The 45,362-nt window shown below is 67.6% G+C and carries 42 protein-coding genes, 3 tRNA genes and 1 pseudogene; 34 read left to right on the forward strand and 12 right to left on the reverse strand.

From position 1 onward, the window contains the following. The 3 genes from FFS56_RS18060 to FFS56_RS18070 form a co-directional block, all read left to right on the forward strand. On the forward strand, positions 1-1,416 hold a 1,416-nt coding region (locus FFS56_RS18060; RefSeq protein ID WP_249353000.1), incomplete at its 5' end, for an ABC transporter permease. Between the two features lie 18 nt (positions 1,417-1,434). Next, positions 1,435-2,094, forward strand: coding sequence for a 2-phosphosulfolactate phosphatase (locus tag FFS56_RS18065; RefSeq protein ID WP_127011849.1), 660 nt, complete (start codon positions 1,435-1,437; stop codon positions 2,092-2,094). A 101-nt stretch (positions 2,095-2,195) separates the two neighbouring features. Next, on the forward strand, positions 2,196-2,618 hold the full coding sequence (locus FFS56_RS18070) for a DUF3054 domain-containing protein (protein WP_046747333.1): 423 nt from the start codon (positions 2,196-2,198) through the stop codon (positions 2,616-2,618). Positions 2,619-2,625: 7 nt separating this feature from the next. On the opposite strand, the gene FFS56_RS18075 is transcribed toward FFS56_RS18070, so the two are convergent. From FFS56_RS18075 to FFS56_RS18090, 4 genes are all read right to left on the reverse strand, one after another. Next, positions 2,626-3,114, reverse strand: a complete 489-nt coding sequence (locus tag FFS56_RS18075) for a SprT-like domain-containing protein (protein WP_046747334.1) — start codon at positions 3,112-3,114, stop codon at positions 2,626-2,628. 46 nt (positions 3,115-3,160) lie between these two features. Further along, positions 3,161-3,688 (reverse strand): hypothetical protein, encoded by a 528-nt coding sequence (locus FFS56_RS18080; protein WP_046747335.1) that lies wholly within the window; start codon positions 3,686-3,688, stop codon positions 3,161-3,163. A 156-nt stretch (positions 3,689-3,844) separates the two neighbouring features. Further along, positions 3,845-4,705 carry a fused MFS/spermidine synthase gene (locus tag FFS56_RS18085; RefSeq protein ID WP_046747336.1) on the reverse strand — a complete coding sequence of 287 codons (861 nt, stop codon included), beginning with the start codon at positions 4,703-4,705 and terminating at the stop codon, positions 3,845-3,847. Positions 4,706-4,742: 37 nt separating this feature from the next. Next, positions 4,743-6,014, reverse strand: coding sequence for an LCP family protein (locus FFS56_RS18090; protein ID WP_046747337.1), 1,272 nt, complete (start codon positions 6,012-6,014; stop codon positions 4,743-4,745). A 150-nt stretch (positions 6,015-6,164) separates the two neighbouring features. Between FFS56_RS18090 and FFS56_RS18095 the strand changes: the two genes are divergently transcribed. Genes FFS56_RS18095 through FFS56_RS18115 form a run of 5 tightly spaced genes read left to right on the forward strand, consistent with a single transcriptional unit; the run spans position 6,165 to position 11,683 of the window. After that, complete coding sequence (locus FFS56_RS18095; RefSeq protein ID WP_046747338.1) at positions 6,165-7,454, forward strand: sugar ABC transporter substrate-binding protein; 1,290 nt, start codon at positions 6,165-6,167, stop codon at positions 7,452-7,454. 15 nt (positions 7,455-7,469) lie between these two features. Then, complete coding sequence (locus FFS56_RS18100; protein WP_046747339.1) at positions 7,470-8,444, forward strand: sugar ABC transporter permease; 975 nt, start codon at positions 7,470-7,472, stop codon at positions 8,442-8,444. After that, positions 8,441-9,274: a carbohydrate ABC transporter permease gene (locus FFS56_RS18105; RefSeq protein ID WP_017828171.1), complete on the forward strand. Its 834-nt coding sequence runs from the start codon at positions 8,441-8,443 to the stop codon at positions 9,272-9,274. The genes FFS56_RS18100 and FFS56_RS18105 overlap by 4 nt, the downstream gene beginning before the upstream one ends. Next, positions 9,271-10,803 (forward strand): glycoside hydrolase family 3 N-terminal domain-containing protein, encoded by a 1,533-nt coding sequence (locus FFS56_RS18110; protein WP_046747340.1) that lies wholly within the window; start codon positions 9,271-9,273, stop codon positions 10,801-10,803. The genes FFS56_RS18105 and FFS56_RS18110 overlap by 4 nt, the downstream gene beginning before the upstream one ends. A 13-nt stretch (positions 10,804-10,816) precedes the next feature. Next, entirely contained in the window at positions 10,817-11,683 is an 867-nt protein-coding gene (locus tag FFS56_RS18115; RefSeq protein ID WP_046747341.1) for a MurR/RpiR family transcriptional regulator, read from the forward strand. Between the two features lie 85 nt (positions 11,684-11,768). On the opposite strand, the gene FFS56_RS18120 is transcribed toward FFS56_RS18115, so the two are convergent. Beyond that, positions 11,769-12,689 (reverse strand): sugar kinase, encoded by a 921-nt coding sequence (locus tag FFS56_RS18120; protein WP_052748658.1) that lies wholly within the window; start codon positions 12,687-12,689, stop codon positions 11,769-11,771. Positions 12,690-12,852: 163 nt separating this feature from the next. Here FFS56_RS18120 and FFS56_RS18125 point away from each other — a divergent pair, with 163 nt between their 5' ends. From FFS56_RS18125 to rpoC, 6 genes are all read left to right on the forward strand, one after another. Further along, the gene (locus FFS56_RS18125; protein ID WP_137772215.1) at positions 12,853-14,526 is read left to right on the forward strand and encodes an ABC transporter substrate-binding protein; all 1,674 of its coding nucleotides are present in this window, start codon (positions 12,853-12,855) and stop codon (positions 14,524-14,526) included. Between the two features lie 86 nt (positions 14,527-14,612). Beyond that, positions 14,613-15,617, forward strand: coding sequence for an ABC transporter permease (locus tag FFS56_RS18130; protein ID WP_058630491.1), 1,005 nt, complete (start codon positions 14,613-14,615; stop codon positions 15,615-15,617). A gap of 34 nt (positions 15,618-15,651) precedes the next feature. Continuing rightward, on the forward strand, positions 15,652-16,617 hold the full coding sequence (locus FFS56_RS18135) for an ABC transporter permease (protein ID WP_021199008.1): 966 nt from the start codon (positions 15,652-15,654) through the stop codon (positions 16,615-16,617). Next, a complete protein-coding gene (locus tag FFS56_RS18140; protein ID WP_127011850.1) occupies positions 16,614-18,353 on the forward strand; it encodes an ABC transporter ATP-binding protein in 1,740 nt (579 codons plus the stop codon). The genes FFS56_RS18135 and FFS56_RS18140 overlap by 4 nt, the downstream gene beginning before the upstream one ends. A gap of 299 nt (positions 18,354-18,652) precedes the next feature. Continuing rightward, positions 18,653-22,156 (forward strand): DNA-directed RNA polymerase subunit beta, encoded by a 3,504-nt coding sequence (locus FFS56_RS18145; protein WP_046747345.1) that lies wholly within the window; start codon positions 18,653-18,655, stop codon positions 22,154-22,156. A gap of 80 nt (positions 22,157-22,236) precedes the next feature. Beyond that, positions 22,237-26,112: a DNA-directed RNA polymerase subunit beta' gene (gene rpoC, locus FFS56_RS18150; RefSeq protein WP_061017157.1), complete on the forward strand. Its 3,876-nt coding sequence runs from the start codon at positions 22,237-22,239 to the stop codon at positions 26,110-26,112. A gap of 177 nt (positions 26,113-26,289) precedes the next feature. On the opposite strand, the gene FFS56_RS18155 is transcribed toward rpoC, so the two are convergent. Beyond that, complete coding sequence (locus FFS56_RS18155) at positions 26,290-26,958, reverse strand: hypothetical protein (RefSeq protein WP_233437386.1); 669 nt, start codon at positions 26,956-26,958, stop codon at positions 26,290-26,292. A gap of 17 nt (positions 26,959-26,975) precedes the next feature. Between FFS56_RS18155 and FFS56_RS18160 the strand changes: the two genes are divergently transcribed. The 10 genes from FFS56_RS18160 to FFS56_RS18205 all read left to right on the forward strand — a co-directional run bounded on the left by FFS56_RS18160 (position 26,976) and on the right by FFS56_RS18205 (position 33,793). Beyond that, entirely contained in the window at positions 26,976-27,905 is a 930-nt protein-coding gene (locus FFS56_RS18160) for a PfkB family carbohydrate kinase (protein ID WP_127011851.1), read from the forward strand. A gap of 86 nt (positions 27,906-27,991) precedes the next feature. After that, positions 27,992-28,076: transfer RNA gene (locus tag FFS56_RS18165), tRNA-Tyr, on the forward strand. A gap of 139 nt (positions 28,077-28,215) precedes the next feature. Continuing rightward, positions 28,216-28,851 (forward strand): DUF2510 domain-containing protein, encoded by a 636-nt coding sequence (locus FFS56_RS18170; RefSeq protein WP_046747348.1) that lies wholly within the window; start codon positions 28,216-28,218, stop codon positions 28,849-28,851. 39 nt (positions 28,852-28,890) lie between these two features. Then, positions 28,891-29,382: an FBP domain-containing protein gene (locus tag FFS56_RS18175; RefSeq protein WP_046747349.1), complete on the forward strand. Its 492-nt coding sequence runs from the start codon at positions 28,891-28,893 to the stop codon at positions 29,380-29,382. Between the two features lie 46 nt (positions 29,383-29,428). Continuing rightward, complete coding sequence (locus FFS56_RS18180; protein WP_127011852.1) at positions 29,429-30,229, forward strand: enoyl-CoA hydratase/isomerase family protein; 801 nt, start codon at positions 29,429-29,431, stop codon at positions 30,227-30,229. Positions 30,230-30,344: 115 nt separating this feature from the next. Beyond that, complete coding sequence (locus FFS56_RS18185; RefSeq protein ID WP_127011853.1) at positions 30,345-31,394, forward strand: hypothetical protein; 1,050 nt, start codon at positions 30,345-30,347, stop codon at positions 31,392-31,394. Continuing rightward, on the forward strand, positions 31,391-32,185 hold the full coding sequence (locus tag FFS56_RS18190; protein WP_127011854.1) for an inositol monophosphatase family protein: 795 nt from the start codon (positions 31,391-31,393) through the stop codon (positions 32,183-32,185). The genes FFS56_RS18185 and FFS56_RS18190 overlap by 4 nt, the downstream gene beginning before the upstream one ends. Positions 32,186-32,497: 312 nt before the next feature. Then, on the forward strand, positions 32,498-33,544 hold the full coding sequence (locus tag FFS56_RS18195) for a M23 family metallopeptidase (protein ID WP_249353002.1): 1,047 nt from the start codon (positions 32,498-32,500) through the stop codon (positions 33,542-33,544). A gap of 68 nt (positions 33,545-33,612) precedes the next feature. Then, positions 33,613-33,684 (forward strand) — tRNA-Thr (locus FFS56_RS18200). Positions 33,685-33,719: 35 nt separating this feature from the next. Further along, a tRNA-Met gene (locus tag FFS56_RS18205) sits at positions 33,720-33,793 on the forward strand. Between the two features lie 60 nt (positions 33,794-33,853). On the opposite strand, the gene FFS56_RS18210 is transcribed toward FFS56_RS18205, so the two are convergent. Next, on the reverse strand, positions 33,854-34,570 hold the full coding sequence (locus tag FFS56_RS18210) for an META domain-containing protein (protein ID WP_127011856.1): 717 nt from the start codon (positions 34,568-34,570) through the stop codon (positions 33,854-33,856). Between the two features lie 20 nt (positions 34,571-34,590). Between FFS56_RS18210 and FFS56_RS18215 the strand changes: the two genes are divergently transcribed. The 3 genes from FFS56_RS18215 to FFS56_RS18230 all read left to right on the forward strand — a co-directional run bounded on the left by FFS56_RS18215 (position 34,591) and on the right by FFS56_RS18230 (position 37,242). Beyond that, positions 34,591-35,169 carry a zinc-binding dehydrogenase gene (locus FFS56_RS18215; protein ID WP_127011857.1) on the forward strand — a complete coding sequence of 193 codons (579 nt, stop codon included), beginning with the start codon at positions 34,591-34,593 and terminating at the stop codon, positions 35,167-35,169. A 30-nt stretch (positions 35,170-35,199) separates the two neighbouring features. Further along, a complete protein-coding gene (locus FFS56_RS18220) occupies positions 35,200-35,469 on the forward strand; it encodes a zinc-binding dehydrogenase (protein WP_267901568.1) in 270 nt (89 codons plus the stop codon). Positions 35,470-35,853: 384 nt separating this feature from the next. Further along, the gene (locus FFS56_RS18230; RefSeq protein WP_127011859.1) at positions 35,854-37,242 is read left to right on the forward strand and encodes a DUF1254 domain-containing protein; all 1,389 of its coding nucleotides are present in this window, start codon (positions 35,854-35,856) and stop codon (positions 37,240-37,242) included. A 183-nt stretch (positions 37,243-37,425) separates the two neighbouring features. Here the strand turns inward: FFS56_RS18230 and FFS56_RS18235 are convergent, their stop codons facing one another. From FFS56_RS18235 to FFS56_RS18250, 4 genes are all read right to left on the reverse strand, one after another. Continuing rightward, positions 37,426-38,250, reverse strand: a complete 825-nt coding sequence (locus tag FFS56_RS18235) for a CPBP family intramembrane glutamic endopeptidase (RefSeq protein WP_127011860.1) — start codon at positions 38,248-38,250, stop codon at positions 37,426-37,428. A 103-nt stretch (positions 38,251-38,353) separates the two neighbouring features. Continuing rightward, entirely contained in the window at positions 38,354-38,653 is a 300-nt protein-coding gene (locus tag FFS56_RS18240; protein WP_046747354.1) for a hypothetical protein, read from the reverse strand. 124 nt (positions 38,654-38,777) lie between these two features. Continuing rightward, positions 38,778-40,448 carry an MDR family MFS transporter gene (locus tag FFS56_RS18245; RefSeq protein WP_137772214.1) on the reverse strand — a complete coding sequence of 557 codons (1,671 nt, stop codon included), beginning with the start codon at positions 40,446-40,448 and terminating at the stop codon, positions 38,778-38,780. Beyond that, on the reverse strand, positions 40,449-41,060 hold the full coding sequence (locus tag FFS56_RS18250; protein WP_127011862.1) for a TetR/AcrR family transcriptional regulator: 612 nt from the start codon (positions 41,058-41,060) through the stop codon (positions 40,449-40,451). It abuts the gene before it with no gap. A 175-nt stretch (positions 41,061-41,235) separates the two neighbouring features. On the opposite strand from FFS56_RS18250, the gene FFS56_RS18255 reads away from it, so the two are divergent. From FFS56_RS18255 to FFS56_RS18275, 5 genes are all read left to right on the forward strand, one after another. Further along, on the forward strand, positions 41,236-41,679 hold the full coding sequence (locus FFS56_RS18255) for an Asp23/Gls24 family envelope stress response protein (RefSeq protein ID WP_082108584.1): 444 nt from the start codon (positions 41,236-41,238) through the stop codon (positions 41,677-41,679). Positions 41,680-41,737: 58 nt separating this feature from the next. Next, complete coding sequence (locus FFS56_RS18260) at positions 41,738-41,911, forward strand: CsbD family protein (protein ID WP_045263668.1); 174 nt, start codon at positions 41,738-41,740, stop codon at positions 41,909-41,911. A gap of 123 nt (positions 41,912-42,034) precedes the next feature. After that, positions 42,035-42,601: an RNA polymerase sigma factor gene (locus FFS56_RS18265; protein ID WP_046747357.1), complete on the forward strand. Its 567-nt coding sequence runs from the start codon at positions 42,035-42,037 to the stop codon at positions 42,599-42,601. Next, positions 42,598-43,203 (forward strand): Asp23/Gls24 family envelope stress response protein, encoded by a 606-nt coding sequence (locus FFS56_RS18270; RefSeq protein WP_046747443.1) that lies wholly within the window; start codon positions 42,598-42,600, stop codon positions 43,201-43,203. The genes FFS56_RS18265 and FFS56_RS18270 overlap by 4 nt, the downstream gene beginning before the upstream one ends. Next, positions 43,200-43,598 (forward strand): hypothetical protein, encoded by a 399-nt coding sequence (locus FFS56_RS18275; protein WP_233437387.1) that lies wholly within the window; start codon positions 43,200-43,202, stop codon positions 43,596-43,598. Before FFS56_RS18270 ends, FFS56_RS18275 begins: the two co-directional genes overlap by 4 nt. Before the next feature lie 62 nt (positions 43,599-43,660). Here FFS56_RS18275 and FFS56_RS18280 read toward each other — a convergent pair whose 3' ends face one another. Beyond that, on the reverse strand, positions 43,661-44,509 hold the full coding sequence (locus tag FFS56_RS18280) for an SDR family oxidoreductase (protein ID WP_127011863.1): 849 nt from the start codon (positions 44,507-44,509) through the stop codon (positions 43,661-43,663). Between the two features lie 93 nt (positions 44,510-44,602). Between FFS56_RS18280 and FFS56_RS18285 the strand changes: the two genes are divergently transcribed. Both FFS56_RS18285 and FFS56_RS18290 read left to right on the forward strand, forming a co-directional pair. Further along, entirely contained in the window at positions 44,603-44,968 is a 366-nt protein-coding gene (locus FFS56_RS18285; RefSeq protein WP_045263673.1) for a helix-turn-helix domain-containing protein, read from the forward strand. Between the two features lie 99 nt (positions 44,969-45,067). Continuing rightward, positions 45,068-45,362, forward strand: a pseudogene (locus tag FFS56_RS18290) (amino acid transporter); the annotation flags it as partial.

Here is a 45,362-nt window from a genome sequence, read left to right on the forward strand (position 1 = left end):
CCCCGACTCGCGTGGTTGCGCGACCGCGGGATGGGCGCCAGCATCCTGGTCGCGGCACTGTCCGCGGCGTTCGGCGTGCTCCTCGTGGAGATCACCGCCTACATCGGCGCCGTGCTGCAGAACGATCCGTTCATCGGCGACAGCGAGACTCTCGCCTTCGTCGTCGCCCTGCTCTCCGTCCTGTTGACCGTCGTCGCGATGTACGTCGCGGCCATCGTCACCGCCAACACCTTCTCGACGATCATCGCCGGTCGTACGCGGCAGATCGCGCTCATGCGCCTGATCGGAGCGACCGCGCGCTCCCAGCGGGCCGAGGTCGGCAGGCAGGGACTCGTCGTCGGACTCCTCGGAGCAGCGATCGGTCTGCTGGTCGGGATCGGGCTCGCGGCCGTCGGAGTGCAGATCGGCGGGCAGCTGATCACCAATGCCCCGTCCGATTTCTCCCTCGCTCAGCCCTTCGTGGCGCTTCCGGCGATCGGGGTGGCCCTCACGACATGGGCGGCGGCCTGGGCCGGTTCCCGACGCGTGCTCGCGGTGACCCCGCTGCAGTCGCTGGGCGGTTCGGTCGAGCGCACCCTCGACGAGGTCTCCGGCAAGCCGGGCCGGCACATCGGCGCCTGGGTGCTGCTCATCGCCGGTGCGCTGCTCCTGGTCGGCGGGGTTCTGGTGGGGCTCATGACGCCGCTCGGCGTCGTCGTGGCGTTCGTCGGCGGTGTGCTCTCGTTCACCGGCCTCGCGCTCGGATCCGTGCTGTTCATGCCGCCCGTGCTGCGTCTGGTCGGCCGGATGTTCGGGTCGAGCGCCACCGCTCGCCTCGCCGCCGAGAACGCGCTGCGATACCCCGAGCGTTCGTCGCGGATGGCGATCGGCGTGGTGATGGGTGTGACCCTGGTGACGATGTTCGCCGTGGCCCTGGAATCGGCCAAGGCGTTGATGATGAGCCAGTCGACGGGAGAGGTCCCTCCGGAGTTCTTCGCCCCGATGGACGCTTTCGCGGCGGTGATGATGGTGCTGGTCGCCGTCTCCGCGGTGATCGCCGCAGTCGGCCTCGTGAACCTCCTCACGATCGGAGTGGTGCAGCGACGCAGGGAGCTCGGACTGCTGCGCTCGATCGGCCTGTCGAATCGCCAGGTGCGACGGATGGTGCTGCTCGAAGCCACGCACATCACGGTCGCGGCGACTCTGACGGGCCTCGTGCTCGGGGTCGTGTACGGCTGGATCGCCGCGCAGTCGCTGCTCGGTTCGGTGCCGACGTTGCCGGACTTCACGCCGGCGGGACTCGTCGCGCCCCAGATCCCGTGGGTTCCCGTGGTCATCATCGTCGTCGCGACAGCGGTGCTCACGCTGGTGGCGGCCGCGACGCCGACGCGACTGGCGACCAGGGTGGCCCCGGTCGAGGCTCTCGCAGCCGACTGACGCCTCTAGGCTGGTCGGGTGCCGTCGCCGTTCGATCAGTCCACGTATCAGGTCCGCCTCGACTGGGGGACAGCCGGTCTCGACCGGCTCGCCGGCGCCGACGTCGTCGTGGTCGTCGATGTGCTGAGGTTCTCCTCGATCGTCGTCGACGCCGTCGCGTCCGGCGCCGAGGTCGGCCTGGCCGAGGCGGAGACCTGGTCGCGCAACGGCGCGGCGGTCGCGGTCGCAGCCTCCCGCGATTCGACGGTGCTCGTGGGAAGCATCCGCAACGCCGGCGCCGTCGCTCGCGCGGTGCAGACCATCCAGGAGCGTCGGCAGGCACGCACCTCCGTCGTCGTCATCGCGGCCGGCGAGCTCGACGAGAACGAGCTTCTCCGGTTCGCCGTGGAAGACCAGCTCGGTGCGGGCGCGGTCATCGCCGCTCTCTCGGCTCGGGGCATCGATCACACGGCCCCGGACGCCGCGGTCGCCGCCGAGGGGTTCCACGCGCTCCGCGCCGCCGTGCGGCATATGGTCGGGGCGAGCGGTTCCGGGCGGGAGATCGCGGGCGGAATCGCGGCGACGGCCCGCATCGAAGCAGCAGGACTGACACCCACCACGGTCGCCGACGCGGCGGTGCTCGACGCGGTCGACGTCGTCCCCGTGCTACGTGATGGGGTGTTCACCCGCTTCGAGTGATGTCGCCTCGGCCCGTCCGGCGTGATCCCGCCGGCACGCAGATGTGTGCCGGATGCCGCGGGGCAGGCGCCGGTGTGGGCGAGGACACGTAGGGTCGTGTCATGAGGTACCTTCCCGCTGTCGTCGTCGACGTCGTGCTCGTGCTGATCTTCGCGGCGATCGGTCGCGCCTCCCATGACGAGAACCCCGCAGGGTTCCTCCTCACGGCATGGCCGTTCCTGATCGCCCTCCTGGTGGGGCATGCCCTCGCGGCCCTGTTGCCTGGTCGACCCCGCCGCCCCTGGTCGTTGCTGTGGGGCGCGGTGGTCTGGATCGTGACGGTCGCCGGTGGCATGCTCATCCGCGTGCTGAGCGGTGATACGGCGGAGGTGCCCTTCATCATCGTCGCGACGCTCGTGCTGGGGGTGTTCCTGGTCGGCTGGCGCGCGATCGCGGCGCTGGTGCGTCGCCGGCGCAGCTCGGCGGAGAGCATCGACGGATCCGCACCGGTCGAGACGGAGGGCGTCGACGACTCCGACAGGTGAGTCGCGGTCAGCGCGGGAGCTGCGCGGCGAGCCGCACGTCGCTCGTGATCTCACGTCGGGTCCAGGCGAACAGGTGCCGGGAGTCGAATGTGCGCGAGCAGCGTGCACACGACGTCGGCCTCGTGGGCCGGCGGTGCCGGTACGTGACGTGCCCGGCAGGGCAGCTGCCCACCCAGGGCGCGAGCTCCACCGCCGTCTCGCCGCGATGGGTGGTGCCGCCGACGTAGCCGAGGTCGCGGGCGACGCGCTTCCAGATCGGTCCGTGGGCGGCTTCGTGGCCGGCGAGGGCGTGCGCGACCTCATGCAGCAGCACCTGGTGGATGTCGTCGTCGTCGAAGCGCGCGGCGAGGTAGCGCGACACGGTGATCCGCTTCTTCGTGTAGTCGCACTGACCGGCCCGACGCTTGGCGTTGTCGAAGCCGAACGACCAGCTGTCGTCGAGATGCAGCGTGATCAGTGCCTCGCCCCAGACGCGCACACGGTCAAGTTCCGCCATGCGATCAGGCTAAGCCATGCCGGTGACATCGCGGCCGCGCCGGGCCTCAGCCGGGGATGAGCTGCGGCGGGCGCCGACGCTCGACCGCTTCGATCGCCAGGAGCGCGGTCTCGAGCTCGCTGTCTTCGGCCCCGGACTCGCGACGCAGGAACAGCGACTGCTTGAAGCTCTCGCGCGCGGTCTCGTAGTCGCCGGCGTCGTAGGCGTTCTTGCCATGGTGCTGGTACGCGAAGGCCGCGATCGACAGCCACCGCTGGCCCTCGGCCTCGGCGGCGCAGGTCGCGAGCTCCTGTTCCGCTGCGGCGTGCGCACCCCGATACTGCAGGATCGTCGCGTGCAGCACGCGTGCGCGAAGCACGTCCTTGCGAGTCCCCGCCATGCGCGCCTGGCGCACCGTCTCGTCCGCCAGTGCGAGCGCCTCGTCGAGGCGGTCGAGCACCTTCAGCAGCCACACGCGCTCCAGCAGAGCGGGCAGGCTGCGCTGCGAATCGATCTCCGCGAGACGGGCCTCGCACTCATCGAGATCGACCTTTTCGCGGAGGGTCTCCTGGTCGTATCCCCGGATGAAACTCATTGCTCTCCTTCCGCAGCGTCCCCATCCAGTCTGCCTTCCGTGCGCGGGGTCCACCCGACGGCGCGCCCTGGTCCGCCGCATCCTGATTTCGACACGCCGCCATCGCTTTCCGGGGGCGCCGTCCGAGCCGGTCGCGCGCGGGGAGCGGGCGGTGCGTCAGCGCAGGAACAGCGAGGCGTCCGGCCGCGGTGAGGCGACGGCGTCGGCGTCGGTCACGATCCGCGCCCCCTGGATGAAGGCGTCGACCTCGGCGCCCTGAGCGATCTTGGCGGGATGGGGCCCCGCGGCCAGGATGCGCGGCAGCCACTCCGTCGGCAGGGGAGCGGCGGAGGCGGCGACGACGAGGTTCCCGAAGCGGCGGCCCTTGAGCACCTGGGTGTCGGCCAGGATGCCGACCTCCGGAAGCACGTCCGCGATCGTCGCGGCCTGGCGGCGGGCGAAAGCGAGTCCCGGCCCGTCGGCGACGTTGACGAGGAGCACCCCGCCCGGGGCCAACAGCTCTGCGAGTTCCCGGTAGAACTCGACGCTGGTGAGATGCGCGGGTGTCTGCGCGCCCGAGTAGACATCGGAGACGACGAGGTCGCAGCTCGCGCGGAGCGCGCTCGGCAGCTTGGCGACTCCTTCGCGGGCATCGCCGATCCTGATCCGGATCGGCGCTCCCTTCGGCAACGGGAGGTGTTCGCGCACCAGCTGCGCGAGCGGAGCCTCGAGCTCGATCACCTGTTGACGTGAGCCGGGCCGCGTCGCGTCGATGTAGCGCGGTACGGTCAGCGCGCCGGCCCCGAGGTGCACGGCGGTCAGGGGGCCGGGGGCGAGCTGATCGATGACCGCGCCCATGCGGACGATGTACTCGAAGTGCAGGTGCGTCGGGTCGTCGAGGTCGACATGGGACTGCGGGGTGCCGTCGACGATGAGCTCGAAGCCGCTCGTGAACTCCGAGGGCACGATGCCGGCGACGCCGCCGTGGTCCAGCCGGACCTGGGGATGCTCGGTGTCGCGCGATCTCGTCCGGCCCATGGGCACGAGCCTACGCGCTGCTCAGCGTCTCAGCGGCTCAGCGCTGCTTGCCGTTCGCACACGTCTCCTGATCGACCGTCTGCCCGGAGATCGCCGAGTCGAGCGTCGCACGGGGAGACGGGGCGTCCGTGGCAGGAGCATCCGTCGCCGGCGGGTCCGTCACCGGAGCCTCGCCTTCCGTGCCCGGCGCAGGTTCGACGAGTTCGACGCCCCCGTTGTTGCTGACGTCGCCGGTGAGCTGCACGGGCTGACCCGCTTTCAGCGCGTCCCAGATGGTCGCGGCGGCCTGCTCGTTCGGGATCACGCGGTCGGAGTCGTCGGGGTCGGCGAAGACCGGGTACTGGAGGAACACGAACTCGGAGAACGGCACGTCCTTGATCGACAGGGCCAGCTGGGCGAGCCGGATGGGGTTTCCCAGCTCGACGCTCGGATCGATGTTGTCCACGATGGTGTCGGCGAGCCCCAGCACCTTGCCGGGATCGGACAGCACCTCGTCGCTCATGATCTTCTTCACGAGGCGGGACATGTACTGCTGCTGGTTCGACACGCGCGCCATGTCGCTCTCATCGCCGACGCCGTGCCGCGTGCGGATGAACTGCAGGGCCTCGTAGCCCGATACGGTGCGCAGACCCGGCTCCCAGTCGAGCGCGGTGTGCCGGTCGCGGATGCCGTCACCGCCGATGCACACCTCGACGCCGCCGATCGCGTCGGTCACCTCCATCACGCCGTCGAAGTCGATCTTCGCCGCGAACGGGATCTCGATCCCGGTGAGCTCGGTGACGGTCTTCGCGACGCACGACATCCCGGCGTTCTGATAGATCGAGTTGATCTGCGTCTTGCGGGTCTCCGAGGCGATCGATCCGTCTTCTCTGGTGCACTCCGGCGTAGGGATCATGAGGTCGCGGGGAAGCGAGACGACGGTGACGTTGCGCGGCTCCGCCGAGACGTGGACCAGGAGGTTCACGTCGTTGAGGATCCCACCGTCGGCCTTCGAGCAGCGCTCGCCCAGCAGACCCGTCGACACGGCACCGCATTCGTCGGTGCCGAGGACGAGGATGCTGAACTCCCCGGGGTAGGCGCTGATGGACGGCGGCTCCACCTCGGGGGCATCCTCCAACGCGACGGCGCCCTCGTTGAAGCGGTTGAAGTAGTCGGTGACGACGAACGCGGCGACCGCGATCGCGGCGACGAGGATGACACCGACGGAGATCCCGGCGATCTTCAGGAATCCTCTGGCGGGCTTCTGGGCGGGGAGTGTCGCGTGGCGAGCGACCGTCGAGCGGTCGTTGTCAGGAGTGCGGCGAACCATCCGGGGAGCCTACCGGGGGAACCTGATGTTACGGCCACATGACGATTGTGAGAGGAACTTGCAGGTAATTAGTTAGTCGTGGATACTTTTTCCTAACCCCCGGTGAGTACCCGATGCTTGCCAGGACTTTTCAAAGAGGAGATCCCCGCAATGCACAAGCGCATTCTCTCGGCTGTGGCGCTCGGCGCCGTGGCCACGCTCGCCCTCGCCGGTTGCGCCGGCGGCAGCGACACCGGCTCCACCGACGGCAAGGGCCAGGAGCTCACCGTCTGGATCATGAAGGGCACCAACCCCGACGCCTCCGCCTTCTACGACAAGGTGTCCGACGCCTTCGAGAAGGAGACCGGCGCGACGGTCAAGATCGAGGAGATCCAGTGGGCCGACGCCCACGACCGCTTCGTGACCTCCATCGCCGGTGGCACGACCCCCGACATCGCCGAGACCGGCACCACCTGGACCGCGGAGTTCGCCGACGCTGGCGCGCTCGAGCCGCTCGATGAGTACGTCGACGCCGAGAAGGGCCTCCGCGACGACCTCGTCGAGGGCCTCGAAGTCGCCGGCACCTACGACGGCGAGCTGTACGGCATGCCGTGGTACGCGGGCGTCCGCTCGCTGGTCTACCGCGCCGACGTGTTCGAGGAGCTCGGTCTCGAGGCTCCGAAGACGTGGGACGACATCGTCGCCGCAGGTGAGGCCATCAAGGCAGCCAAGCCCGACATGCTCCCCTTCCCGGTCCCCGGTGACGCCGAGTTCCAGGTCTACCCCTGGGTCTGGGGCGCCGGCGGAGAGATCGCCACGAAGGACGGCAAGACCTGGACCAGCGAGCTGGACAGCACGCAGTCGCAGGCCGGCATCGAGTTCTACACGGGCCTGGCCACCGAGCACGGCTTCTCCTCCGCTGGTGCCACCACGTGGAAGGAGACCGACCTCCGCGACGCGTTCACGCAGAGCAACGTCGCCATGATGCTCTCCGGCTCCTGGACGCCGAAGTCGCTCATCGAGGCGAACCCCGACCTCGAGGGCAAGATCGGCGCAGCCGTCATCCCGGGTGAGGACGGTGGAATCGCTCCGTCCGTGCTCGGCGGATCGCACCTCTCCGTGTTCAACACGACCAAGAACGCCGACCTCGCGTGGGAGTTCGTCAAGCTCATGACCACCGGCGAGTTCGCCGAGCAGTGGTCGAACGAGACCGGCTACTTCCCGGGCGTCCAGTCCGCGATGGAAGAGGCGCTGGCCTCGACCGACCCGCTGGTCGCACCGTTCGCCGAGCAGATGGTCGACGGCGGCGCATCCGTCCCGGTCACCCCGAACTTCGGCGCCGTGCAGGCGAAGAAGACGACCAACTCCATGATCCAGGCCATCCTCAGCGGGCAGAAGGACGTCGCGACCGCGACGAAGGACGCCGCCGCCGAGATGACCGAACTCCTCAACCAGAAGTAAGGAAGCATTCCTTCCATGTCGATGGTGCAAGCGCCACTGCCGGCCACGGAAGCGGAGTCCCCCTCCGCTCCCGTGGCCGGCGGCCGGAAGCGACGCGGTCTCTCGGTCGTCGCGGCCCGCCCCTGGCTCCTTCTCGCGCCCGGGCTGGCCATCCTCGCGGTGCTCATGCTCTGGCCGCTCATCCAGGTGTTCATCTACTCGCTGCAGGACTACGGTCTGCGCGAGATCAACACCGGGGAGAACAACTGGATCGGTCTCGACAACTACGTCGAGGCGCTCACCAACCCGACTCTCTGGACGGTGGTGCTGCCGAACACCGTCGGCTTCGCCGCCGTGGCCGTGTTCGTCACGGTTGCTGTCGGCACGCTCGTGGCGCTGCTGCTCGCGCGGCTGGGCACCACCTGGCGCGTCATCGTCTCCAGCTGCATCATGGTCGCCTGGGCGATGCCCGCCGTGACCGGAACGTACGTCTGGACCTTCATCTTCGATGCCGACCGCGGCATCTTCAACACCGTCCTGCGCGACCTCGGCCTGATGGACGATCCCGTGAACTGGTTCACGAACCAGTGGTCGTTCTATGCCATCGTGCTCCTCAACGTCGTGCACCACGGCTTCCCGTTCGTCGCCATCACGGTGCTCGCCGGCCTGCTGGGGGTCTCGAAGGAGATGCTCGAAGCCGCCGCGCTCGACGGCGCCGGTGCATGGCGCCGGTTCTGGAAGATCATCTTCCCCACGCTCAAGCCCGTGTTCTCGGTCGTGATCATCCTCTCCACCATCTGGGACTTCAAGGTCTTCGCGCAGGTGTACCTGATGCCCGGTGGTGGCGGTGGCAACCGTCAGGTGCTGAACCTCGGCGTCTGGTCGTACGTGGAGTCCTTCGGCCAGAACCGGTACGGCTTCGGTGCGGCTCTCGCCGTGCTGCTCACCCTGGTGCTGATCGGCATCACGATCGTCTACATCCGCTCCCTCATGAAGGAGGACGAGCTGTGAACCCGCGTCCGAGGCTCCGCTCCCGCATCGGAATCGGGATCGCGGTCGCCGCCGTCCTGATCTTCACCCTCTTCCCCGTCTACTGGATGGTCTCCAGCGCCTTCGACGGCAAGGCGTCCAGCGGTGGACAGTCGCTCCTCCCGCAGGAGTTCACGTGGGACAACTTCGCCTTCGTGCTCACCGACGGCGGATTCGGCACGTACCTGCGCAACTCGGCGATCGTGGCGCTCGTCACGGTGCTCGTGAGCGCTCTGGTGTGCCTGCTCGCCGCGGTCGCGGTCGCGCGCTTCAAGTTCAAGTTCCGCACCACGATCCTGATGATGATCCTGATCGTGCAGATGGTGCCGCTCGAGGCGCTCGTGATCCCGCTGTTCCTGCAGGTGAAGAGCCTCGGCCTGCTCAACAGCATCCTCGGACTGATGGTCGTGTACGTCGCGCTGTCGCTCGCGTTCGGCATCTGGATGCTGCGCGGCTTCGTCGCCGCCGTTCCGGTCGAGCTCGAAGAGGCCGCGTACATCGACGGCGCGAGCTGGTGGCGCATGTTCCGTTCGGTGCTGCTGCCGCTGGTCATGCCCGGTCTCGTCGCGACCAGCATCTTCAGCTTCATCACCGCATGGAACGAGTTCATCTTCGCGATGACCATCCTGGGGGCGCAGACCGACCAGTACACGGTCTCGATCGGTCTGAAGTCGTTCTTCGGCCTGCACTCCAACGACTGGGGCAGCATCATGGCCGCGTCGACCATCATCACGGTGCCCGTCATGATCTTCTTCGTGCTGGTGCAGCGCAAGCTCGCCTCCGGCATGGTGGCAGGAGCGGTGAAGGGATGACCGACGAGCTCGAACGTCTCGCGAACGGCGTGCTGTGGCCGGGCTTCTTCGGCACCGAGGCGCCCGCGTGGCTGCGAGACGAACTGCGTGAAGGGCTGGCCGGAGTCGTGTACTTCGGGCAGAACGTCGGAGAGGGCCTGCCTGCGCTGAGCGCCCAGATCCTCGACGCGAACCCGAATGCCCTGATCGGCATCGACGAGGAGGGCGGCAGCGTCACCCGGCTCGAGTCCGCCACCGGGTCGACGGTTCCCGGTGCCGCGCAGCTCGGCCTACTCGACGATCTCGTCGCCTCGGAGGAGACCGGAGCGGAGTTGGCACGTCGTGTGCGTGCGGTCGGCGCCAACGTCGTGCTCGGTCCGGTCGCCGACGTGAACACCGACCCCCGCAACCCGGTCATCGGCGTTCGCGCGTTCGGTGACGACGAGGCGCTCGTCTCCCGGCACGTGGTCGCGACGATCGACGGCATCCAGGACGGCGCGGTCGCGGCGTGCGTGAAGCACTTCCCCGGTCACGGCGACACCCACATGGACTCGCACCACTCGCTTCCCGAGATCACGCTCGACCTCGAGGAGTTCGAGCGTGTGCATCTGGAGCCGTTCCGCGCGGCGATCGATGCGGGCGTCGATGCCGTCATGACCGCTCACATCGTGGTCCCGGCTTGGGGCGAGCAGCCGGCCACCCTCAATCCGCGTGTGCTCGGCATGCTGCGCGACTGGGGCTATGACGGCGTCATCATCACCGATGCTCTCGACATGGCGGCCATCCGCGAGACGGTCGGACTCGGCGGGGGAGCGGCCATGGCCCTCGCCGCCGGAGCCGACCTCCTGTGCATCGGAAACCCGACCAACCCGGGCGATGCGGCTCTGCCCGACCAGGACGAGCAGGACTTCCGCGCGGCGAGAGACGGGATCGTCGCGGCTCTCCGCGACGGCTCGCTCCCGCGTGAGCGCGTCGAGGAGGCAGCAGCCAGGGTCGCTGCGCTCGCGACCAAGCTCCGCTCCGCCGCGGCCGCGGTAGAAGCCACGCAGGAGCCGACAGGCGACTTCGACGCCGCCGGGATCCTGCGCCGAATGGTGACGATCTCCGGAGGTACTCCCGAGGTGTCGACGGAGCTCGCCGTCATCGATGCGCGTCGCCGATCGACACTGGCGGTCGACAGCGCGGGTTCGTACGTCGCGAGTGCGCTCGCGGAGGAGGGCCTGCGCGTGCGTCTCGACGTGGCGTCCGCGCCGCTGTCCGAGCAGGACCGGGTGCTCGACGAGATGGCGGCCGCGGCGGCCACAGCCTCCGCGACGACCGTGCTCCTGATCGACCGGCCGGACACCGACGCCGCGCAGCGGGCACTCGTCGAACGTGCTGCCGTGCGCGATCCGCACGCTGTGGTCGTCAACGTGGGGCTTCCGACGGCGCAGCCGTTGCCCCTGCCGACCGTGGAAGTCGCCGCAGCCAGTAGGCTCGGTGCCCAGACGGCGCGTGAAGCACTCCTCGGACGCTTCACGGCGCAGCAGAGGATGACCAGCGCCGGCTGAGACAGGACCCTCCATGGACGATGACGTTCTCGCTCTGGTGCGGCGCTCCCTTCCCAAGGTGAGCGCCGCAGAGGCGCGCGTCGCGGAGAAGATCCTGGGCGACCCGACCCTGGTCGTCGATCTGGCGATCAACGACCTCGCCCAGCTCTGTCAGACCTCGCTCTCGACGGTCGCCCGCTACGCCCAGTCCCTCGGATACAGCGGCTACCGCGAACTCAGGGTCGCGGTCGCCCGCGCGATCACCCTGGAGCAGGCGCAGCAGGCACGGTTCGGTCTGGACACCACCGCGATCGACCCCGACGACGGTCCGAGCGCGATCGCCGCCAAGCTCGCCGCCCAGGAGATCGACGCGATCGAGAAGACCGCGCTCGCCCTCGACGCGGCCGCGCTCGACAGGGTCGCCCGTGCGGTCGTCGATGCCCGGCACATCGATCTCTTCGGCCAGGCCGCGTCATCGCTGACGGCGCAGGACCTGCAGCTGAAGCTGTCGCGCATCGGCTGCTCCGTCTCGCACTCGGCCGACCCGCACCTCGCGGTCACGACGGCTTCGCTGCGCAGTGCCGCCGACGTGGCGATCGCCTTCTCCCACGGCGGCGAGACCACCGAGACACTGCGTGCCCTCGAGGTCGCGCGCGACGCCGGTGCGCTCGCGGTCGCGGTCACCAGCGCTGCGGACTCGCCTGTGGCACTGGCGGCCGATGTCGTGCTGCTCACGCACGCGCACGAATCCCCCTTCCGGATGGCCGCGATGTCGAGCCGCATCGCACAGCTCGCGCTCGTCGATGTGCTCTTCGTGCGGGTCGTGCAGCACCGCGGGGAGCCGGTCGCCGTCTCGCTGCAGCGCACTCACGACGCGGTCCCGGCCCGGCGTCGCAGCTGAGGCCCGCCGTCGCAGCTGAGGCCCGGCGTCGCAGCTGAGGCCCGGCGCGAGAAGCACCGGTGCGAGAAGGCAGGCTCGAGAAGGCTCAGTCGACGTGGTCGCGGGTGCTGACCAGGGCGCGGGTCGCGATGCGATGTCCGCGCGCGAGGCTCCCCGTCAGCGAGAGGCCGGTGAGGACCCCGGCGAGGAAGCCGGCCGCGAAGGCATCGCCTGCGCCGATGGTCTCCACCACGGGCGCGTCGAGCGCGTCGCTCTCGGCGGTCTCGGTGCCGTCGAACGCCACGGCACCGCTCGCGTCGGTGATGAGCAGATGGCGCGGGTGGGGGAACAGGGCGCGGATCCGCTGCGGCTCGCTCGTGCCGAACACGGCCTCCGCGTCGGGTCGGGTGCAGAACACGATGTCGGCGCGGGATGCGAAGTCCGCGACGATCCTGCGGCCCTCGGCCTCGCGTCCGAGCCAGAGCGCGGGTCGCCAGTTCACATCGAAGCTGAGCAGGCGGCCGGGGCGTCGCTCCGTGAACAGCGCTTCCTGGGCGGCGAGGGCTGAGGCCGACAACGCGGGTGTGATCCCCGAGGTGTGCACGAGCGCCGCATCGCCGAGGAGCGCGGATGCCACCGGCGTCGTGAGCGTCCGGGGCGACAGGGACGCGGCGGCCGACCCGGCACGGTAGTAGTGCATGGTGCCGTCGACGGCACCGTCCTCCCGTGCCGACAGCTCCTTCACGTAAAGCCCGGTGGGTGCGTCGCCGTCGACCTCGACCGCGGAGTCGTCGACGCCGTGGGCGCGCAGCTCAGCGGTGAGGAAGCGCCCGAAGCCGTCGTCACCGACGCGGGAGAGGACCGACGTGCGCACACCTGCCGACGCCAGAGCGATCGCGGTGTTCCACTCCGCCCCGGCGAGGGAGCGGTGGAAGGTCCGGCAGTCCTCGAGCGGACCCGCGGTGGCGGCGACGAGGGCGACCATGCCCTCTCCGAAGCAGACGGCGAGCGGAGTGGTGTCTGGCACGATCTGGACACTACCGGATCGATGCCGGTCTCGCCGATATCGGATTGCAACCTGGATGCGTTTGGTATCTGAGGATCTGCTGGGTACCGTCGAGTCATCACCGTCACCGAGGCGAGGAAGCCTCGGGACGCGCAAAGAAGCGCCCGACAGGGAAGGTCACACAATGCACCAATCAGTCAAGCGTCGGCGAGGACTCATCGCCGTAACCGGAGCCACGATCGCGGCGCTCGCGCTCGCCGGCTGCGTCGCCAGTGAGCGTGGCGACGAGGGCTCGGAAGGCTCGGGCGACGTCGACGGGACGTTCGTGTTCGCTGCGTCCTCGGACCCGGCGAGCCTCGACCCCGCCTTCGCGCAGGACGGCGAGAGCTTCCGCGTCTCGCGTCAGATCTTCGAGGGTCTGGTCGGCACCGAGCCCGGCACCGCCGACCCGGCACCGCTGCTCGCCGAGTCATGGGAATCGTCCGAAGACGGGATGTCGCACACCTTCGAGCTGAAGAAGGACGTCACGTTCCAGGACGGCACGCCGTTCAACGCCGAGGCCGTCTGCGTGAACTTCGACCGCTGGTTCAACTGGACCGGTCTCGCGGCTTCCGAAGCCTTCGGGTACTACTACAACAAGCTCTTCAAGGGGTACGCCTCCAACGCGGCCGACGCCGTCTACAAGTCCTGCACGCCCGACGGCGAGAACTCGGTGACGATCGAGCTCAACAAGCCGTTCGCCGGCTTCGTCGCCTCGCTCTCGCTCCCGGCCTTCGCCATGCAGAGCCCCTCGGCGATGCAGGAGTTCGGTGCGGATGAGGTCAGCGGTTCCGCCGAGGCCCCGCAGCTGTCCGAGTACGCCATGGGCCACCCGGTCGGCACCGGCCCCTACGCCTTCGACGAGTGGGCGCCGGGCGAGCAGGTCACGCTCAAGTCCTACGACGGGTACTGGGGCGAAAAGGGGCAGATCGACGAGATCATCTTCCGCACGATCGACGACCCGACCGCACGCCGCCAGGCGCTCGAATCCGGCTCGATCGACGGCTACGACCTCGTCGGACCGGCCGACACCAAGGCTCTCGAGGACGACGGCTTCACCATGGTGTCGCGCCCGCCGTTCACGATCCTGTACCTCGCCTTCAACCAGGCGGTGCCGGAGCTGCAGGACCCGAAGGTGCGTGAGGCGCTCTCGTACGCGGTCGACAAGGACGCGCTGATCAGCCAGGTGCTGCCGGAGGGCACGCAGAAGGCCATCGAGTTCGTCCCCGAGGTCGTCAACGGCTACAACCCCGATGTCACGACCTATTACTACGACCCCGAGAAGGCGAAGTCGCTGCTGGCCGAGGCGGGCTACACCGAGGCGAACCCGCTGAAGCTCACCTTCAACTACCCGGTCAACGTGTCGCGTCCGTACATGCCGGACCCCGAGCAGATCTTCACCGTGCTGTCGTCGCAGCTGTCAGAGGTCGGCGTCGAGACCACCCCGGTCTCGGAGGAGTGGGTCGAATACCTCGACCGCACCACCGGCACCTCGGACCACGGCATCCACCTGCTCGGCTGGACCGGTGACTACAACGACACCGACAACTTCGTCGGCGTCTTCTTCGGTCAGCAGAGCTCCGAGTGGGGCTTCGACAACCCCGAGCTGTTCCAGAAGCTGAACGAGGCGCGCGGCGTCTCGAACCTCGAGGACCAGACGGCGCTGTACGAGGAGATCAACGAGATGGTCGCCCAGTTCATCCCCGGTGTTCCGCTCGCGCACCCGGCGCCGACCCTGGCGTTCGACCCGCGCGTGAAGAGCTACCCCGCCAGCCCGGTGAACGACGAGGTCTTCACGGACATCGTCCTCACCAAGTAGGCCTGACCACTTGATACGTCGTTCCCCGGTCCCACCCCTTCGGCGGGACCGGGGAACGACGTACCTTCTGATCGACGGAGATCTTCGTGCTGCGCACCATCGGCAGGCGACTGCTGTTCCTCATCCCCACCCTGTTCGGGCTCAGCATCCTGCTGTTCGCCTGGGTCAGGGCCCTTCCCGGCGGCCCCGCGGTCGCCCTGCTCGGCGAGAAGGCCACACCCGAGGCCGTCGCCAGAGTCAACGAGCTCTACGGCTTCGACAAGCCGCTCATCGAGCAATACTTCATCTGGATCGGGCGGCTCCTCCAAGGAGACTTCGGAACCTCCATCCAGACCAACCGTCCGGTGACCGAGGAGTTCATGCGGCGCTTCCCCGCGACGCTCGAGCTCAGCGTGATGGCGCTCATCTTCGCGGTCGGCATCGGCATCCCGCTCGGATACTGGGCCGCCCGCCGCCACGGCAAGTTCACCGACCACGCATCCGTGGTGCTGAGCCTGATCGGCATCACCATCCCGGTGTTCTTCCTCGCCTTCATCCTGAAGTACGTCTTCGCGGTGCAGCTGGGCTGGCTGCCGTCGGACGGACGACAGAATCCACGAATAGACGCGACCCATCCCACCGGGTTCTATGTGTGGGACGGCATCATCACCGGAGAGTTCGATGCCGCATGGGATGCGATCCTGCACCTGATCCTCCCGGCGCTCGCGCTGGGTACGATCCCGCTCGCGATCATCGTCCGCATCACCAGGGCCAGTGTCCTGGAGGTGCAGAACGCGGACTACGTGCGCACCGGTCGGGCCAAGGGCGTCGGTGCGCCGACGCTGCGCAACCGCTTCATCCTGCGCAACGCCATGCTCCCGGTGATCACCACGATCGGCCTGCAGACCGGGCTGCTGATATCCGGGGCGGTGCTCACCGAGACGGTGTTCGCCTTCCCGGGCATCGGCTCGTTCCTGGCGAGGGCGATCTTCACCAGGGACTTCCCGGTCCTCCAGGGGTTCATCATCTTCATCGCGATCGCGTACGCGCTGATCAACCTGGCGGTCGACGTCTCCTACAGCTTCATCGACCCGAGAGTGAGGGTCCAATGATGTCCCGCTCCATCGTCCGAAAGGAGGCGGTCGCATGACCATCGCACTCCCGCCCGCCCAAGGTCCCTCGGCGGAGAGCGGCGGCAGCATCGACACCGTCGCCATCGCCCAGGCCGATCTGAAGAACGGCTCCGGCGGCTTCTGGCGGGATGTGTTCCGCCGCCTCCGCCGCAATCCGACGGCATGGATCGGCGCGGCCATCGTGGTGGCGTTCCTGCTCATCGCCGCTCTCGCACCTCTGATCGCTCCCTACCCGGAGACGGCGCTGCCCGGCGCGAAGTACATCACGCCGACCTACATCCCGGGGCCGGGGGAGCTGCCGCAGTTCCCGCTGGGCCTCGACCGCTTCGGCGGCGACGTGCTGTCCAAGCTCATCTGGGGTGCGCAGGCGTCGCTCATGATCGGTGTCATCTCCACCGCGATGGGCCTGGTCGGCGGCATGATCCTCGGGTTGCTCGCCGGCACGTTCGGCGGATGGGTGGACACGCTCATCATGCGCATCGTCGACATCATCCTGTCGGTGCCGAACCTGCTGTTGGCCGTCTCGATCGCCGCGATCCTCGGGCAGACCCCGTTCGCGATCATGATCGCGATCGGGGCCTCGCAGGTGCCGATCTTCGCGCGGCTGCTGCGCGCATCCATGTTGCAGCAGCGCTCCAGCGACTATGTGCTCTCGGCGCAGACGCTCGGTCTCGGCCGCGGCAAGATCACCATGTCGCACGTGCTGCCCAACGCCATCGGGCCCGTGATCGTGCAGGGGACCCTGACGCTCGCCACCGCCGTGATCGATGCGGCGGCACTGTCGTTCCTCGGCCTCGGCGGAGGCCGCCCGGAGACGGCCGAGTGGGGGCGCATGCTCACCTACGCACAGGCCGAGCTCGCCATCGCGCCCTGGCTCGCCTTCCTGCCCGGCATCTGCATCGCCGTCACGGCGCTCGGCTTCACCCTGCTGGGTGAGGCGCTGCGCGAAGCGATGGACCCGCGAACGAGGGCGCGATGAACGTGCGCGACGACGGCGCCGTGAGCGCCGCGAAGGAGATGCAGATGTCGACCGAGCCGTTGCTGTCGGTGCAGGGACTGGCCGTGGACTTCGCCACCATGGACGGCGTCGTGCACGCCGTCGAGGGCGTCGACCTCGAGATCCGCCCCGGCGAGACCGTCGCGATCGTGGGGGAGTCCGGCTCGGGCAAGTCCACCACCGCGATGGCCATCATCGGGCTGCTCGCCGGTGGAGGTAGGATCGCCGCCGGCAGCATCCGCCTCGACGGGAAGGAGATATCCCGCGCGCCGGAGCACGAGCTGCGCACGATCCGCGGTCGGGACATCGGCCTCGTGCCGCAGGACCCGATGTCGAACCTGAACCCGGTGGCGAAGATCGGCACACAGGTGGACGAGACGCTGCTCGCGCACGGCCTCGCCACGCGGCAGAACGTGCAGGCGAAGGTGGTCGAGGCGCTGACCGCCGCCGGGCTCCCCGATCCGGAGCGGCGGGCGAAGCAGTACCCGCACGAGTTCTCCGGAGGCATGCGCCAGCGGGCGCTCATCGCGATCGGTCTGGCCTGCAAGCCGCGCCTGCTGATCGCCGACGAGCCCACCAGTGCCCTCGACGTCACGGTGCAGCAGACGATCCTCGATCAGATCGGGCAGATGACGCGCGAGCTGGGAACGGCCGTGCTGCTCATCACCCACGACCTGGGACTCGCCGCCGAGCGCGCGGAACGGGTGATCGTGATGCACCGCGGCAAGGTCGTGGAGCAGGGCGACGCCCGGCAGATCCTGGAGGATCCGCAGCATCCGTACACGCAGTCGCTCGTGAAGGCGGCACCCTCGGTGGCGGCGGCCCGTCTGCGGCCGGAGGCGTTCCGGGTGCAGGAGCCGGTGGACTCGGCGACGGACGCTTCGACAGGATCAGCGACCCCCGGGGTTCCCGGCTCCCAGGGCTCGTCGAAGGGCAACATCGTCGAGATCGAGAACCTCACCAAGGCCTACCCGGTACGCGGCCGCGGGGAGGACTTCGTCGCGGTCGACGACGTGTCGCTGGTGATCCCGCGCGGGGAGACGGTCGCGATCGTGGGGGAGTCCGGTTCGGGCAAGACCACGACCGCGCGGATGCTGCTCAAGGTGATCGAGCCCACGAGCGGGCTGATCCGCTACGAGGGCAAGGACATCGCGTCGCTGAGCCGGGCGGAGACGAAGGACTTCCGCCAGCGGGTGCAGCCCATCTTCCAGGACCCGTACTCGAGCCTGAACCCGATGTTCACGATCGAGCGGCTGATCGCCGAACCGTTGGAGTTCTACAAGCGGGGGAGCACTGCGGATCGTCGCAAGCGCGTGCGGCAACTGCTCGACGACGTGGCGCTGCCGCAGTCCATGCTGCGTCGCTACCCGTCCGAGCTCTCAGGCGGTCAGCGGCAGCGCGTCGCGATCGCCCGTGCGCTCGCGCTCTCGCCCGATCTGATCGTGTGCGACGAGCCCGTGTCGGCGCTCGACGTGCTCGTGCAGGATCAGATCCTGAAGCTGCTCGGCGACCTGCAGAGCGAGTACGGCCTGAGCTACCTGTTCATCTCGCACGACCTCGCGGTGGTGCGCCTGATCAGCGACTACGTGTGCGTCATGAAGGACGGGAAGCTGGTGGAGGCCGCGACCTCGGAGGAGATCTTCACGAACCCGCGCGACCCCTACACGAGGCGTCTGCTGGCGTCGATCCCGGGCAACGAGCTGAACATCGCCTCCTGAGGCCCCGTTCGCCGACACCCATCCCGCCCGCCGAGACCCATCGCCGCAGACGTCTGCGGCGATGGGTCTCGGCGCTGACGGTGGGTGTGGACGACTCCGGCGGTGTGCCAATACCGCAGGTTCGAAGATTGGTCAAGGATTGCGCTTGCCATGTCGCAGAATCGTGCGTATAGTTGGTAGTTGCGCTCGCTTCTCCCTGCCCTCATATGGTGGTCGGCATCTGTTGAGTTCCCGGGCGCACACTCCACCTGACGACAAAGGAATCGAGAAGCCCTGCGGGGCTCACGGAGGTTATTCCCTTGGCTGCTGCTCGCAACGCATCCACATCCACCACCACCAAGAACGGACGCGGAGCTTCCCGTCTTTCGTTCGCCAAGATCTCCGACACGCTGACGGTCCCTGACCTTCTCGCCCTGCAGACCGAGTCCTTCGGTTGGCTGGTCGGCAACGACGCCTGGAAGGCGCGCGTGGCCGAAGCCAAGGCCGCCGGTCGTACCGACGTGAACGAGAACAGCGGCCTCGGCGAGATCTTCGAGGAGATCTCTCCGATCGAGGACCTCGGCGAGACGATGCAGCTGTCGTTCACGAACCCGTACCTCGAGCCGGAGAAGTACTCGATCGAGGAGTGCAAGGAGCGTGGCAAGACCTACGCCGCTCCGCTGTACGTCGAGGCCGAGTTCATGAACCACCTCACGGGTGAGATCAAGACCCAGACGGTCTTCATGGGCGACTTCCCGCTCCAGACAGACAAGGGCACGTTCATCATCAACGGCTCCGAGCGCGTCGTCGTCTCGCAGCTCGTGCGCTCGCCGGGTGTCTACTTCGACAAGACCCCCGACAAGACGAGTGACAAGGACATCGTCTCGGCGCGCGTCATCCCGAGCCGTGGTGCATGGCTCGAGTTCGAGATCGACAAGCGCGACCAGGTCGGCGTGCGCGTCGACCGCAAGCGCAAGCAGTCCGTCACGGTCTTCCTCAAGGCGCTGGGCATGACCAGCGAGGAGATCCTGGCCGAGTTCGCCGGCTACACCTCGATCGAGGAGACGCTCGCGAAGGACACGATCGTCACGAAGGAAGATGCTCTCCGCGACATCTACCGCAAGCTCCGTCCGGGCGAGCAGGTCGCAGCCGAGGCCGCGCGTGCGCTTCTCGACAACTTCTACTTCAACCCGAAGCGCTACGACCTCGCCAAGGTCGGTCGCTACAAGATCAACCACAAGCTGGGCCTCGACCAGCCGCTGACCTCGTCGGTGCTCACCGTCGAGGACATCGTGGCCACGATCAAGTACCTCGTGCGTCTGCACGCTGGCACCGAGGAGACCTTCACCGGTATCCGCGGCGGCAAGAAGGCCGAGATCCGTCTCGCGACCGACGACATCGACAACTTCGGCAACCGTCGCATCCGCGCGGTCGGCGAGCTCATCCAGAACCAGGTCCGCACGGGTCTGTCCCGCATGGAGCGCGTCGTCCGCGAGCGCATGACCACGCAGGACATCGAGGCCATCACGCCGCAGACCCTGATCAACGTGCGCCCCGTCGTCGCCGCGATCAAGGAGTTCTTCGGAACCTCGCAGCTGTCGCAGTTCATGGACCAGAACAACCCGCTCGCGGGTCTGACGAACAAGCGTCGTCTCTCCGCGCTCGGCCCCGGTGGTCTCTCGCGTGACCGCGCCGGTGTCGAGGTCCGTGACGTCCACCCGTCGCACTACGGCCGCATGTGCCCGATCGAGACTCCTGAAGGCCCGAACATCGGTCTGATCGGTGCGCTCGCGACCTTCGCGCGCATCAACTCGTTCGGCTTCATCGAGACCCCGTACCGCAAGGTCGTCGACGGTGTCGTCACCGAGCAGATCGACTACCTGACGGCTTCCGAAGAGGTCGACTTCAACATCGCGCAGGCCAACGCCCCGCTCGATGCCAAGGGTCGCTTCGTCGAGAGCCACGTCCTGGCACGCCCGAAGGGCGGCAGCGGCGAGGTCGACATGTTCCTCCCCGAGGACATCGGCTACATCGACGTCTCGCCGCGCCAGATGGTGTCCGTCGCGACCTCGCTCGTCCCCTTCCTCGAGCACGACGATGCACAGCGCGCCCTCATGGGTGCCAACATGCAGCGTCAGGCCGTGCCGCTGCTGCGCAGCGACTCGCCGCTCGTCGGAACCGGTATGGAGGGCTACACGGCCATCGACGCCGGTGACGTGATCACTGCCGAGAAGGCCGGTGTCGTCTCCGAGGTCTCCGCGGACCGCGTCGTGGTCATGCTCGACGAGGGCGGAACGCAGGAGTACCACCTGCGCAAGTTCGACCGCTCGAACCAGGGCACGTCCTACAACCAGAAGGTCGTCGTCAACGCCGGTGAGCGCGTCGAGGTCGGAGAGGTCATCGCCGATGGCCCCGCCACCGAGAACGGCGAGCTGGCCCTCGGGAAGAACCTCCTCGTCGCGTTCATGACGTGGGAGGGCTACAACTTCGAGGACGCGATCATCCTGAGCCAGGACCTGGTGAAGGACGACACCCTCTCCTCGATCCACATCGAGGAGTACGAGGTCGACGCCCGCGACACCAAGCTCGGCAAGGAGGAGATCACCCGTGACCTCCCCAACGTCAGCCCGGAGCTGCTGAAGGACCTCGACGAGCGCGGCATCATCCGCATCGGTGCCGAGGTCCGCCCCGGCGACATCCTCGTCGGCAAGGTCACGCCGAAGGGTGAGACCGAGCTGTCGGCCGAGGAGCGTCTGCTCCGCGCGATCTTCAACGAGAAGAGCCGCGAGGTCCGCGACACGTCCCTGAAGGTGCCTCACGGCGAGCAGGGCACGATCATCGCGGTCAAGGAGTTCAACGCCGAGGACGGCGACGACGAGCTCGGCTCCGGCGTCAACCGCCGCGTCGTGGTCTACATCGCCCAGAAGCGCAAGATCACCGAGGGTGACAAGCTCGCCGGCCGTCACGGCAACAAGGGTGTCATCGCGAAGATCCTCCCGATCGAGGACATGCCGTTCATGGCGGACGGCACCCCGGTCGACATCGTCCTGAACCCGCTCGGCATCCCGGGTCGAATGAACTTCGGCCAGGTGCTCGAGACCCACCTCGGGTGGATCGCGAAGCAGGGCTGGAAGGTCGAGGGCACACCGGAGTGGGCAGCTCGTCTGCCGGAGCAGGCTTTCGAGGCCGCTCCCGGCACGAAGGTCGCGACCCCGGTGTTCGACGGTGCGAGCGAGGAGGAGATCGCAGGTCTCCTCGACGCGACCATCCCGACCCGCGACGGTGTCCGTCTGATCGACTCCACCGGAAAGGCCCAGATGTTCGACGGCCGCTCCGGCGAGCCGTTCCCGGCCCCGATCTCGGTCGGCTACATGTACATCCTGAAGCTGCACCACCTGGTCGACGACAAGATCCACGCACGTTCCACGGGTCCCTACTCGATGATCACCCAGCAGCCGCTCGGTGGTAAGGCGCAGTTCGGTGGACAGCGCTTCGGTGAGATGGAGGTGTGGGCCCTCGAGGCCTACGGCGCCGCGTACGCGCTCCAGGAGCTCCTCACGATCAAGTCCGACGACATCCTCGGCCGCGTCAAGGTGTACGAGGCGATCGTCAAGGGCGAGAACATCCAGGAGCCGGGCATCCCCGAGTCCTTCAAGGTGCTCATGAAGGAGATGCAGTCGCTCTGCCTGAACGTCGAGGTCCTCTCGGCCGACGGCACGCTGGTCAACCTCCGCGACACCGACGATGAGGCGTTCCGCGCCGCAGAGGAACTCGGTATCAACATCTCCAGCCGCTTCGAGGCCGCCTCGATCGACGAGATCTAATCCTTCGGAGGGCCCGGGACCCACGTCTCGGGCCCACCGAAGCAGACTTCTCAAAAAGAATTTCCGACACAGGAGAACTAGTGCTCGAGTCCACAACTTTCGATGAGCTTCGCATCGGCCTGGCGACCGCAGACCACATCCGCGCGTGGTCCTACGGCGAGGTCAAGAAGCCCGAAACCATCAACTACCGCACCCTCAAGCCGGAGAAGGACGGTCTCTTCGGAGAGCAGATCTTCGGCCCGTCCCGCGACTGGGAGTGCGCCTGCGGCAAGTACAAGCGCGTCCGCTTCAAGGGCATCGTCTGCGAGCGCTGCGGCGTGGAGGTCACCAAGAGCTCCGTCCGTCGTGAGCGCATGGGTCACATCGAGCTCGCCGCTCCCGTCACCCACATCTGGTACTTCAAGGGCGTGCCCTCGCGCCTGGGCTACCTGCTCGACATGGCACCGAAGGACCTCGAGAAGGTCATCTACTTCGCCGCCTACATGGTCATCTCGGTCGATGAGGAAGCTCGTCACCGCGACCTGGGCACGCAGGAGAACAACATCCGTCTCGAGCTGAAGACGCTCGGCGACCGCCGCGACGCCAAGATCGCGGAGCGCCTGGCCAAGCTGGAGGAGGAGCTCGCTGCTCTCGAGGCGGAGGGTGCCAAGGCCGACGCCAAGAAGAAGGTCAAGGACGCCGCCGAGAAGGAGATGTCGCTCATCCGCAAGGGTGCCGACGAGGCGATCCTGAAGCTGGAGCGCGTGTGGGAGGACTTCCGCACGCTCGAGGTCGGCGCACTCCGTCCGGAGGACGACGTCTTCCACGAGCTGCAGGACCGCTTCGGTCAGTACTTCGAGGCCTACATGGGTGCCGAGTCGATCCAGCGTCGTCTCGCGGCGTTCGACCTCGAGGCCGAGGCGGAGAACCTGCGTCTGCAGATCTCCGAGGGCAAGGGCCAGCGCAAGATCCGTGCGATCAAGCGCCTGAAGGTCGTCAGCTCGTTCCTCGAGACCGGGATGAGCCCGGCGTCGATGGTCCTGGACGTCGTCCCGGTCATCCCGCCGGAGCTGCGCCCGATGGTCCAGCTCGACGGTGGCCGCTTCGCGACCTCCGACCTGAACGACCTGTACCGCCGCGTGATCAACCGCAACAACCGTCTTCGTCGTCTGATCGACCTCGGTGCCCCCGAGATCATCGTCAACAACGAGAAGCGCATGCTGCAGGAGGCCGTGGACGCACTGTTCGACAACGGTCGCCGTGGTCGCCCCGTCACCGGTACCGGCAACCGTGCCCTGAAGTCGCTCAGCGACATGCTGAAGGGTAAGCAGGGTCGTTTCCGTCAGAACCTGCTCGGAAAGCGTGTCGACTACTCCGGCCGTTCGGTCATCATCGTCGGCCCGCAGCTCAAGCTGCACCAGTGCGGTCTGCCCAAGCAGATGGCTCTGGAGCTCTTCAAGCCGTTCGTCATCAAGCGTCTGATCGACCTCGGTCACTCGCAGAACATCAAGGCCGCCAAGCGTGCCGTCGAGCGCACCCGTCCCGAGGTCTGGGACGTGCTCGAGGAGATCATCCGCGAGCGTCCGGTGCTGCTCAACCGTGCACCCACCCTGCACCGTCTGGGCATCCAGGCGTTCGAGCCCCAGCTCGTCGAGGGCAAGGCCATCCAGCTGCACCCGCTCGTCTGCGCGGCGTTCAACGCCGACTTCGACGGTGACCAGATGGCTGTCCACCTGCCCCTGTCGGTCGAGGCTCAGGCCGAGGCCCGCGTGCTGATGCTCGCGTCGAACAACATCCTGAAGCCGTCGGACGGCCGCCCGGTCACCCTGCCTTCGCAGGACATGATCATCGGTCTGCACCACCTGACCACGGTCAAGGAAGGCGCGACCGGCGAGGGCCGTGCATTCGGTTCGGTGGGCGAGGCGATCCTGGCCAAGGACGAGGGCTCCCTCGACCTGCAGGCGAAGATCCGCATCCGCATCCCCGGCCTGACGTTCCTCGAGGGCGAAGCCCCCGAGGGCTACGAGCGTCACGGTCTCGTCGACGCCTCGCTGGGTCAGGCGATCTTCAACGACACGCTGCCGAAGGGCTACCCGTTCGTCCGCGAGCAGGCTGACAAGAACAAGCTGTCGCAGATCGTCAACAAGCTGGCCGAGGAGTACCCCAAGGTCGAGACGGCTGCGTCGCTGGACCGCATCAAGGACGCCGGCTTCTACTGGGCAACGCGCTCCGGTGTGACCGTCGCCCTGAGCGACATCCTCACGCCGCCGAACAAGGCGGAGATCGTCGCGGGCTACGAGAAGCAGGCCGCGAAGGTCCAGTCGCAGTACGAGAAGGGTCTGACGACCGACTCTGAGCGTCGCCAGGAGCTCATCAAGATCTGGACCGAGGCCACCGACGAGGTTCAGGCCGCCATGAAGGCGAACTTCCCCGAGGACAACACCATCAACCGCATGGTGTCGTCGGGTGCTCGTGGTAACTGGCTGCAGATCCGGAACATCGCCGGTATGCGTGGTCTGGTGAACAACCCCAAGGGTGAGATCATCCCGCGTCCGATCATCTCCTCGTACCGCGAGGGTCTGTCGGTGGCGGAGTACTTCATCGCGACGCACGGTACCCGTAAGGGTCTCGCCGACACCGCTCTGCGTACCGCCGACTCGGGTTACCTGACCCGTCGTCTGGTGGACGTCTCGCAGGACGTCATCATCCGCGAAGAGGACTGCGGCACGTCGAAGGGCCTCGAGCTCCCGATCGCCGCTCCGAACTCGCAGGGTGAGCTGGTGCGCGACGCGAACGTCGAGAACTCGGTGTTCGCCCGTACGCTGGCCTCGGCCGTGGTCGACAGCAAGGGCGAGGTTCTCGCCGAAGCCGGTGAGGACGTCGGTGACGTGCTGATCGACAAGCTCGTCGCTCTGGGTGTCGAGACCATCAAGGTGCGCTCGGTCCTGACCTGCGACTCCGCCGTCGGTGTGTGTGCACAGTGCTACGGCCGTTCGCTCGCGACCGGAAAGACCGTCGACATCGGCGAGGCCGTCGGCATCATCGCGGCCCAGTCGATCGGTGAGCCCGGTACCCAGCTGACGATGCGTACCTTCCACACGGGTGGTTCGGCATCGGCGGATGACATCACGCAGGGTCTGCCCCGCGTGCAGGAGCTCTTCGAGGCGCGTACCCCCAAGGGCGCGTCGCCGATCGCCGAGGCCGACGGCCGCATCGCGATCGACGAGACCGACAAGGGCAAGAAGGTCATCCTCACGCCCGACAGCGGCGACGAGCCCGTCATCTACCCGGTGCTGAAGCGTGCCACGCTTCTCGTCGAGGACGGGCAGCACGTCACGGTCGGTCAGCCGATCCTGGTGGGCACGCTCGACCCCAAGGAGATCATGCGCGTCATGGGTGCTCGCGAGGTGCAGCGTTACCTCGTCGGCGGCGTCCAGGGCGTGTACCGCTCGCAGGGTGTGCCGATCCACGACAAGCACATCGAGGTCATCGTCCGTCAGATGCTCCGCAAGGTCACCGTCGTCGATCACGCCGACACGACCCTGCTCCCGGGTGAGATGGTCGACCTCAAGCGCTACCAGTCGATCAACCGCGAGGCTGTGGCAGAGGGCAAGCGCCCCGCGTCCGGCCGTCCGGAGCTGATGGGTATCACGAAGGCGTCGCTCGCGACCGAGTCGTGGCTGTCGGCCGCCTCCTTCCAGGAGACGACCCGCGTGCTCACCGAGGCTGCGATGCAGGGCAAGCGCGACCCGCTGGTCGGTCTCAAGGAGAACGTCATCATCGGTAAGCTCATCCCCGCCGGAACCGGTCTCTCGAAGTACCGCGACGTCACGGTCGAGGCCACAGAGGAAGCCAAGAGCGAGCGCTACCCGAACCGGATCTTCGCATCCGACGGTGCGTACGCCGATGGTGACTTCGGCTACGTCGACTTCGACGCGTTCTCGACGGACGACATCACCCCCGGCACCTACAACTGATTGAGGCGAGAGCCGGCGAGCTTGCTCGTCCGGCCGAGCCGATTGAGGTTGTCGAGCGACGAAGTCGCGACACAACTGAGTGCTGAGTGACGAAGAAGGCCCCAGGGTTCGCCTTGGGGCCTTCTTCGTGCCCGGGTTTCACGCCATGCCGTCGACGGGGGCTCCGGCGCGGCGGGGTCAGTCGAAGATGTGCTCGATGATGCTCGAGGTGTAACCGGTCGGCGCCAGGTTCGAGTAGCGGGTGTCGATCATGACGTCGTCACGCCAGAACAGGGTGCGGCCGTCCGTCACGGGATACTGCTCGTTGGGCCAGGTCTTCTCGCATCGGGTGCCGCCGTCCGGCGTGAAGCAGGAGAAGCCCTCGTCGTCGGCGAGTGCATTGAGCATGTCGAGCGCGGGACCGCGGTTCATCCGCGAGATGGTGGTCGTGAGCCTCGTGGTGTCTGCGCGCGGGTCGGCCCAATTGCAGGTGAGGGCGCCGTCCGCACCCACGCCCGAGGGTCCGAAGGCGGCGTCGTTGAGCGGGATGTCTCCGAGCTCGGCGAGTACGGACTCCGACAGGATCGCACGGCAGTCGGTCGGGAGCGTGACGGGCTTGGCGGTGGGCGCGGGGGAGGGCGTTCCGGGCCCCTCCGTCCTGGTCGAGTCCGGGCTGGGCGCGTCGCTCGCTACAGGGGGCGCTGAGGCCCCTCCTCCGGCGTCGGCCTGCGGAGTGCACGCCGTGAGGGCGACGAGGAGTGAGAGGGCCACGGCGATGCCGGCGAGGCGGGCGTTCATGGCCACACCGTACTGTCCTCCGGCGTCGGGACGCGAGAGGATCGCGGTGTTGTCAGGGCGTCCCGACACCGCGATAGTGTCAGCGGGTGAGCAACGAGACTTCTGCTGCCGGTTCCGTGGTCGTGATCGGCGATGCCCTGATCGATGAGATCCGTGATGATGCGGGGGTGCGCGAGCTCGTCGGCGGCGCTGCGCTGAACGTGGCCGTCGGCCTTCGTCGGCTGGGGGTCGACACCACGCTGATCGCGATGGTCGGTGACGATGAAGCGGGCGCCCACATCCGCGAGTACCTCGGGGATCACGGGGTGCGTCTGATCGCGAGCGAGGCCCCGCACGGCTCCTCTCGTGCCGTCGTACAGCGCGCGTCGAACGGCGAGCCGCAGTACGTGTTCAACGAGGCGGCGCAGAAGCGCAGCATCCGATACTCCGACGAGGCGCGTCAGGCGATCTCCGACGCCGCGCTCGTCGCCATCAGCTGCTTCCCCTTCGATGTGCCGGCAGAGGTCGATGCCCTGGTCGAGGCTCTGGGCGATGCGAGGATCGCCGTCGACCCGAACCCGCGCACCGGGATGCTCAGCGATCGCGAGGAGTTCGTCCGCGGGTTCGAGCGGCTCGCGACGTCGGCGGCCGTCGTCAAGGTCGGCGCGGATGATGCGGCGATCCTCTACGACGGGGACCTGGATGCCCTGCGGGCGCGCCTTCGAGGCCTCGGAGCCGCTGCCGTACTGGCGACCGCGGGAGCGGAAGGCGCCACGATCGATGCGGACGCCGGTGTCGTCTCCGCGCCCATCGCCCAGCTTCCCGGTGCGGTGATCGACACCGTCGGGGCAGGGGACGCGACACTCGCGGCGGTCTCCGAGGGCCTGGTCTCGGCGTCGCCGTCCGACCTGGCGCAGTGGCGCGTGCTCCTGCTGCGAGCCATGGATATCGCCGCTGCGACCTGCCGCGCAGAGGGCGGTCTGTTGCGGACTCCGGAGTCTCTGGCCGACTCGGGGCGGGGCGTGAGCGGCAGCTGACGTTTCGATTTCTTGCACCCGCCTCGGACAGGTATGCTTGTCTCTCGTGCCCCCGGTTGGCTGTTCAAGTCGGACGGGTGCGCTCTGGCGAGTTACCCAAGCGGCCAAAGGGATCTGACTGTAAATCAGACTGCACTGCATTCGGGGGTTCGAATCCCTCACTCGCCACCACCACCTCTGCGGAGAAGCGCAGAGATCGAAGGCCCACGCGATCACTGCGAGGGCTTCTCTCGTTGGTGTGACCCTCCCCGTGAATAGGGTGGTCCATGCCGCCGAAGACTCGTGCCCATTCCGACGTCCGGATTCGATCGTGACCGCGCCCGCAGGCTGGTACACCGATGCCCAGGGCTCGACGCGGTGGTGGGACGGTTCACGGTGGGGTGAGGAAGCGCCGGTCGTGGCGACCTCACCGGAGTACCTGCCGGTCCCTCAGGGGACCACCGCGAACACCACATGGGTCTGGTTGATCGTGCTCCTCCCGGTGCTGAGCACGATCGCGGCCATCGGCTATCTCGTGCAGATGCAACAGGGGATGTTCGAGGTACTCGCGGTCGTGCCGCTGGATGGCTCGTCGTCACTCGACGTGGACAAGTTCATCGCTGCAGAGTTCAACGCCTTCCTCACGCCGTGGTACCTGGTCCTGACGCTGTCGGGCTGGGCGGTCTACGGGCTCTCCGTGTGGTTCGCCGCCCTGGATGCCCGAGAGCTCGCAGCGCGGGGGTTCGTTCGTCCCTTCCCCTGGGCGTGGGCCTTCCTGTCCTCGCTTGTCTATGTGATCGGCCGCCACGTGGTGATCCGTCGGCGGGGCGGAAGGATTCTGGCACCGCTCGTGGTCACGATCGCGATCCAGGTCGCCATTCTCCTCGCCGCATCCGTCTGGGCGTCCGTGTTCGCCGTGCAGGTGTTCGAGACGGTGTTCGGGATGGTCACGACGCGTCGACTGTGACGCGGCCCCGCCCCGCGAACGGTTTCCTAGACTGGAGCGATGCGACCGCTCACCGAAGCCGAAGTCCGGGCATCGTTCGTCAATGCGGACGATGACGAGCTGCGTCTGATGGAGATGCCTCATGACTTCCTGCTCGTCGACTGGGACTACCTCGACTTCTTCGCCTGGCAGGACCCCGGTGCGAGCCGTCGCGGCTATGTGCTGATCCCGCACGGCGACGAGGTGATCGGGGTGGTGCTGCGTGCGACGGACCCCGGTCGCGCGAGGTCAGGCATGTGCAACATCTGCCACACGATGCAGCCGGGGAACCAGGTCGCCCTCCTCTCCGCCCGTCGAGCAGGCGAAGCGGGCAAGCGGGGGGATTCGTTCGGCACCTACATGTGCGCCGACCTCTCCTGCCACGAGAACGTGCGCCTCGCGCACCCGCTCGCACCGAACGAGGTCAGGTCGCCCGGTCAGGTCGACTTCCGTCTCGACGGCACGCGCCGGCGCATGGAGAGCTTCGTCTCGCAGGTCTGGGAGCGGGTCTGATCGCGGTTACGCTGGTGCGACACGTTCTGTGCTCGAAGGAGAAGCCATGACTGACGCCATCCTGTTCGCCGTCGAAGAGGGGATGGCTCGGCTCACACTGAACCGGCCCGCTCGGCTCAACGCGTTCAACGCCGACCTGGCGCACGCCTGGAAGGACGCGACGGCCGAGGCCACGTCGCGCACCGACGTGAAGGCGATCCTCATCGATGCCGCGGGTCCTGCGTTCTGCGCGGGAGGGGACGTGATCGACATGGCGACGACCATGGGCGCGTCCGGTGCGGAGATCACCGCGCTCGCCGGGGTCATCAACTCCGGCATCCGCTCGCTGACGGAATCAGCGGTGCCTGTCGTCGCCGCGGCCCACGGCACGACCGCGGGAGGTGGCCTGGGCATCCTGCTGTGCAGCGACTACGCCGTCGTGGGCTCGCGGTCGAAGCTCGGCAGCCTGTACGCGAACATCGGTCTGACCCCAGACCTGTCGGTCTCCGCTCAGCTCGCTCGTGCCGTCGGCCAGCGCCGTGCCCTGCAGCTCGTCCTGCAGGATCGGCTGCTCACCGCAGCGGAGGCCGTCGAGTGGGGACTCGTCGCCGAGGCCGTCGAGGGTGAGGACGCCGCCGCGGAGGCGGAGCGTGTGCGAGCGCGCGGTGAGGAGGTCGCACGCTTCTGGCTGGCGGGCGCCGCCGACGCCTACGGTCAGGCGAAGAGGCTGGTGCGCGAGCAGCCGGAACGCTCCTTCGTCGAGCAGCTGAGCGAAGAGGCGCGCTCGATCGGTGCCGCCCTCGAGACAGCCGACGCGCAGGCGAGGGTCGCGGCGTTCGCTGCGGCGTCGGCGAAGAAGACCGGCTGACCTCTCCTCCCCAGACCTGAAGGGTCGACAGACTTCCCGCGACGGGGTAGAACCCCTGGCAACCGTCGGCGCGCATGGCAGGATGAAGGCATCGCCGCTCGACGAGAGGAACGCCATGTCCCAGCCGGACATCACCACGCATCGACCGCAGGGTGAGAAGAAGAACATGTCGCTGCTGATCAGGGGCTCCCTGTGGATCGCCATCGGCGCTCTCATCGCCGCGGCCCTCGTGTGCGTCATCTGGGTGCTCATCGGTGACCAAGACGGTCTGATCGGTCGTGCGTTCCTCACGATCCTGCTGCTGGCGGCGTTCGCGGGAATCGCGATCCTCGAGGCCGGGTTGGCGCCGAACCGCCCCGACTGGCTGCAGCTGGCGAGCATGGTGAGCTGGATCGTCGCTCTCCTCGTCGGCGCCGTGAAGATCTGGCTCCCGGAGGACGGGTTCTACTTCGGCGCCGAGCGCTTCTTCCAGCTGCTCCTCGTGATCGGCATCCTCCAGCTGGCCCTGCTGCACGTGCGCCTGTTCACGCCGGCAGCGCGGCGATACGTCACGACCTTCACCCGAGTGATCTACATCGTGACGGTCACTTTCCTCGTCAGTCTCGTCGGCATGCTCGTGTTCTTCCTCGCCTTCCCCCACACGTTCCACTACGGCGAGCTGTATTGGCGCATCGTGGTCGCACTGACGATCCTCGTGGCCGTCGGTACCACGCTGATCCCGCTGCTCAATGCGCTCTTCGCGCCGAAGAAGAAGACCCCGGCCAACCGTGCCGTCGCGTCGGCGCCGTCGTGGCCGACCTACGCCGATGGCATCACCCCGCTTCCGGCGCTGCCCGATGCATCGCCCGACTGGAACGCCTACTACACCGGGTACCCAACGATCGCCCCGCCCCAGCAGGCACTCCCGCAAGCGCCCGCCTCGGCGTTCCCCGTCGTGCCGCAGCCCGTCTCGCCGCAGCCTGCGCCGCCGCAGCCCGCTGCGTCTCAGTTCGCGCCGCCGCAGTTCTCGCAGCCCGCAGAGCCCGCGCCTTCGACTCCGGGCGAGCACCCGGTGCCCCCTGCCCCGGCCACGCAGACTCCGGCCACGCAGACTCCGGCCTCCCCGCAGGAGGCTTCGCAGGCTTTCCCGCCGCCGCCGCCCGCGCCCCGGCAGCCCGAACAGTGACGCTGGAACTCGAACTCCGCGACCTCGCGACCGAGATCGCCGAGGAAGCAGGGCAGCTCGCGCGACTTCGACGACAGGAAGGGGTGCGCCTGGCGGCGACCAAGTCGTCGTTGGCCGACATCGTCACGGACGCAGACCGAGAGGTCGAAGCGCTCATCCGTTCGCGTCTGCGCGCGGCGCGGCCTGACGACGGCTTTCTCGGGGAGGAGACGGGGGCCGAAGCGGGGAGCAGCGGGATCACCTGGATCGTCGACCCCATCGACGGCACCGTCAACTACGCGTACGGCATCCCGGCGTACAACGTGAGCATCGGCGCGGTCCGCGGGGAACCCGATCCCGAGAGCTGGGAAGCGCTCGCCGGCGCCGTCAACGCCCCGGCGTTGGGAGAGACCTTCTCAGCGGCGCGAGGTCATGGCGCCTGGTCGAACGGCATTCGTCTCGCGGTGACGGACACGACCCCGGCCGGCGCTCTCCTCGCCACGGGCTTCGGCTACGACCCCGCCACCCACGAAGGCGACATCGCGACCGTGGCGCGGGTCATGCCGATGGCTCGCGATGTGCGACGTATGGGCGCGGCCGCACTCGACCTGGCCTTCGTCGCTGCGGGGCGACTGGACGGTTACTTCGAGCGGGGCCTTCGCCCCTGGGACTTCGCCGCCGGTGCGCTCCTCGTCGAGGAAGCCGGAGGCGTGGTGTCCCGAACGGATGTCGACTCCCCGCGCCCGATGCTGGTGGCGGGAGGAGTCGATGTGCACGCCCGACTGCTCGCGATCCTCGCGGAGAATCCGTGAACGATTCATGGCATTCTCAGCCTGGTCACGGTAGGGTTTACCCGATCGTTACTTTCATCACCCGAAGGTGAAAGTCAAAGTTTGCGCCCCCGAGCACGACGCACGACCGAGAGAAACGCTTTGCCCCTCGAGAACTCCCAGGCTGCCTCTGCGCCCACGCGCCGATCCAGCCGACTCCGCACTGCGGCCTCCGAGGCCCCCGCGGCGGGACCGACGGCACCCCTTTCTGCCGCTGATTCCACTGCCGTCGCCCTCGCTGCTGTCGCCCCCCTTTCCCGACGCGCCGCCCGTCAGCGGCCGGCACCCGACGAGGTGGTCACGGAAGCGCTGATCGAGCCTTTCGTCGCCACGAACTCGGAGCCGGTGATCGCCGATGTTCCCGCGGTTCCTGTCGCCTCGGAGCCGGTCGAGGCTCCTGCGGCTCCGGTCCGCGAAACCGGTGAGGCCGGGCATGGACCGGCGGTCGAAGCCGACGCGTTCGAGCGCGCTTCCCGTGCCTTCCGCGCGACAGGTGCGGTTCCGACGGTTTCCACGGCTGAGCGCTCGCCGTCCGCAGCGAGTTCGGACGCTGAGTCTGTCGTCCCCTCGCATGTGGCCCCTCGTCGCCCCCGCAACCTCCGCAAGGTGGTCACGGTCGGAGCGACCGTCGGTGTGATGAGCCTCGCAGGGCTTCTCGCGGTGTCCATGACGCTCCCCGCGGAGGCGGTCGCCGGTGTGCGGGGAGGCTCGGCCGCATCCATGTCGTTGGTCTCGGCTGCTGCCGCCGACTCGAAGGACGAGGCCGAGGCCGAGATCCAGGCTTTCGTCGCACCGTCCGGCGTCGAGAGCGTCCCGCTCTCCCGCTCCGATGACTTCAGCACGGTCTCGCTCGCCGAGGTCGCCGCCGAACAGGGCATCAACTACTCGGGTGAGATCTTCACGAACGACCCCGACGCCGCCATCCAGTGGCCGTTCCTCGTCGGTGTCGGTATGAGCTACGGCTATGGGATGCGCAGCGGCCGCCTCCACGAGGGCATCGACTTCGTGCCGGGCAACGGTGCGCCGATCCAGGCCATCGCCGACGGCACTGTCCGCATCGCCACAGAGCAGGGCGGGGCCTTCGGGGTCACGGTCTACATCGACCACGTCATCGACGGCCAGGTCATCACGAGCCACTACTCGCACATGCAGTACGGCTCCCTCAACGTCAAGGCCGGCGACACCGTCAAGGTCGGAACGATCGTCGGCAAGACGGGCAACACGGGTCGTTCCTACGGCGCGCACCTGCACTTCGAGCTCATCGTCAACGGAACGACCATCGACCCGATGCCGTGGCTCAAGGCGAACGCCGGTCGATCGTCGTTGACCGCGGAGGAGTGACCGGCTCGATTTCATGAGGACGCCACAGTAATGGTATTCTCGTACGGTTGCCCCGCGAGGGGCAGCACGCCCCGATAGCTCAGTGGCAGAGCACTTCCATGGTAAGGAAGGGGTCGTCAGTTCAATCCTGACTCGGGGCTCGCAAGCATTCTTCTCACGCGGACGGATGCCTCGCGGCAGGGTAGCTCAGCTGGTTAGAGCGCACGACTCATAATCGTGAGGTCGCGGGTTCAAGCCCCGCTCCTGCTACAGATGAGAACCCCCGGATTCCCGGGGGTTTCGTCGTTCACGGGGGCAGCGCGTCGAAGCTCAGTCGCGGGACTGGCGCCCCGGTTGGAGTCCGCCGATCGGCGAACCCGCGGCGCCGTTGACGTACATGTAGCCATCGATGATGTCCGCGGATCGCCCTCGGCCGAGCCATGCGTCGACGCCGTCGCAGGTGTTCTCCGTCTGGGGGAGGAGCGTCTCCAGCTCGATCCTTCCCGCCGAATCCTGCGACCAGCGGCCGCTCAGATCGTTGCACCCGTCGCTGCCCGTGACGGTCCCGTCGGGACTGAACGACAAGAACGTCGCTCCATCGACGCTCGCCTCCCAGCCCCCGACGGGGTCGGGGAGTGGCGGAGTCGTCTCGGCGGGAACCTCACCGTTCGCGATCCTGTCGTTGCGCGCGTACATGGGGGCAAGCCCGGCTTGGAAGACGGCGCTGGTGGTGATGGCCGACACCAGCACGAGGACCACGCCGAGCAGGGGAGCCCAGTAGGCGGGCTTTCTCCGATGCCGGAGCATGAACGCGGCCACGATCGCCGCGATGACCGAGGCAGCGACCGCCCACGGGAAGACGGCGCGGGCGCCGAAAGCGAGTGCCAGGTCGCAATCGCCTTCGCAGCCGACGGCGCTGAACGACTCGAGGATCTGCGCGACGTACGCCGCGACGACGAGCAACGGAACGAGCAACCAGAGGGTGACGGCGAGTGCGGAGCGGTGCGCACGGTCGCGATGGGCCGGTTCCGGATCCTCGACGGTCATGTCCCTGAGGGTATGGCGGAGTGCCGAGACGGACCGCAGGCGCGACGCGTGTCGTCGGCGCGGTGATGGCACGTCTCGGCTACGACGCCGCAGGGGTCGTGGTCGCCGTCGGCGAGGAGTCGACCCGCTTCGCCGTGGGGGATCGCGTGTTCTACGCCGGGCAGATCGATCGCTCAGGCACGAACGCGCGGTTCCACCTGGTGAACGAGAACATCGTCGGACATGCTCCTCGCACGCTGTCGGTCGCAGAGGCGGCCGCACTGCCGCTGACGGTCATCACCGCGTGGGAGAGCCTGTTCGACCGCCTGGCGCTCACCCGCGAAAGCAGAGGAGTGCTCCTGGTGATCGGCGCGGCAGGAGGCGTCGGCTCGCTGATCATCCAGCTCGCGAAGGCCCTCACGCGTCTCGAGGTCATCGCCGCGGCCTCGCGCCCGGAGACGGCGGAGTGGGTGCGTCAGATGGGGGCCGACCACGTCGTCGGCCGTGACTTCGCCGGCGAGGTGTCGGCGCTCGCCCCCGCCGGCGTCGACTACGTGTTCACCTCGTTCACACCCGGCAACGTCAGGGCGATCGCCGACGTGATCCGTCCGCGCGGATAGGTCGTCTCCATCGATGAAACCGGCGGCAGCATCGACGCGCTCAAGGCGAAGAGCGTGACCTGGCACTGGGAGCTCATGTTCACGAGACCCGTCACCGATCCCTCCGACCACTACCAGCACGACCTCCTGGAGAGCGTCGCGAAGCTGGTCGACGCAGGAACTCTCCGTACAACGCTGACAACCCACCTCACTCCGCTGGACGCCGCGACGATGCGTCGGGCCCACGAGATCGTCGAAGCGTCTCGCACGATGGGGACGGTCGTCGTCACGGACTGGCCAGAGGCGGGCCAGCTATCGTGACGTCGGTCGGCTCTCGCGTGTTCCCAAGCGACGCTCGTCCGGGAGCGCTCGGCTATCGCCCGTGCCGCTCCCGAGCGGCCAACCAGAACAAGACACCGAGAACCGCGGTGAGTGGACGGTAGAAGCGGTTGTCGAGCCGCCGGAACCTGCCCCCAGCAGGAGGGCGGCCGAGCACGGAGAGTGCCGCGTCGCCACCGAGGATCGCCCGTGCGAGCATGACCGTTCCCATGGTTCTCCGGATGACCGCCTCTGAACGAATACTCCGATATGAAGGGTCCCGAGCGATACAGTGTTCTCGACACTTGAGGCAGCCGGAACCTGCGGATGGACAGCAGAGGTGCTCCCCGCGATGTCGATCGGATCAGCACCTCGAGGAGACCTGCGATGACCCACATGAACGAGTATCGATTCGATGGCGGTTACCCGGATGACGCCACCGTGTCCGCCGCCTACGACGCCGCCGATCTGATGCGTGCGGTCCAGTGCTACAAGCACTTCTTCCCGCTGGTGTCGGGAGCGATGATCTTCACGGGGCAGGCTCCGGTCGGCGTGGTCCCGAACCGCGTCTTCGGCTACATGGACACCCGCCCCGAGCAGGTCGGCTTCACGCTGAACTCCGATACTCCGTACGGCGGCATCCTGCTCGACCTGCACATCGGTCCCGTGGTGATCGAGATCCCCGCAGGCCCCGTCATCGGTGCGGTCCTCAACTTCGATCAGAGCTGGATCACCGATGTCGGCATCCCCGGTCGCGACGGTGGCAGGGGAGGCTCCTATCTCATCCTGCCGCCAGGGCACACCGGCGATGTCCCCGACGGCTACCTCGTCGCGCAGGCCCAGACGTTCAAGGTGGTCGCCGGACTGCGCGGCATCCCCCGCGAAGGCGATGTGCGGGGAGCGCTCGAGTTGCTGCAGATGACCGCTGTACACCCCCTCGACGACTCGGTCAGCTGGGAGACCCCGACATGGATCGACATGTCCGGCCGACCGCAGGACACTTCTCCGGCGGTGCTCCAGGGCACGCTCGACTACTGGCGCGTGCTCCACGGTGCCCTCCAGGACGAGCCGCAACGGCCGGACGACCGTGCATACGAGTCGGAGCTCGCCGTGCTCGGCATTGAACGCGGTCGCGAGTTCGCACCCGACGAGAGGATGCAGGACATCCTTGCGCGCGCCGCCGTCGAAGCCGATGCACAGCTGCGCGTGCAGTCGCTCGCCGACCGTCGACCCGACCGCACGGTCTGGCCCGACCGATACTGGGAATGGGTCACCCTCCGCCCGGAGAACGCCGCGTTCGAGATCGGCGGAAGAACCGATGTCGATGCTCGGGAGACCTGGTTCTACCAGGCCATCGCGAGCTCACCCGCCATGTTCCGGCGAGTGCCCGGCGGAGGTTCTCTCTACTGGTTCAGTGGCCGAGACAGCGACGGCGTGTACCTCGACGGTGGTCGGGAGTACACGCTTCGCATCCCTGCCCCGGTCCCGGCGCGGTTGTTCTGGTCCGTCACCGTGTACGACGCCGTCACTCGCAGCCAGATTGCGACCGACCAGAGCAGAGCAGCCCTGCGATCGATGTTCGAGCTTTCGGGCGCGACCGATCAGGGCCTCGACCACGTGCTCCGGTTCGGGCCCGAGCAGCCGGCTACGGGAGAGGAGCAGTGGGTCAAGACGATCCCGGGCAGAGGCTGGTTCGTGTACCTGCGCCTCTACGGTCCGACGGAAGCGGCTTTCGACGGCACCTGGCTGCCGGGCGACATCACTGCCGAGGGGTGAGCGCTAGCGCTGCGGCGGGATGCGCCGTCTCGGCACGACGAGATCGACGAGTACCGGCACCGTCGCCGAGCTCGCGTCAGGTAGCCACAGCTCCGGCCGAGGGGTTGCGTTCGTGCGCTCCCCGAATCACGAAGATGGCGAGCCCGATCCAGACGCGCGGGGTGACCTTCAGTGATGGGGCGCTCACGCTGCATACTCCTGGGGGAACGTCGGCTTCGCGTCGCCCACTCGTCCGCGGATGAAGTAGATCAGGACGAATCCGGTCACGATGACCGCGATGTTCCCGAAGCCGGCGATGGCTGTGAGCGCGCCTTCGGCGGGGTGCGCCGTCTGCAGGAAGATGCTCGGATCCGTGCTGGCGTGCAACAGGATCGGCGCGAGGATCGTCCCTGTGACGCGGAGGGCGAGGTACATCAGGATGCCGAACGCGAAGGTGTAGACGAGCTGGAACGCGGTCGCGAACACCGATTGCCCGTTCAGGAGGTTCCCGGCGTGGAGACCGGCGAACACGGTCGCGGAGATCACCGCGACCACGATCTCGCGGTATCCGGCCTTGCGGGCGAGGTTCACGACGAGGCCGCGGGTGAGCACTTCCTCGGCGTATCCGATCAGGAGTCCGGCGAGGAGCCAGGTGGCCACGACGTCGAGGCCGACGTCACCGTAGTCGATGGTCGCGAAACGCAGGATGTTGAACAGCAGCACGACGACGATCGCGATCCACATCCACCCCCGGCCTCGGATCGGCTGCGGGCCGAAGACCTCCTTCCACCACCCGAGCGAGGCGATGAAGCCCACGAGCAGAAGGCCGCCGACGACGAGCGGCAGGACGTAGTAGACGACGACTGCGGATGCGCCGCTCGGATCGTCCACTTGGAGGGCGAGCGGGGTGAAGGCGAGGGACAGCAGATCGTAGAGGATGAAGTAGACGGCCGCGAGGACGAGTGCGCGCCACCAGCCGCCTTTCTCCCAGAACCTCCTCCAGGGTGACGTCATCGCGGGTGTCGACATGGGGGCTCCTGACCGCCGGAAGTGGGGACGGCCGGCTGCCCGTCAGTTTGGCGCAGCGCAGCGGGCGGCGGCCATACGGAGATTCCGGGGCGCGTCGCCGGTGTCACCCTCGGAGTCCTTTCGAGCCGCGCGCTGGGGGAAGGTGCGGGATGGGGATCGGACGCGTGGCGCGCGATGTCTCCTGGAACCTGCGTACGGCCTCGAGGACGTCTTCGGGTGAGGAGTATCGCAAGGCGAGAGGAAGGTCGCGCCGCCACAGCACCTCGACCTCGGTCGGGGCGTCCTCGAAGATCGTGCAGACCACCCGCCGGTGGTCGTTCTCCGGGTACTGCAGATCGTGAATGGCCCAGTCTGTCTCACTGGCCTCCACCAGCGTGAACCTCAGGTATGGATCGTGCTCCATCATTCTCCTAGCTGTCCCCACGCTGAAGAATGCTCGATCGCGGCCCGGAAGGGGAGCCCCTTGACAGAAGGCCGCCCCTGCTCCAGAGGGGGCAGGGGCCGCCGTGTTCACCGAGCTGGCGTGTTCATCGAGATGGCGGTGTCGAGTCAGACTCCTCCGGTGCGCCAGGCGACGCGACCGCAGCTCCCGACCATTCGACGCCTCGTTGCTCGGCCTCCAGACGCTCCGCTTCCTCTCCGCTGATGGCCTCGCCCCTGGCCACGAGCCCCGCGGTGTCCGACAGCGGGATCTGCTTCAGGAACAGCGAGAGCAGCAGCGCGAGGGCGATGAACGGCACGAGATACCAGAAGACCGGGGCGAGGGCATCCGCATACGCGGTGACGATGCCGTCGCGCACCTCGTCCGGCAGGGAGTTGAGCGTGGAAGGGTCGATCGTCGATGCGGCCTCTGAGGCGGCATCGGGCGATGCGCCGGCGCCGGCGAAGACCCCGAGCAGGTTCTCGGTGAGGCGAGTGGTGAAGATGGTGCCGAAGACCGCGGTGCCGAGAGACGCGCCGACCTCCCGGAAGTAGTTGTTCGTGCTGGTCGCGGTGCCGATCTCACCCGCCGGAACCGCGTTCTGCACGACCAGCACCACGACCTGCATGATGAGGCCGAGCCCCGCTCCGAACACGAACAGGAACACGCAGATCAGCCAGATGGGAGTCGACGCCGAGAGTGTGGTCATCGCGACCATGGCGATACCGGTGATGATCGTGCCGAGGATCGGATAGATCTTGTACCTGCCGGTCTTCGAGATCGCGATCCCGGAGAAGATCGACGTGCCCATGAGGCCGACCATCATGGGGATCATCAGCAGACCGGATTCCGCCGCAGAGGTGCCGGAGGACATCTGCAGGAACGTCGGCACGAATCCGATCGCCGCGAACATGCCGATTCCGAGCACCAGTCCGATCGCGGTGGCGTTCACGAAGATCGGGTTGCGGAACAGGCTCAGCGGGATGATCGGGTCCTGCACGCGCGATTCTGTGATCACGAACGCCGTCGCCGCGACGATCAGCCCGGCACCCCATGCCCAGGTCGCGAGCGAGTCCCATCCGAACTCCTTGTCACCGCCGAAGTCGGTGAAGAAGATGAGGCACGTCGTGGCGATCGAGAGGAAGATGACCCCGAAGATGTCGATCGGCTTCTCGGCCTTCTTGCTCGGGAGCTTGAGGGCGATGAGGGCGATGATGAAGGCCGCGATCCCCACCGGGATGTTGATGTAGAACGCCCACTGCCAGGTCAGGTGATCCACGAAGTAGCCGCCGAGGAGAGGGCCGGCCACGGCCGAGAGGCCGAAGACCGCCCCGAGGGGACCCATGTACTTGCCACGCTCGTTGGCGGGCACGATGTCGGCGATGATCGCCTGGGACAGGATCATCAGGCCGCCGCCGCCGAGACCCTGCAGGGCGCGGAACACGACGAACATCCAGAAGTCCGTGGCGAACGCGCAGCCGACGGATGCCAGCGTGAACAGTGCGATCGCGACGAGGAACAGGTTGCGCCGGCCCAGCACGTCGCCAAACTTGCCGTAGATGGGCATCACGATCGTGGTGGCGAGCAGGTAGGCGGTGGTGATCCACACCTGGTGGTCGACGCCGCCGAGCTGTCCGACGATCGTCGGCATGGCGGTGGACACGATGGTCTGGTCGAGGCTGGAGAGCAGCATTCCCGCGATGAGAGCACTGAAGATGATCCAGATGCGGCGCTTCGTGAGCAGGAACGGCGCATCCTTCGTGGCGGTGGCGGACATTCAACGGGCTTTCTGTGACGGTGCGTAGAGCGAGCGGGCGAGGTCGAGGCGTCGCGCGATGAGATCGGCGAACGGCTCGGGGGACTGGTGGTGCAGGAGCTGGTCCATGCTCATGCGCACGAGCGCGCCGACGGTGTGCACGACCACCTCGGCGCGGAGTTCGGCATCATCGCCGCCCTCGGTGCGACCGAGGATCAGGGTCTGGTCACGGCGCTCGTTCTTGGCGAGCTGTTCGAAGGCCGCCTTCAGCAGCCGCGGCTCCTGCTCGATCACGGCGAACATCGCCGGCGCATCATCGACCGGGTTGAAGAGCTCGAAGCGACGGATCGTCAGCTGGATGAAGTCGTCGAGGAGGTCTCCGCGCTGCGTGGCGAACTCCTCCTCGAGAGCTTCCTGGCGGGAATCGATCGTCGCGAAGCCGAAGACCGCGTTCTCCTTGCTCTCGAAGTAGTTGAAGAACGTGCGCCGCGAGACTCCGACCTCGGCGCACAGCTCCTCGACCGTGAATCCGGCGAACCCCTTCTCTGTGGTCAACCGGCGTGCGGCATCGGTGAGGGCTCGGGAGGTCTCCCGCTTGCGCTGTTCCCGCAAGGTTTCTGCACTGTCGCTCATAGAGTGCAATATTGCACTTCAAAGCTTGGAGTGCACTGTGAAGTGATCGTATCCGTTGTCGGCGACTTTCTTCGGATCGATTTGTGACATCCGCTGCTCGCGATCCGTCCTAGTCATAGCGTCGCTGACCGCGACCGGCGCCCTTACGGGCGGCACACGGATGAAGGAGCTCACGATGGCGAACACGACTCCGGGCACGCAGCCCGAGATCCACGTCGAAGCACCGCTGCAGGGGGCTGCAGTGGGCACGACGACGATCGAGGATGCGGTGGTCGCGAAGATCGCCGGCATCGCCGCGCGGGATGTCGACGGGGTTCATGCGCTCGGCGGGGGCGCCGCGCGCATGGTGGGAGCCATCCGGGATGCCTTCAACACGACCGACCTCTCGCAGGGAGTGTCCGTCGCGGTCGGCGAGGCGCAGATCACCGTCGACATCACGATCGTCGCCGAGTATCCGGTCGCCCTGCAGAAGGTCGCCGACGAGGTCAGGGCGGCTATCCATCGAGACCTCGTCGAGCTGGCAGGGGCGGACCTCGTCGAGGTCAACGTCACGATCGACGATGTGCACGTCCCCTCGGGCGACGTCGAGGGCGAGACCGCTGTGGCAGCGAGCGAGTAGTCGCCACATCCAAGACACGGCTCCGAGACCCGGGGCCGTAACGAGAAAGGGAGAAGAAATGAGCGCTGAAGACAAGATCAAGGCCACAGCCGAGAAGGTCGCCGGAAAGGCCAAGGAGACCGTGGGCAAGGTCATCAACGATGACAAGCTCGTCGCCGAGGGCAAGGCCGAGCAGGCCAAGGGCAACGTGCGCGACGCTGCGGAGGACGTGAAGGACGCGTTCAAGAAGTAGGCGGGACCGGGGGAGAGGCCGCACCGCCTCTCCCCGATCCCTCACAGGCGGGTGAGACATGATCCGATCCGATGGGGCATCTGTTCCGAATTCCTTCGGGGATCGGATCGAGGGGTGGGGTAGATGGAGAAGGAACGCTTTCGGACAGCGCTCGAGGATGCGGACGACGGCATCGTCGCCGGACGGGCGATGGACGGGGACGTCGAGGCGTTCGCCGTCTTGGTACGCAGGTATACGCCGATGATGCGCGCCTATACGCAGCGGATATTGAACGCCTCCGCCGACGTCGATGACATCGTGCAGGAGTCCTTCGTGGTCGCGTGGCAGCGGTTCGGCGAGCTCGAGGATCCGGCGAAGGTCAAGAGCTGGCTGATGCGGATCGTCAGCCGGAAGGCGGTCGACCGCATCCGTGCGATCCGCCCGGCCGTCGACATCGACTCGATCGACCGACCGGCACCTCTTCATGCGGCACCGTCCGCGGTCGTCGAGGCTCGCGCCGGTGTCGCAGCCCTCGGTGCTGCTCTGCGGGAGCTGCCCGACGCCCAACGCGAGTGCTGGGTGCTTCGCGAGATCGGCGGCTACACCTATGAGGAGATCTCGGAGCAGTTGGACATCCCGATCTCCACGGCGCGCGGCCTGCTGGCCCGCGCCAGAAAATACATGATCGTACGGATGGAGGAGTGGCGATGACCGACGACAGGGACGCGCCTGAAATCCGCAGACTCGGACTCGAGCCCACCGACCTCGACGGGCACACCCTGGACGAGCTCACCGACTACCTCGACGCCGGAAGACGCCCGGCCGACCGTTCCATCGACGAGTCGCCCGGGTGTCAGCTGGCCTTGGATGCGCTTGAGCGTCTGCGAGGGCTCGGCGCGGAGCTGCTCGCTGCGGAAGCCGCAGCCGAACCGGAGGTCGATGACAGCTGGGTCGACCGCATTCTGAGCGGCATCGCGATGGATGCGCGGGCCGGACGCCGCATCCCCTTCGAATCGCCCGATCCGAAGGCGGATCTCGCCATCACCGAGGGAGCTGTTCGCGGTCTCGTGCGCTCCTCGGAAGACGCCGTTCCCGGTCTCCTCATCGGCCGGTGCCGGCTGGAGGGCGATGTGACCCGGCCCGGGGCCCCGATCCGCGTCGGGATCGATGCGAGCGCGCTGCATGGACAGCCGATCCCGAAGGTCGCGGACGAACTTCGAGCCGAAGTGGATCGTCGCCTTCGCGCGCACACCGAACTGAACGTGGTCGCGATCGACATCGCGATCCGAGACATCAGAGAGGTGTCGTCGTGAGCGGCGGAGACGTGAGTGGGGGAGACGTGATGCAGGCGGAGGAGCACGAGGAACTCGCTGCGGCGATCGAAGCGACCCTGCGATCGACCCCGGGGGTGCGCAGTGTCTACAGATCGGGATCTGTGATCTCTCAGCTGTTGCGACTGGGCGCTGAGGCCATCGGCGCGCGAAAGGACGATGAGCCCATGGTCTCGGTGATCGTCGCCGACGGCGGGGTGGTGGTCGAGGCGACACTCGGGGTCGAGTCCACGGCGAGATCGGGTGACATCCTCCACGCCGGGCACGGGGCCGTCGACGCGCTGCTCGACGCCCGAGGCCTGCGGCACGAGAGCATCACCCTCACGGTCGCGCATGTGCAGCCAGCTGAACGCCCTCAGGTGCCTGCGACCTCCTGAGGCACGGAACCACCGAGTGCCGCCGTCCGGGGGGACGGCGGCACTCGGTCTTGCGGGGCCGATCAGGCGGAGGCGGCGCGGAGTCCCTCGACGAGCGGGGTCGTGGGGCGCCCGATGAGGCGAGCGAGCGTGCCGTCGGTATCGGCGAGCGCGCCGTCCTTGATGCCGGCGTCGAGGGCGGCGACGAATCCAGCCGTCCCCTCGTCGAGCCCGGCCTCGCGGAGCGCGGCGACCTGGTCGTCGTGGTCGAGCGCGACGAACGCGACTTCGCGTCCCGTGACCTCGGCGATGGCAGCAGCGAGATCGGTGTAGTTCCAGGCGACATCGCCGCCGAGCTCGTAGACCTCACCGACGTGTCCGTCCTCGAGCGCGACGACGGCTGCGGCCTCGGCGAAGTCCTTGCGGCTCGCGGAAGCCACCCGCCCTTCTCCCGTGCCGGCGGCGAGCACACCCGTCTCCGCGGCGCGGGCGAGGTCCGCGACATAGTTGTCGGTGTACCAGTTGTTGCGCAGGATCACGGCGGGCAACCCGGCCGCGGCGATGAGCTCTTCCGTCGCCTTGTGTTCGGGAGCCAGTATCAGGTCGCTCGTCGTGGCCTTGGGAGCGCTCGTGTAGACGAACTTGGAGACGCCGGCCGCCTTCGCGGCATCGATGACCGCCCGGTGCTGCGGGACCCGCTGGCCGACCTCGGAGCCGGATACCAGGATGACCGTGTCGACGCCTTCGAGTGCGGACGCGATCGATGCGGGGTCGGTGTAGTCGAGGTGCGCGACGCGAACGCCGAGGTCTGCGGCCTTGGCGGTGTCGCGGGCTCCTGCCACGATCGACTGGGGGTCGGTGCCGCGCTCGAGCAGGCTGGCGATGATGAGGCGGCCGAGGTTGCCGGTCGCACCGGTGACGAGGATGGTCATGAGGGTCCTTTCGTAAGTGACACCCACGACAACCCGCGATCGGGTGTTCGGCATTCCGATCTGACGGTACCCACTTTGAAGTAAGGTACCCACATGACGGTTAGTTTCGCGCAGATAAAGGAATCGACTCCGTTCGTGTTCGACCAGAACTGCGGCACGCGTGTCGTCCTGGATCACATCATGAGCAAGTGGGGAGTGCTCGTGCTCTCCTGCCTGTCCGACGGCACCCACCGCTGGGGCGCCCTCCGCAGGGAGGTCGACGGCATCAGCGAGAAGATGCTGGCCTCGACGCTGCGGACGCTCGCCGATGACGGCCTGGTGCACCGGGAATCCCTTCCGACCGTCCCTCCGCACGTGGAGTACAGTCTGACCCCGCTGGGGCGTGACCTGATGGAGCGCATGCTGCCGCTGATGGAGTGGGTGGCTGACCACGCCGACGGCATGCTCGAAAGAGGCTGAATCTGCGGATTCCGTCGTGAGCTCCACTTCTTTGCTTCGGATTCATGCTGTCTGAGAAAGCCGTTGACGCGAGAACCGTTGTGGCTCTACTGTTCTGACATGGCAGCAACGACGCCGATTCATCTGGAACGACCCGACGGCAAGGGTCTGGCCGCCGGCACTCTGGGACTCTGGGGATCGACCGTGATCGGTCTCGCCTCGACAGCACCTGTGTACTCGCTCGTGGCGACGCTCGGCTTCGTGGTGCTCGCGGTGGGGGCGCAGGCTCCGATCGCGTTCATCATCGCCTTCGTCCCGATGCTCCTGATCGCCTTCGCGTACCGCGAGCTCAACAACGCCGTCCCCGACTGCGGCACGACGTTCACCTGGGGAACCAAGGCGTTCGGTCCCTGGG

It is taken from the genome of Microbacterium sp. Beta (genome assembly GCF_005502545.1).
GTDB classification, from domain to species: Bacteria; Actinomycetota; Actinomycetes; order Actinomycetales; family Microbacteriaceae; genus Microbacterium; species Microbacterium oxydans.

Bases quoted from the DNA above. Each gene is read 5' to 3' on its own strand.
- FFS56_RS18090 (WP_046747337.1), bottom strand. From the start codon at position 6,014: ATGGTTCGCCGCACTCCTGACAACGACCGCTCGACGGTCGCTCGCCAC.
- FFS56_RS18125 (WP_137772215.1), top strand. From the start codon at position 12,853: ATGCACCAATCAGTCAAGCGTCGGCGAGGACTCATCGCCGTAACCGGA.
- FFS56_RS18080 (WP_046747335.1), bottom strand. From the start codon at position 3,688: ATGAGTTTCATCCGGGGATACGACCAGGAGACCCTCCGCGAAAAGGTC.
- FFS56_RS18240 (WP_046747354.1), bottom strand. From the start codon at position 38,653: ATGGAGCACGATCCATACCTGAGGTTCACGCTGGTGGAGGCCAGTGAG.
- FFS56_RS18140 (WP_127011850.1), top strand. From the start codon at position 16,614: ATGAACGTGCGCGACGACGGCGCCGTGAGCGCCGCGAAGGAGATGCAG.
- FFS56_RS18100 (WP_046747339.1), top strand. From the start codon at position 7,470: ATGTCGATGGTGCAAGCGCCACTGCCGGCCACGGAAGCGGAGTCCCCC.
- FFS56_RS18110 (WP_046747340.1), top strand. From the start codon at position 9,271: ATGACCGACGAGCTCGAACGTCTCGCGAACGGCGTGCTGTGGCCGGGC.
- FFS56_RS18210 (WP_127011856.1), bottom strand. From the start codon at position 34,570: ATGACCGTCGAGGATCCGGAACCGGCCCATCGCGACCGTGCGCACCGC.
- FFS56_RS18115 (WP_046747341.1), top strand. From the start codon at position 10,817: ATGGACGATGACGTTCTCGCTCTGGTGCGGCGCTCCCTTCCCAAGGTG.
- FFS56_RS18075 (WP_046747334.1), bottom strand. From the start codon at position 3,114: ATGGCGGAACTTGACCGTGTGCGCGTCTGGGGCGAGGCACTGATCACG.
- FFS56_RS18265 (WP_046747357.1), top strand. From the start codon at position 42,035: ATGGAGAAGGAACGCTTTCGGACAGCGCTCGAGGATGCGGACGACGGC.
- FFS56_RS18135 (WP_021199008.1), top strand. From the start codon at position 15,652: ATGACCATCGCACTCCCGCCCGCCCAAGGTCCCTCGGCGGAGAGCGGC.
- FFS56_RS18260 (WP_045263668.1), top strand. From the start codon at position 41,738: ATGAGCGCTGAAGACAAGATCAAGGCCACAGCCGAGAAGGTCGCCGGA.
- FFS56_RS18270 (WP_046747443.1), top strand. From the start codon at position 42,598: ATGACCGACGACAGGGACGCGCCTGAAATCCGCAGACTCGGACTCGAG.
- FFS56_RS18070 (WP_046747333.1), top strand. From the start codon at position 2,196: ATGAGGTACCTTCCCGCTGTCGTCGTCGACGTCGTGCTCGTGCTGATC.
- FFS56_RS18185 (WP_127011853.1), top strand. From the start codon at position 30,345: ATGTCCCAGCCGGACATCACCACGCATCGACCGCAGGGTGAGAAGAAG.
- FFS56_RS18245 (WP_137772214.1), bottom strand. From the start codon at position 40,448: ATGTCCGCCACCGCCACGAAGGATGCGCCGTTCCTGCTCACGAAGCGC.
- FFS56_RS18085 (WP_046747336.1), bottom strand. From the start codon at position 4,705: ATGGGCCGGACGAGATCGCGCGACACCGAGCATCCCCAGGTCCGGCTG.
- FFS56_RS18255 (WP_082108584.1), top strand. From the start codon at position 41,236: ATGGCGAACACGACTCCGGGCACGCAGCCCGAGATCCACGTCGAAGCA.
- FFS56_RS18250 (WP_127011862.1), bottom strand. From the start codon at position 41,060: ATGAGCGACAGTGCAGAAACCTTGCGGGAACAGCGCAAGCGGGAGACC.
- FFS56_RS18095 (WP_046747338.1), top strand. From the start codon at position 6,165: ATGCACAAGCGCATTCTCTCGGCTGTGGCGCTCGGCGCCGTGGCCACG.
- FFS56_RS18235 (WP_127011860.1), bottom strand. From the start codon at position 38,250: ATGTCGACACCCGCGATGACGTCACCCTGGAGGAGGTTCTGGGAGAAA.
- FFS56_RS18180 (WP_127011852.1), top strand. From the start codon at position 29,429: ATGACTGACGCCATCCTGTTCGCCGTCGAAGAGGGGATGGCTCGGCTC.
- FFS56_RS18175 (WP_046747349.1), top strand. From the start codon at position 28,891: ATGCGACCGCTCACCGAAGCCGAAGTCCGGGCATCGTTCGTCAATGCG.
- FFS56_RS18280 (WP_127011863.1), bottom strand. From the start codon at position 44,509: ATGACCATCCTCGTCACCGGTGCGACCGGCAACCTCGGCCGCCTCATC.
- FFS56_RS18230 (WP_127011859.1), top strand. From the start codon at position 35,854: ATGACCCACATGAACGAGTATCGATTCGATGGCGGTTACCCGGATGAC.
- FFS56_RS18285 (WP_045263673.1), top strand. From the start codon at position 44,603: ATGACGGTTAGTTTCGCGCAGATAAAGGAATCGACTCCGTTCGTGTTC.